The sequence below is a fragment of the Pseudomonas sp. GW531-T4 genome (genome assembly GCF_017349615.1).
In the GTDB taxonomy this organism is placed as follows: Bacteria; Pseudomonadota; Gammaproteobacteria; order Pseudomonadales; family Pseudomonadaceae; genus Aquipseudomonas; species Aquipseudomonas chlororaphis_I.
In genome coordinates, this window is sequence record NZ_JACMZT010000007.1 from 171,855 (window position 1) to 216,570 (window position 44,716).

The 44,716-nt window shown below is 58.9% G+C and carries 38 protein-coding genes; 23 read left to right on the forward strand and 15 right to left on the reverse strand.

Translation table 11 applies throughout. The features are described from left to right. Positions 1-467: 467 nt before the first annotated feature. The 9 genes from dnaA to J4D28_RS08040 all read left to right on the forward strand — a co-directional run bounded on the left by dnaA (position 468) and on the right by J4D28_RS08040 (position 14,963). Positions 468-1,988 carry a chromosomal replication initiator protein DnaA gene (dnaA, locus tag J4D28_RS08000; RefSeq protein ID WP_038635696.1) on the forward strand — a complete coding sequence of 507 codons (1,521 nt, stop codon included), beginning with the start codon at positions 468-470 and terminating at the stop codon, positions 1,986-1,988. Between the two features lie 38 nt (positions 1,989-2,026). Beyond that, on the forward strand, positions 2,027-3,130 hold the full coding sequence (gene dnaN, locus J4D28_RS08005; protein ID WP_009046209.1) for a DNA polymerase III subunit beta: 1,104 nt from the start codon (positions 2,027-2,029) through the stop codon (positions 3,128-3,130). 20 nt (positions 3,131-3,150) lie between these two features. Then, the gene (gene recF, locus J4D28_RS08010; RefSeq protein WP_007924472.1) at positions 3,151-4,254 is read left to right on the forward strand and encodes a DNA replication/repair protein RecF; all 1,104 of its coding nucleotides are present in this window, start codon (positions 3,151-3,153) and stop codon (positions 4,252-4,254) included. A 4-nt stretch (positions 4,255-4,258) separates the two neighbouring features. Next, positions 4,259-6,676 carry a DNA topoisomerase (ATP-hydrolyzing) subunit B gene (gyrB, locus tag J4D28_RS08015; RefSeq protein WP_007924471.1) on the forward strand — a complete coding sequence of 806 codons (2,418 nt, stop codon included), beginning with the start codon at positions 4,259-4,261 and terminating at the stop codon, positions 6,674-6,676. Positions 6,677-6,956: 280 nt separating this feature from the next. Further along, positions 6,957-7,784 (forward strand): ABC transporter permease, encoded by an 828-nt coding sequence (locus tag J4D28_RS08020; RefSeq protein WP_009046210.1) that lies wholly within the window; start codon positions 6,957-6,959, stop codon positions 7,782-7,784. Continuing rightward, positions 7,774-9,075, forward strand: coding sequence for an ABC transporter ATP-binding protein (locus J4D28_RS08025; protein WP_009046211.1), 1,302 nt, complete (start codon positions 7,774-7,776; stop codon positions 9,073-9,075). The genes J4D28_RS08020 and J4D28_RS08025 overlap by 11 nt, the downstream gene beginning before the upstream one ends. A gap of 1 nt (position 9,076) precedes the next feature. After that, the gene (locus J4D28_RS08030; RefSeq protein WP_009046212.1) at positions 9,077-12,739 is read left to right on the forward strand and encodes a glycosyltransferase; all 3,663 of its coding nucleotides are present in this window, start codon (positions 9,077-9,079) and stop codon (positions 12,737-12,739) included. A gap of 20 nt (positions 12,740-12,759) precedes the next feature. Then, complete coding sequence (gene wecB, locus J4D28_RS08035) at positions 12,760-13,866, forward strand: non-hydrolyzing UDP-N-acetylglucosamine 2-epimerase (protein ID WP_009046213.1); 1,107 nt, start codon at positions 12,760-12,762, stop codon at positions 13,864-13,866. Continuing rightward, entirely contained in the window at positions 13,866-14,963 is a 1,098-nt protein-coding gene (locus J4D28_RS08040) for a glycosyl transferase (protein WP_009046214.1), read from the forward strand. Before wecB ends, J4D28_RS08040 begins: the two co-directional genes overlap by 1 nt. Before the next feature lie 29 nt (positions 14,964-14,992). Here J4D28_RS08040 and J4D28_RS08045 read toward each other — a convergent pair whose 3' ends face one another. Beyond that, a complete protein-coding gene (locus J4D28_RS08045) occupies positions 14,993-15,724 on the reverse strand; it encodes a response regulator transcription factor (protein ID WP_009046215.1) in 732 nt (243 codons plus the stop codon). Positions 15,725-15,955: 231 nt separating this feature from the next. Here J4D28_RS08045 and J4D28_RS08050 point away from each other — a divergent pair, with 231 nt between their 5' ends. From J4D28_RS08050 to J4D28_RS08065, 4 genes are all read left to right on the forward strand, one after another. Beyond that, positions 15,956-16,246, forward strand: coding sequence for a hypothetical protein (locus J4D28_RS08050; protein WP_009046216.1), 291 nt, complete (start codon positions 15,956-15,958; stop codon positions 16,244-16,246). Between the two features lie 304 nt (positions 16,247-16,550). Next, positions 16,551-17,240, forward strand: a complete 690-nt coding sequence (aqpZ, locus tag J4D28_RS08055; protein ID WP_007921032.1) for an aquaporin Z — start codon at positions 16,551-16,553, stop codon at positions 17,238-17,240. A 199-nt stretch (positions 17,241-17,439) separates the two neighbouring features. Next, positions 17,440-18,426, forward strand: coding sequence for a FecR domain-containing protein (locus J4D28_RS08060; protein WP_028683592.1), 987 nt, complete (start codon positions 17,440-17,442; stop codon positions 18,424-18,426). A 12-nt stretch (positions 18,427-18,438) separates the two neighbouring features. Continuing rightward, the gene (locus J4D28_RS08065) at positions 18,439-20,757 is read left to right on the forward strand and encodes a CHASE2 domain-containing protein (protein ID WP_036985504.1); all 2,319 of its coding nucleotides are present in this window, start codon (positions 18,439-18,441) and stop codon (positions 20,755-20,757) included. Positions 20,758-20,928: 171 nt separating this feature from the next. Here J4D28_RS08065 and J4D28_RS08070 read toward each other — a convergent pair whose 3' ends face one another. From J4D28_RS08070 to glyQ, 4 genes are all read right to left on the reverse strand, one after another. After that, positions 20,929-21,699 carry a 1-acyl-sn-glycerol-3-phosphate acyltransferase gene (locus tag J4D28_RS08070; RefSeq protein ID WP_009046219.1) on the reverse strand — a complete coding sequence of 257 codons (771 nt, stop codon included), beginning with the start codon at positions 21,697-21,699 and terminating at the stop codon, positions 20,929-20,931. Positions 21,700-21,784: 85 nt separating this feature from the next. Further along, positions 21,785-22,318 carry a D-glycero-beta-D-manno-heptose 1,7-bisphosphate 7-phosphatase gene (gene gmhB, locus J4D28_RS08075; RefSeq protein ID WP_063433543.1) on the reverse strand — a complete coding sequence of 178 codons (534 nt, stop codon included), beginning with the start codon at positions 22,316-22,318 and terminating at the stop codon, positions 21,785-21,787. A 7-nt stretch (positions 22,319-22,325) separates the two neighbouring features. Further along, on the reverse strand, positions 22,326-24,380 hold the full coding sequence (gene glyS, locus J4D28_RS08080) for a glycine--tRNA ligase subunit beta (protein ID WP_007921024.1): 2,055 nt from the start codon (positions 24,378-24,380) through the stop codon (positions 22,326-22,328). Next, positions 24,377-25,330 carry a glycine--tRNA ligase subunit alpha gene (glyQ, locus tag J4D28_RS08085; protein WP_003177094.1) on the reverse strand — a complete coding sequence of 318 codons (954 nt, stop codon included), beginning with the start codon at positions 25,328-25,330 and terminating at the stop codon, positions 24,377-24,379. Before glyQ ends, glyS begins: the two co-directional genes overlap by 4 nt. 81 nt (positions 25,331-25,411) lie before the next feature. Between glyQ and J4D28_RS08090 the strand changes: the two genes are divergently transcribed. From J4D28_RS08090 to J4D28_RS08100, 3 genes are all read left to right on the forward strand, one after another. Beyond that, complete coding sequence (locus tag J4D28_RS08090; RefSeq protein ID WP_009046221.1) at positions 25,412-25,975, forward strand: DNA-3-methyladenine glycosylase I; 564 nt, start codon at positions 25,412-25,414, stop codon at positions 25,973-25,975. 44 nt (positions 25,976-26,019) lie between these two features. Then, positions 26,020-26,907, forward strand: coding sequence for a lysophospholipid acyltransferase (locus J4D28_RS08095; RefSeq protein ID WP_023967681.1), 888 nt, complete (start codon positions 26,020-26,022; stop codon positions 26,905-26,907). 70 nt (positions 26,908-26,977) lie between these two features. Next, on the forward strand, positions 26,978-27,217 hold the full coding sequence (locus J4D28_RS08100; protein WP_103330786.1) for a pilus assembly protein PilZ: 240 nt from the start codon (positions 26,978-26,980) through the stop codon (positions 27,215-27,217). A gap of 165 nt (positions 27,218-27,382) precedes the next feature. Here the strand turns inward: J4D28_RS08100 and J4D28_RS08105 are convergent, their stop codons facing one another. The 5 genes from J4D28_RS08105 to def all read right to left on the reverse strand — a co-directional run bounded on the left by J4D28_RS08105 (position 27,383) and on the right by def (position 32,094). Beyond that, positions 27,383-27,700 (reverse strand): tetratricopeptide repeat protein, encoded by a 318-nt coding sequence (locus tag J4D28_RS08105; protein WP_009046223.1) that lies wholly within the window; start codon positions 27,698-27,700, stop codon positions 27,383-27,385. A gap of 138 nt (positions 27,701-27,838) precedes the next feature. Next, positions 27,839-29,212: a Trk system potassium transporter TrkA gene (gene trkA, locus J4D28_RS08110; RefSeq protein WP_007932603.1), complete on the reverse strand. Its 1,374-nt coding sequence runs from the start codon at positions 29,210-29,212 to the stop codon at positions 27,839-27,841. Between the two features lie 24 nt (positions 29,213-29,236). Further along, the gene (gene rsmB / locus J4D28_RS08115; RefSeq protein WP_009046225.1) at positions 29,237-30,562 is read right to left on the reverse strand and encodes a 16S rRNA (cytosine(967)-C(5))-methyltransferase RsmB; all 1,326 of its coding nucleotides are present in this window, start codon (positions 30,560-30,562) and stop codon (positions 29,237-29,239) included. Then, complete coding sequence (gene fmt / locus J4D28_RS08120; protein ID WP_009046226.1) at positions 30,559-31,518, reverse strand: methionyl-tRNA formyltransferase; 960 nt, start codon at positions 31,516-31,518, stop codon at positions 30,559-30,561. Before fmt ends, rsmB begins: the two co-directional genes overlap by 4 nt. A 69-nt stretch (positions 31,519-31,587) precedes the next feature. Then, positions 31,588-32,094 (reverse strand): peptide deformylase, encoded by a 507-nt coding sequence (def, locus tag J4D28_RS08125; RefSeq protein WP_009046227.1) that lies wholly within the window; start codon positions 32,092-32,094, stop codon positions 31,588-31,590. Between the two features lie 152 nt (positions 32,095-32,246). Here def and J4D28_RS08130 point away from each other — a divergent pair, with 152 nt between their 5' ends. The 3 genes from J4D28_RS08130 to J4D28_RS08140 all read left to right on the forward strand — a co-directional run bounded on the left by J4D28_RS08130 (position 32,247) and on the right by J4D28_RS08140 (position 35,073). After that, positions 32,247-33,272 (forward strand): LysM peptidoglycan-binding domain-containing protein, encoded by a 1,026-nt coding sequence (locus tag J4D28_RS08130; RefSeq protein ID WP_009046228.1) that lies wholly within the window; start codon positions 32,247-32,249, stop codon positions 33,270-33,272. Between the two features lie 79 nt (positions 33,273-33,351). Next, the gene (dprA, locus tag J4D28_RS08135; protein WP_009046229.1) at positions 33,352-34,461 is read left to right on the forward strand and encodes a DNA-processing protein DprA; all 1,110 of its coding nucleotides are present in this window, start codon (positions 33,352-33,354) and stop codon (positions 34,459-34,461) included. A gap of 54 nt (positions 34,462-34,515) precedes the next feature. Then, positions 34,516-35,073, forward strand: a complete 558-nt coding sequence (locus J4D28_RS08140; RefSeq protein WP_009046230.1) for an L-threonylcarbamoyladenylate synthase — start codon at positions 34,516-34,518, stop codon at positions 35,071-35,073. A 52-nt stretch (positions 35,074-35,125) separates the two neighbouring features. Here J4D28_RS08140 and J4D28_RS08145 read toward each other — a convergent pair whose 3' ends face one another. After that, entirely contained in the window at positions 35,126-36,103 is a 978-nt protein-coding gene (locus J4D28_RS08145; protein WP_009046231.1) for an NADPH:quinone reductase, read from the reverse strand. Positions 36,104-36,271: 168 nt separating this feature from the next. Between J4D28_RS08145 and hemF the strand changes: the two genes are divergently transcribed. Beyond that, positions 36,272-37,189: an oxygen-dependent coproporphyrinogen oxidase gene (gene hemF / locus J4D28_RS08150; RefSeq protein WP_009046232.1), complete on the forward strand. Its 918-nt coding sequence runs from the start codon at positions 36,272-36,274 to the stop codon at positions 37,187-37,189. Positions 37,190-37,304: 115 nt separating this feature from the next. After that, positions 37,305-38,126, forward strand: coding sequence for a shikimate dehydrogenase (aroE, locus tag J4D28_RS08155; protein WP_009046233.1), 822 nt, complete (start codon positions 37,305-37,307; stop codon positions 38,124-38,126). A 126-nt stretch (positions 38,127-38,252) separates the two neighbouring features. Here the strand turns inward: aroE and J4D28_RS08160 are convergent, their stop codons facing one another. The 3 genes from J4D28_RS08160 to betC form a co-directional block, all read right to left on the reverse strand. Further along, entirely contained in the window at positions 38,253-39,821 is a 1,569-nt protein-coding gene (locus tag J4D28_RS08160) for a SulP family inorganic anion transporter (RefSeq protein WP_103330785.1), read from the reverse strand. A 198-nt stretch (positions 39,822-40,019) separates the two neighbouring features. After that, the gene (gene choX / locus J4D28_RS08165) at positions 40,020-40,964 is read right to left on the reverse strand and encodes a choline ABC transporter substrate-binding protein (protein WP_038635673.1); all 945 of its coding nucleotides are present in this window, start codon (positions 40,962-40,964) and stop codon (positions 40,020-40,022) included. 15 nt (positions 40,965-40,979) lie between these two features. Continuing rightward, complete coding sequence (gene betC / locus J4D28_RS08170) at positions 40,980-42,494, reverse strand: choline-sulfatase (protein WP_103330784.1); 1,515 nt, start codon at positions 42,492-42,494, stop codon at positions 40,980-40,982. A gap of 114 nt (positions 42,495-42,608) precedes the next feature. Here betC and J4D28_RS08175 point away from each other — a divergent pair, with 114 nt between their 5' ends. After that, positions 42,609-43,559 carry a choline sulfate utilization transcriptional regulator gene (locus J4D28_RS08175; protein ID WP_103330783.1) on the forward strand — a complete coding sequence of 317 codons (951 nt, stop codon included), beginning with the start codon at positions 42,609-42,611 and terminating at the stop codon, positions 43,557-43,559. A gap of 95 nt (positions 43,560-43,654) precedes the next feature. On the opposite strand, the gene J4D28_RS08180 is transcribed toward J4D28_RS08175, so the two are convergent. Beyond that, positions 43,655-44,305 (reverse strand): NAD(P)-dependent oxidoreductase, encoded by a 651-nt coding sequence (locus tag J4D28_RS08180; RefSeq protein WP_009046238.1) that lies wholly within the window; start codon positions 44,303-44,305, stop codon positions 43,655-43,657. 80 nt (positions 44,306-44,385) lie between these two features. On the opposite strand from J4D28_RS08180, the gene J4D28_RS08185 reads away from it, so the two are divergent. Beyond that, positions 44,386-44,712, forward strand: a complete 327-nt coding sequence (locus J4D28_RS08185; RefSeq protein WP_009046239.1) for a DOPA 4,5-dioxygenase family protein — start codon at positions 44,386-44,388, stop codon at positions 44,710-44,712. Positions 44,713-44,716: the final 4 nt, after the last annotated feature.

Sequence of the window (44,716 nt, forward strand, 5' to 3'; positions counted from 1 at the left end):
GCTTTTCCTTTATCTGGGTATGTCCGCCTCTGAGGCTGAAGAACCGGGTCAGCCAGATATAAAAATAAAGAAGGGAATTATTTAAAGCTTTTCTGTAAAGCTTATAAAGGCTAGGGACGTCCCTGTCTGTGGATAACTACATTGAGCCCTTATAGGACGTGCTGTACAGAGAATGACAACACTGTCGAGAAACGGTGCTTTGCCTGTGCTGCGCTATCGGAAAAGCTGTGTGTGGAAAGGCGAGTTATCCACAAGCGGGTTATCCACCGATTTTCGCCCCCAGTTGTGCAATGCCCTTAGGTGTGGTTATCCACAGAGCTTATGCACATACCATTGGTCGTGTTTTTTCGGGATAAAGCGTTGATTCATAGTGGCCTGCGATCAACCTACATGTGGATAAGTGTGCGTCTGGTCGTTACAATGGCGGCTTGTTTTTGCCTCACCGGCTTTCAACTTAGGGGATATCCGTGTCAGTGGAACTTTGGCAGCAGTGCGTGGAGCTTCTGCGTGATGAGCTGCCTGCCCAGCAATTCAACACTTGGATCCGTCCGCTACAGGTCGAAGCCGAAGGCGACGAGTTGCGTGTATACGCACCGAATCGTTTTGTTCTCGATTGGGTCAACGAAAAGTACCTGGGCCGCGTGCTCGAGCTGCTGGATGAGCATGGCAATGGCATGGCGCCGGCGCTTTCCTTATTAATAGGCAGCAAACGCAGTTCCGCTCCTCGTGCGGCACCCAATGCTCCGCTGGCCGCTGCGGTTGCCTCTCAGGTTCAGCAGGCAGCAGCTGCCGCCCCGGTCGCTGCGCCGGCTCCGGCCGCCCCGACCAAGGCGGTAACCCAGAAAGTCGCCGAAGTCAGCGAAGAACCCTCTCGTGACAGCTTCGACCCGATGGCGGGGGCCAGCTCGCAGCAGGCTCCAGTGCGCGCCGAACAGCGCACCGTTCAGGTGGAAGGTGCGCTCAAGCACACCAGTTACCTGAACCGCACCTTCACCTTCGAAAACTTTGTGGAAGGTAAGTCCAACCAGCTGGCCCGTGCCGCGGCCTGGCAGGTAGCCGACAACCCCAAGCATGGTTACAACCCGCTCTTCCTTTATGGCGGCGTAGGTTTGGGTAAGACCCACTTGATGCACGCTGTGGGTAACCATCTATTAAAGAAGAACCCGAATGCCAAGGTCGTGTACCTGCATTCCGAGCGCTTCGTGGCTGACATGGTCAAGGCGCTGCAACTCAACGCGATCAACGAATTCAAGCGCTTCTACCGTTCGGTGGATGCATTGCTGATCGACGATATTCAGTTCTTCGCTCGCAAGGAGCGTTCCCAGGAAGAGTTTTTCCATACCTTCAACGCCCTGCTCGAAGGCGGCCAACAGGTGATTCTCACCAGTGACCGCTATCCGAAGGAGATCGAAGGCCTGGAAGAACGCCTGAAATCGCGCTTCGGCTGGGGCCTGACCGTGGCGGTAGAGCCACCGGAACTGGAAACCCGCGTCGCGATCCTGATGAAGAAAGCCGACCAGGCCAAAGTCGAACTGCCTCACGATGCGGCGTTCTTCATTGCCCAGCGAATTCGTTCCAACGTGCGTGAGCTGGAAGGGGCGCTCAAGCGTGTCATCGCTCACTCGCACTTCATGGGGCGCGACATTACCATCGAGCTGATTCGCGAATCGCTGAAGGACCTGCTGGCCCTGCAGGACAAGCTGGTCTCTGTGGATAACATTCAGCGCACTGTCGCCGAGTACTACAAGATCAAGATCTCCGATCTGCTGTCCAAGCGGCGCTCGCGTTCTGTCGCGCGTCCACGCCAGGTGGCCATGGCCTTGTCCAAGGAACTGACCAACCACAGCCTGCCGGAAATCGGCGATGTGTTCGGCGGCCGCGACCACACCACGGTCTTGCACGCATGCCGCAAGATCAATGAACTTAAGGAATCCGACGCGGACATCCGCGAGGACTACAAGAACCTGCTGCGTACTCTGACCACTTGATGACTCCAGCGCAGCTTATTAAGGCAAGGGACTAGACCATGCATTTCACCATTCAACGCGAAGCCCTGTTGAAACCCCTGCAACTGGTCGCCGGCGTCGTCGAACGTCGTCAGACCTTGCCGGTACTTTCCAACGTGCTGTTGGTTGTCGAAGGCCAGCAACTGTCGCTGACCGGTACCGACCTGGAAGTCGAGCTGGTCGGTCGCGTGCAGTTGGAAGAGCCGGCGGAGCCAGGCGAAATCACTGTCCCGGCGCGTAAGCTGATGGACATCTGCAAGAGCCTGCCGAACGACGCCCTGATCGACATCAAGGTCGACGAGCAGAAGCTGGTGGTCAAGGCTGGCCGTAGCCGCTTTACCCTGTCCACCTTGCCGGCCAACGACTTCCCGACTGTGGAAGAAGGCCCGGGCTCGCTGACCTGCCAGCTGGAGCAGAGCAAGCTGCGTCGCCTGATCGAACGCACCAGCTTCGCCATGGCCCAGCAGGACGTGCGCTACTACCTCAACGGCATGCTGCTGGAAGTCTCCGCCGGCATCATCCGTGCCGTGGCCACCGACGGTCACCGCCTGGCCATGTGCTCGATGCAGGCCGATATCGGTCAGCCGGATCGTCACCAGGTGATCGTGCCGCGCAAAGGCATCCTGGAACTGGCCCGTCTGCTCACCGAGCCGGATGGCAACGTCAGCATCGTGCTGGGCCAGCACCACATCCGCGCTACCACCGGCGAGTTCACCTTCACTTCCAAGCTGGTCGACGGCAAGTTCCCGGACTACGAGCGTGTGCTGCCGAAGGGCGGTGACAAGCTGGTACTGGGCGACCGTCAGGCGCTGCGCGAGGCCTTCAGCCGTACCGCGATCCTGTCCAACGAGAAGTACCGTGGTATCCGTCTGCAACTGGCCAACGGTCAGTTGAAAATCCAGGCGAACAACCCGGAGCAGGAAGAGGCGGAAGAAGAAGTAGGCGTGGAATACAACGGCGGTTCGCTGGAGATCGGCTTCAACGTGAGCTACCTGCTCGACGTGCTGGGCGTGATGACCACTGAACAGGTACGCCTGATCCTGTCCGATTCCAACAGCAGTGCGCTGGTGCAGGAATCCGACAACGACGACTCGGCCTACGTTGTCATGCCGATGCGCCTGTAATCATGCTCAGCAGAAGCTAGATGTCCCTCAGTCGCGTCTCGGTCACCGCGGTGCGCAATCTGCACCCGGTGACCTTCTCCCCCTCCCCCCGCATCAACCTCCTCTACGGCGCCAACGGCAGTGGCAAAACCAGCGTGCTGGAAGCCATCCACTTGCTGGGGCTTGCTCGCTCGTTTCGCAGTGCCCGTTTATTGCCGGTGATCCAGTACGAACAACTCGCGTGTACGGTGTTCGGCCAGGTCGAGCTGGCGGAAGGAGGACACAGCAGCCTGGGCATATCTCGCGATCGCCAGGGTGAATTCCAGATCCGCATCGACGGGCAGAACGCCCGCAGTGCCGCGCAGCTGGCGGAGATCCTGCCCCTGCAGTTGATCAACCCGGACAGTTTCCGCTTGCTGGAAGGCGCACCCAAAATCAGGCGCCAGTTCCTCGATTGGGGCGTGTTCCACGTGGAACCCCGCTTCATGTCAACCTGGCAGCGCTTGCAGAAGGCCCTGCGGCAGCGGAACTCATGGCTGCGGCATGGTACACTTGACGCCGCTTCGCAAGCAGCCTGGGATAGGGAACTGTGTCAGGCCAGCGCTGAAATTGATGAATACCGCCGCGCTTATATCAAAGCCTTGAAACCAGTCTTTGAGCGGACCTTGAGCGAGCTGGTAGAGCTCGAGGGCTTAACGCTTAGCTATTACCGTGGTTGGGATAAAGAGCGAGAGCTCAGTGCAGTGCTCGCGACATCCCTCCATCGTGATCAGCAAATGGGTCATACCCAGGCCGGCCCCCAACGTGCTGATTTGCGTCTCAGATTGGGCGCACACAACGCTGCGGACATCTTGTCCCGCGGTCAGCAGAAGTTGGTGGTCTGTGCCTTGCGGATCGCCCAGGGGCACCTGGTCAGCCAGGCCCGGCGCGGTCAGTGTATTTATCTGGTGGATGACTTGCCGTCCGAGCTGGACGAGCAGCATCGCCGCGCACTTTGTCGCTTGTTGGAAGACTTACGCTGCCAGGTGTTCATCACCTGTGTAGACCACGAATTATTGAGGGAAGGCTGGCAGACGGAAACGCCAGTTGCCCTGTTCCACGTGGAACAGGGCCGTATCACCCAGACCCACGACCATCGGGAGTGAAGGCATGAGCGAAGAAAACACGTACGACTCGAGCAGCATTAAAGTGCTGAAAGGTTTGGATGCCGTACGCAAACGTCCCGGTATGTACATTGGTGACACCGACGATGGCAGCGGTCTGCACCATATGGTGTTCGAGGTGGTCGATAACTCGATCGACGAAGCTCTGGCCGGCCATTGCGACGACATCAGCATCATCATCCACCCGGACGAATCCATTACCGTGCGTGACAACGGTCGCGGCATCCCGGTAGACGTGCATAAAGAAGAAGGCGTTTCCGCGGCCGAGGTCATCATGACCGTACTGCACGCCGGCGGTAAGTTCGACGATAACTCCTACAAAGTATCCGGCGGTCTGCACGGTGTGGGTGTGTCGGTAGTGAACGCCCTGTCCGAAGAACTGGTCCTGACCGTTCGCCGCAGCGGCAAGATCTGGGAACAGACCTACGTTCACGGTGTGCCTCAGGCGCCTATGGCGATCGTCGGTGACAGCGAAACCACCGGTACCCAGATTCACTTCAAGGCTTCCAGCGAGACCTTCAAGAACATCCATTTCAGCTGGGACATCCTGGCCAAGCGGATTCGTGAACTGTCCTTCCTCAACTCCGGTGTCGGTATCGTTCTGAAGGACGAACGCAGCGGCAAGGAAGAACTGTTCAAGTACGAAGGCGGCCTGCGTGCGTTCGTTGAATACCTGAACACCAACAAGACCGCGGTCAACCAGGTGTTCCACTTCAATGTGCAGCGTGAAGATGGCATCGGCGTGGAAATCGCCCTGCAGTGGAACGACAGCTTCAACGAAAACCTGCAGTGCTTCACCAACAACATTCCGCAGCGCGATGGCGGCACCCACTTGGTGGGCTTCCGTTCGGCACTGACGCGTAACCTGAACAACTACATCGAACAGGAAGGTCTGGCGAAGAAGCACAAGGTCGCCACCACCGGTGACGATGCCCGCGAAGGCCTGACCGCGATCATTTCGGTCAAGGTGCCGGATCCGAAGTTCAGCTCCCAGACCAAAGACAAGCTGGTGTCTTCCGAAGTGAAGACCGCGGTTGAACAGGAAATGGGCAAGTACTTCTCTGACTTCCTGCTGGAAAACCCGAACGAAGCCAAGCTGGTGGTCGGCAAGATGCTCGACGCCGCCCGTGCCCGTGAAGCGGCGCGTAAGGCTCGTGAGATGACCCGCCGTAAAGGCGCGCTGGATATCGCCGGCCTGCCGGGCAAACTGGCGGACTGCCAGGAAAAAGACCCTGCCCTTTCCGAACTCTACCTGGTGGAAGGTGACTCTGCTGGCGGCTCCGCCAAGCAGGGACGCAACCGTAAGACCCAGGCGATTCTGCCGCTCAAGGGCAAGATCCTTAACGTCGAGAAAGCGCGCTTCGACAAGATGATTTCCTCGCAAGAGGTCGGCACCTTGATCACTGCACTCGGTTGCGGCATCGGCCGCGAAGAGTACAACATCGACAAGCTGCGTTATCACAACATCATCATCATGACCGACGCTGACGTCGACGGTTCGCACATCCGTACCCTGCTGCTGACCTTCTTCTTCCGTCAGCTGCCGGAGCTGATCGAGCGTGGCTACATCTACATCGCTCAACCGCCGCTGTACAAGGTCAAGAAAGGCAAGCAAGAGCAATACATCAAAGACGACGACGCCATGGAAGAGTACATGACGCAGTCGGCCCTGGAAGATGCGAGCCTGCACCTGAACGAAGAAGCACCGGGTATTTCCGGCGAGGCGCTGGAGCGCCTGGTGAACGACTTCCGCATGGTCATGAAAACCCTCAAGCGTCTGTCGCGCCTGTACCCTCAGGAACTGACCGAGCACTTCATCTACCTGCCGGCCGTGAGCCTGGAGCAACTCTCCGATCACGCGGCCATGCAGGATTGGCTGGCCCAATATGAAGTCCGCCTGCGCACCGTCGAGAAGTCCGGCCTGGTCTACAAGGCCAGCCTGCGTGAAGACCGTGAACGTAATGTCTGGCTGCCAGAGGTCGAACTGATCTCCCACGGCCTGTCGAACTACGTCACCTTCAACCGCGACTTCTTCGGTAGCAATGACTACAAGACCGTCGTTACCCTCGGCGCTCAACTGAGCTCCCTGCTGGACGAAGGCGCTTATATTCAGCGTGGCGAACGCAAGAAGGCGGTGACCGAGTTCAAGGAAGCCCTGGACTGGCTGATGACCGAAAGCACCAAGCGCCACACCATCCAGCGATACAAAGGTCTGGGCGAGATGAACCCGGATCAGCTGTGGGAAACCACCATGGACCCAAGCGTGCGCCGTATGCTCAAGGTCACGATTGAAGATGCCATCGGCGCCGACCAGATCTTCAACACCCTGATGGGGGATGCGGTCGAGCCTCGTCGCGACTTCATCGAAAGCAACGCCCTGGCGGTATCCAATCTGGACTTCTGACGGGCTGAACTTCTGGGGTAGGTACTGAGTCGAAATAGGTGTTTTGTGATTTGCGCTTGAAAAATGGAGGTCAACAGGGCTCTGTTGACCTCTTTTTTGATTGAAATCATATAGATAAGCTTGGTTTAAAATTATAGGCCTCGGAGAGTTTGAACGAGCGTACGTCGGTCTACTTTTGATAGCCCTTTAAAATAAGTTTTTAAGTTATGTATTATTCAGTGCCCTAACAGAAACTACTGGCGATCACGTTGAGCCAGAATATGCAAAGGAAGTGTCTAGATTGAATCCTCATGCTGCCCGCTCTATCTCACCTTCAACCTTGATTCGCTCCATAAGGAGCAATCGAAGCCTAATTTTTAATTTGATCCGTCGTGAGGTTTCCGGGCGCTATCGTGGATCTGCGATGGGGCTATTGTGGTCATTTTTCAATCCGGTACTTATGCTGGCTGTTTATACATTTGTATTCAGTGTTGTATTCAAAGCAAGATGGGTTGGGGGAACTGGATCAAAAACAGAGTTTGCTCTGGTTCTTTTTTCTGGACTCATGGTTTTTAATCTATTTAGTGAGTGCATAAATAGAGCACCTACACTGATTGTTGGAAATGTAAATTACGTCAAGAAAGTAATTTTTCCTTTAGAAATATTAACATGTGTAGCCTTAGGATCTGCAGCCTTTCACTTACTAATCAGCCTATTGGTGTGGTTGATTTTTTATGTATTGTTTTTTGGAATGCCTCACGCGACTATTTTATTGTTACCATTTGTTCTGCTTCCATTGGTTTTGTTGACTCTAGGCCTTTCCTGGCTACTTGCATCGCTTGGTGTTTACTTAAGAGATGTGTCGCAGGTTGTGGGGATTATTACAACGGTTTTAATGTTTCTATCACCGATTTTTTACCCAGTAGTTTCTTTGCCTGAAAGTTATCGTCCATTCATGTTGATTAGCCCATTGACGTTTGTAATTGAACAGGCCCGTGACGTAATGATTTGGGGGAGACCAATAGATTTGCAAGGTTGGGTAGTCCATACATCTCTATCGGGGCTAGTTGCGTGTCTTGGATTTGCATGGTTTCAAAAAACACGTAAAGGATTCGCTGATGTCCTCTGAAATTGCCATCTCTATCAATAACATTTCTAAGCGGTTTGAAATGTATGCGCAGCCTAGAGATAGGCTGCTTCAATTTCTGACGCTTGGCAAACGCCAATACTTTACGGGGTTTTGGGCTCTACGAAACATCTCATTCTCCGTATATAAAGGAGAAACAATTGGGATACTTGGGCGGAACGGTAGTGGAAAAAGTACGCTGCTACAAATAATTTCTGGAACGTTATCTCCTACTGAGGGAGAAATTCGTACAAATGGAGTTCTAGCTGCGTTGTTAGAGTTGGGCTCAGGGTTTAATCCTGAGTTTTCCGGAAGAGAAAATGTATACCTTAACGGATCTATCCTTGGTTTTAGCAAGGAAGAGATGGATGAGAAATTTGACAGCATCGTTAGTTTTGCTGACATTGGTGAGCATTTAGAACAGCCAGTAAAAACATATTCAAGTGGTATGGTTGTTAGATTGGCTTTTGCCGTACAGGCGTGTGTTGATCCTCAAATTCTGATTGTAGATGAAGCCCTATCTGTTGGTGATGAAAAGTTTCAACGGAAGTGCTTTGATTATATTGAACGACTTCGTGAAAATGGCTGCTCGATATTATTGGTGACCCATTCTACAGCTACCGTTGAAAAGTTTTGCCAACGAGGAATTCTACTTCATGGTGGTGAAGTACATGGTATAGGCCCAGCTAAGGAAATAGTTGATCAATATCATGCTCTACTTTATTCCGACGAGAAGGCCTACCTCAGATATCTTAACCAAGAGAAAGCAAACTCGCTTGAGGTAGAGTCTGAAAATCAGACTAAAGAGCTAATAAGTAGTCCTGTCAGCCTAGAGGAAGGCGAAGCTGAAAATAATGGACTACGAGCAATTATAAAAAACTGGGAAGTTCGTGATAAAGATGGTGAGTCTACAGAGTCGTTCAGGACTGGGGACCGTGCCTCAATCAGCTTTAATGTTGATGTATTAAATTCAATTGATGAAATCCAAGCTGGAATACTTATTCGTACAGTTGAAGGGGTCAGTGCGTTTGGTACCAGTACGCTCTATCATAAGAAAAATCAGTTAAACGTAAAAAGCGGGGACAAAATAAACTTCGACTTTGATCTGAAAGTTGACCTGTGTCCTGGAACCTATTTTGTTACAATTGCAATTGCCGAGTCAGTTTCTCATGGAGATATGATTTATCTTGATAGAAAGACTGATGTTATTATTTTAAAAGTTAGTCAGGTTCGACCAACGGGCAGTGGTATTTCTGCTTTAGATGCTTGTGTGTCTGTTAAAGTGGTGAGATAGAATGAAAAGAATTCTCATTTCTAGTGAGTCCTTCACGATTGGTGGTTTAGAAACCCATATAAGAAGTGAGAGTGCCTCTCTAATTAATTTTGGCTGCGAGATTCACCTAGCTGTAGGGGAACTTTTCGATGATCTGTTGCTGCCTCCGAATATAGCTTCGGTAACTAAAGGTCTAGAGTTTGGAGTGCATATTACTTCAGAGCAACTTATTAGCTCTGTAGAGAGACTCAGAGAAATAATTAGAGAAAAAAATATTGATTTCTTGCATGCACATCCATTTACTTCTTTGATACCAAGCTTTATCGCTGCAGAACTCGAGGGTATTCCATTTGGGCTAACACTGCATGGTCCTGCGTCCTTTGCCTCGTACTATGGTCCTGTTTATGACCTTTTATTAAAGTCAATAATTCTTCCTCGTGCTGATTTGATCGTAGCGGTTTCAAAAGAGGTCGAGAAGATTGCTGCGCCTTATGTTACTGAGAGACGCGTCAGTATTATTCCAAATGGTGTGAGCTTTCCTAAAGATACGATAGAGATACACAGCGATAACATTGATCCTCGCTGGATACTAGTCAGCCGCCTTGATGCAATGAAGTCAGTAGGAGTTGCTGATTTTTTATATAAAGCAAAAGAAGCTGGAATTCCAGGAGTGGTATTAGTAGGCGATGGTCCAGCTAAGAAAGATCTTGTAGAAAAAATAAGCCAAAATGGATTAGTTGAGTTTGTTGAGTTTTATGGCGTCAGTGATGATGTGCACAATTTAATGCAGAAATTCACTGGGGTTGCCGGGATGGGGAGGGTCGTTCTTGAAGGTATTTCTGCGAAGAGGCCGGTTGCTCTCGTTGGGTATGATGGTGTCAAAGGTATCCTTGATCAGTTGATATTTGACTTGGCTGCGGAGACAAATTTTTCTGGTAGAGGCCTCAAGACTATCGATTCAGAGTCTTTTCGTAAGCAGCTAGGATGTGTCAGTAATTCTGAAGAATCCCAAATATATAAGCTGGCAATGGAGTCTTTCGAAGAGACAATGCTTTGGGAGAAGTTTTTAAAAGGGGTACATAAGATTGATAAAGATAAAGTCACGTTGCTCGCTGATTTTTATCAATTGATCCTTAAAAATAATTTTAGCGAATCGACGCCGATTTTTCAGTCAGTAGAGACTTTCGATCGGTTGGGCGATTTAGTTTTTAGTCCGCGTCATTATGATCAGCGGCTTGCGATGGGGTTTTCTCATTTTAAGCAGAGACTGCAAGATACTAAGTTGAACGGTATGGTCGCTGAGTTAACTGAGGAAACAAAAAAAATAAATCACCTACTGATGGAGAGTGATTTAAAAGAGTCTGAATTTTTAGGGCGCTTTGTCGAACAAGAAAATAAGCTAGCCAAACTCGGAATACTTGAAAGAGAGCAAGGGTGCGAGATTGCTGAGCTTAAAATACTTGAAGCCGAACAAGGCAAGAAAATTATTGAGCTTGAGCGGTTGGAGTCTGAACTAGAAAAAAAGATAACGACGCTAACTGAAAAAATCAAAGAAACCGATATAAAACTTCATGAAGCAGCGCTCTATCGTGAAGATAAGGAAATTTACATAGCGAGCCTAATAATGAAACTGCAAGAGCAAGATCAGGGTATTTATGGTTTTATGGCAAGAGTAATTGTTAGGCTAAAGAGAACTCCTATATATTTTTCTAAATCTATAGCATTGATTCGATCGGCAGGCTTGTTAGGTTTTATCAAGGCGCTAGATTCAAAAGTTAAGCGACGTAATCTAGGTATAACTACAAATTATATTCAGCCGTCTGTTGTTGATAATTCCTCGGATTCATCCGTTGAGGCACAGAATATTAGTTTGCCTCTGCTGAATGGCGAGTTGGTAATAATTACAGGTGTTCCCTTTGATGATGTCGGTGGTGGACAACGTGCAGCTCAATTAGCGCGTTGTGCTCTTAAAGCAGGACGACAAGTTTATTATATCTATATATATAAGAAGTTTGATTTTGAAACCAATCAATATGTGGATTCGGACGTAAAAATTCATGGCCTGTATCACAGGCATATTGATGCCACCTCGCCTCTAGAAATTTTGAGAAGCATATCTAGTCAAGCTACATTACTTGTAGAGTTGCCACATTCGGCTGCCATGCCATATCTTGATCTTTTTAATTCCCGAGGCATAAGAAGTGTTTTTGAGTTGATTGATGACTGGGAAACAAGTCTTGGTGGAGACTGGTTTGACCTAAGCGTATATCATCAGTTTGTAGCAAACGCCAAATGTGTAGTCGGAACCGCAAAATTATTGCAGAAGCGACTGCAAGACTTGGGTCGTTCCGACGCTCTCTACCTACCTAACGCAGCTAACGAATATATTTTCGATAAATATAAAAGTTACTCTCGACCAATTGATCTACCTACAGGTTATAGGCTTTCTGCTCTATATTTTGGCTCTCTCTATGGTGAGTGGTTCGCTTGGGATTATATCCAAGAGGCGGCCTTGCGTAATCCTGATATAGCTTTTTTGCTAATTGGTGATAGACCTACAGGTAAAGTTTTACCTAATAACGTGTACCTGCTGGGGCCTAAACTAATTGACGAACTCCCAGGTTACTTGGCTCACACTGATTTTGGTTTATTACCATTTTCGCCAGGAAAAATTTCTGACGCGGTGTCACCAATTAAAATTTTCGAGTACTTATTCGCTGGGCGTCCAGTTGTTTCTACTGCGTTACCTGAAGTACTAGGATACCCAGGGGTTCTTGTGGCTGAGTCTCCTGAAGACTTTGCATACCTGTGTAATCAGACGAAGGTTGACGACTCAAAGTCTCTTGAGAATGATCGTTTTATATCTAATAACTCATGGTTCTCTCGACTGGATTCAATTATTGGAATTCAAGGTCTAACAGAGTTCTCTGGTCAAGTTAGTGTAATTGTTTTGATTCATAATAACAGAGGGATTATCGGGCGTTTTCTTGAGTCTTTACTGCTTCATTGCAGCGCATATATCAAAGAAGTTATTGTTGTGGATAATGCAAGTGCTGATGGTGGTGCGGAATATGTTGAAGAGAGCTTTCCATCTGTTCAGGTCATAAGAAATCCAATGAACGGCTGCGCGTCAGGGCGGAATTTGGGCGTTAGCTCCGCCACTGGCAAATATCTTGCGTTCTTTGATTCGGATCAATGGATCACTTCTTCTAGCTGTTTCGAAGAGGCTTTATCGATTCTTAAAAGAGATGCAAATGTTGGCGCTGTAGGATGGGCCGCTGGCTGGTTTGATTCATCACGCTCAGATCTGGGTGGTATGATTACTGATTATTGCCCAAATCGTGCTATGAATGATTTTGCTATTCGTATTGGTTACAGACCTGATATTGGATATCTAGGCACCGGTGGATTCTTCATGCCAAAAGTTGTTTTTAATGCAACTGATGGATTCGATGTTGCTTATGACCCTACTTGTTTTGAAGATACAGATATTTCCTTTCAGATCAAAAAGCTCGGTTTTGATGTCTGCTACCGTGATTTAACCGGTATCCGTCATCAGCCCCATCAGACAACAGGTGCACATTCAAACTCTGAGTATTACACAAAGTTGTTCAATCGTAATTCTGACTACTTTAAGAAAAAATGGATTAATCACCCAGAATTCTTTCAGAACTATCCTGGTTAAAATAGTTAAAAGAGGTTGTTATGAGCCAGAAAAAGAAAATACTTTGCGTTGTCGGGACTCGTCCAGAAGCCATAAAAATGGCCCCCGTAATTTTAGCCTTAAAAAAAGAACCTTGGGCGGATGTACGAGTTCTTGCTACAGCTCAACATCGTCATATGTTGGACCAGGTGCTGGACTTTTTTAGCATTGAGCCTGATATCGATTTAGATATTATGCGCCCAAACCAAGCGTTAACAACGTTAACTGCACGTTTGCTGTTGGACCTGGATGATGTTCTGTTAGCAGAAAAACCAGACGCGGTGTTAGTTCAAGGCGACACTACAACCGTTATGACAGTTGCCTTGGCATGTTTTTATCACCGTATTTTGATAGGACATGTTGAGGCAGGATTACGTACAGGCGATATGCAGAATCCCTTTCCAGAGGAAGCAAATAGGGTTATTGCTAGCAAGCTAGCAAAATGGCACTTTGCCCCGACTGAAGGCTCTCGCCAGAACTTGCTCCGTGAAGGTATTTCTGCTGACGATGTCATAATGACAGGGAATACAGTAATTGATGCTCTTTTGATGACAGCCTCAAAGGAGCTTGATCTTGGTGTTCAGTTGGATCCTGAAAAACGACTGGTGCTAGTAACTTCGCATCGACGGGAAAACTTTGGAGAGCCATTCAAAAATATATGCCGTGCACTGCATACGTTGGCCATAAACAACCCTGATGTTCAGTTTTTATACCCAGTGCATCCTAACCCAAATGTTAAGGATGTTGCTTATAGCGTGCTGGGTGATGTGTCGAACTTTATTCTTTGCGAACCTTTGGACTATGCTCCTTTCGTTGCAGCGATGAAACGTGCATATTTGATTTTAACGGATTCTGGTGGAGTACAAGAAGAAGCCCCGGCTTTGGGTAAACCAGTGCTTGTTCTTCGTGAGGAAACTGAGCGTCCTGAAGCTGTAGAGGAGGACGTTGTTAAACTTGTCGGTTCAAACTACGAGTATATTGTAAGCGAAACACAGCGTTTGCTTGACGATAGCGAGGCTTATTCCGCTATGGCTCGTGGTGTTTCTCCATATGGAGATGGACTTGCGTCGGCCCGGATCGTAAAGACACTAAGCGATCATTTTTGCTAATGCGTTTAATCTACCTAGCTCCAGTTCCTTGGACGAGTTTTGCTCAAAGACCCCATAAGTTTGTGGACTGGTTCCATAAACGAATGGGGGGAGAGGTCCTTTGGGTTGATCCATATCCAACACGCTTTCCTTTGCTTAGTGATTTTTCTCGCTTAAAGCCAAGTAAATTTGAGCCACTGGTTTCGAATCCATCTTGGATTAAGATATTAAAACCTCGAGCATTGCCTATAGAGCCACTCCCAGCCTCTGGCTGGTTGAACCATTTTGTTTGGAAGAAAACTTTAAGAGAGTTGATGGAGTTTTCTAAAGAAAATAAAACTATTCTTGTTGTTGGAAAACCTTCTGTTTTTTCCCTTAGGGTAATAAATAGTCTAAGTTTGCATCAGACTGTATATGATGCCATGGATGACTTCCCAGCTTTTTATAGGGGGGTATCGCGAATTGCCATGACCTGTCGTGAAAAGGCTCTTGTTAAGCGTGTTTCCTCTGTGCTGACCTCAAGCTCTCTCCTCAAGTCTCGCTGGAGTGGGCTTCGACCGGATGTAAAACTTGTTCATAACGGACTCGATTTATCCCTAGCCCCTTTTTTTAGAGGTCGGCGACAAGATGTACACCCTAAAGTATTTGGATATGTAGGCACCATCGCCAGCTGGTTTGATTGGGACTGGCTGGTGGCTCTTGCTCGAGCTTTTCCAGAGAGTTCCATTCGTCTGATCGGGCCTGTTTTCCAACCTGCTCCAATGGCGTTACCTGGGAATATCGAGTTTCGCCCTCCTTGCGATCATGTATCTGCCTTGCGTGAAATGGCGGATTTTGATGTGGGTTTAATACCATTTAAAGTTAATAAATTAACGGATTCAGTTGACCCTATTAAGTACTATGAGTACAGAGCGTTAGGGTTGCCAGTACTATCAACAAATTTCGGGGAAATGAGTTTTCGTGCTGGTGATGAGGGGGTTTTTTTAAGTAAAAATCCGGAGGGTTTAAGCCTTCTAGCCTCTCAGGCACTTCAATTTAAGCAGGACTCTGTATCGACGGAAAGTTTTGCATTAAATAACTCTTGGGATTCCCGATTTGACGAGGCCTCTCTGGTTTAGCGTTTTTAATATCGCTTATTTTTAATAATTCAGACGCTTTCTTGGGGCACATCTAGTACTACGCTTTCCAGGCGATAGCCATAACCATAGATGGTCAGCAGCTGCCAGCCACGATCCGCGGTCAGCCCCAGCTTGTTGCGCAGGCGGTAGATGTGGGTGTCCAGGGGGCGGGAGGAGACGATTTCCTCATGGGTCCAGAAACGCTCATAAAGGTATTCCCGGGATAGCGGCCGACCCAGGTTGGCGAACAGGCAGCGGGCCAGGCGGTATTCGCGTTCGGTGAGGCTGATCGGGTTGCCGGCGCGGGTCACGGTCAGCTCGGCGTCGTCGAAGGCCAGGTCGTTGAAGGTCTGTACCTCGACGGCCGCCGAGCGCTGCAAGCCGTGGCGACGCAGAACGGCGGTCACCCGTGCCTTGAGTTCGTTGGGGCGGAAAGGTTTGCTCACATAGTCGTCTGCACCGGTGTTCAGGGCCTGGACGATATCGCTCTCGGCATCGCGGCTGGTGAGCATGATGGCCGCCGGTGGCGCCTCCATGTGCTCGCGGGTCCAGCGCAGCAACGAGAGTCCGCTGAGGTCCGGCAGCTGCCAGTCGAGAATCAGCAGGTCGAAGGTTTCGCGCCGCAGCTGCCGCAGCAGGTCCTCGCCACGCTCGAAGCTGTGCAGCGTCCATGGCTGTTCCCCGGGGCCGGGGATCTGTCGCAGTGTCTGTTCCACCCGCGCCAGTTCGGCGGGCTCGTCATCCAGTATTGCGACACGCATGCGGGGCAGTTCCTTTTATCGCGAGAGAATGCTGATGGCTTTATTTGAGGCCTTTCCTGGCGCTGAGTTTAGGCTGATCAGACGAATCTGAACAATTGTGGCGAATTGCTCTGGTTCACACCTTTGCTCGGTACGCTGATGTCATATAGCCGGTAGCCGACAGGAGCACTGTCCATCCGGCCTGCATTCGTTGCAGAACGATACCGGCTCGAACGTGCAAGGAAAAGAACTATGGGGAACATCCTGGGGAAGGGGCGGTTGCTCTACGCAGGCATTGCGCAGGCAGCGGACCTGGCTCGATTTACCACTCTGATGCTCGCGGCTTGCCTGAGCCTGGGGTCGACCGCGGAGCAGCCTGCGCTGCCGTCTTCGGACTATGCCTTGCCGGTGCAGCGTTATTTCAGCCCGTCCGTAACCACTATCGGGTTCAGCGACTCCCAGGGCTTCGCCCCGATCGGCGCGCCACAGACACAGACGGCGCAGCCTATGGTCTATCAGGAGCAGCAGCGTTGGGTGTTCTAGATCAGACAATTCTGAACAAATATTGCAAACCGGCCCGGCCTCCACGGCATGCCGGTAAATTCGTAGTCGCTGAGTGGCACACAGGGGCAATCGGAAGTGCTCCGACACAGGGAGTGTCAACCGCCGGATTGGCGGACGTCAGGCCGGGGCTTGTCTTCGGTTTGCAGTACAGGGGAATATAGGGAGTGCCTCCTCAGGACGTAATGCTCCGACACAGGGATGTGTCATCCCTCCTCTCCCGCGCGGCCCCACGGCGCCGCCAGCCAACAAACAATTCCTCATTTTTTATCTGTGAAGGCCTCTGATGAAGACATTCGGCGCTGAGTTTTTCGGTACGTTCTGGTTGGTCCTGGGCGGGTGCGGGAGCGCCGTGCTGGCGGCTGGCGTTCCGCAATTCGGGATCGGTTATCTGGGGGTAGCCCTGGCCTTTGGCCTGAGCGTCCTGACCATGGCTTACGCATTGGGTCCGATTTCCGGAGCTCACCTCAACCCCGCGGTCTCGGTTGGCCTGTGGTTGAGCGGGCGCTTCCCGGGTAGCCGACTGCTGCCTTACATCGTCGCCCAGGTGCTCGGTGGGCTCGCCGCAGGTGGCGTACTGTTCCTGATCGCCTCCGGCAAGGTCGGGTTCGACGCTTCGGCGGGCTTCGCAGCCAACGGTTACGGTGAACACTCCCCTGGCGGCTACTCGATGTTCGCTGCGCTGTTGACCGAAGTCGTGCTCACCGCGATGTTCCTCCTGATCATCCTGGGCGCCACCGCCAAGCGCGCGCCAGCCGGTTTTGCCCCGATTGCCATTGGCCTGACGCTGACCCTGATCCACCTGATCAGCATTCCGGTCACCAATACCTCGGTCAACCCTGCTCGCAGCACCGCGGTCGCCTTCTTCGCCGGCGAGTGGGCAGTCTCGCAGCTGTGGCTGTTCTGGGTAGCACCGCTGTTGGGCGCAGGGCTGGGAGCCCTGGCCTATCGGTTGATCTCCATCGAGCGGGACTGACCTGAGCGGGTCGGATGCGCTGATTCGCATCCGGCCGGCATGGAGCCAAACAGCGCAGCCGCTCTTTAGCGGTTGTGCTGTTTGTCCCGTAATGGAATGACCCTGGCCGGCCTTGGTTCAAGAGGTATGGTCAGAACGCTAACAATGCAGTTCTAATGGCACGGACTTCAGAAGAGCGCGACTACGGACCCATGAACCCATGACCTCCTTGCACATCCGCCACCGGGCCATGCTCGTTTCATTTCTGCTCGGCAGCACACTGGCCTTTTCCATGCCGCAGGCTGCCGTCGCCGCACCCAAGCGCCCTCCCTATATCGATGAAAACCAGCAATGCCGTGGCCAGCCGCTGCCGGCGACGGTCGAGCATCTCACGGGCGAAGCCTGGAAGCTGGATGCCAAGGGCAACCAGGTACCCCTGGAAGAAGGCATGAGCGTCGATGAACTCGAAGGGGTAAAGACCTCGCCTTCGGCATTCGTCAGCCTGTCCCTGGGCGATGGCTCGCTGGTGGTGCTGCCCTCCAGTTCCCAGATCACCCTGCACCTGAACGAAGAACATGCGATCCCCCAGGTCGCGCTCGAGCAGGGGCAGATCGAATCCTATGTCATCAAGCGCCCGAGCGATTACGACCGTTTCCAGATCGTCACGCCGATCGGCGTGCTGGGTGTACGCGGTACGCACTTCCGGGTGCGTAACGACGATCAGCAGTCGCTGGTGGAAGTGCTCAACGGCCAGGTAGCGGTCAACCGCGAAGACGACGAAGCGCCGAAACAGACCAAGGGCAAGAAACGCCCTGTGGATAAACCGGTCGGGCCGGTTCCCGGTGAAGTGCAGGTCATGGCTCGCCAAGGTTTGCGTATCCAGAAAGAAGGCCCGTTGAAGCCAGTCGATCTGTTACCTGCGCCGCAGCTGATGGGCCAGGCGGGCCAGACGGGCGATCTGCCGGTCTGGCAGCTGATCATGAAGCCCTTGCCGGGCGCCAAGCGTTACCGGGCCCAGGTGGCGACCGACAAAAGCTTCCTCAATATCAAGCAGGAACAGTTCTCCAGCACGCCGGAAGTCAACTTCAGCGGCCTGGAAGCCTTTTTTTATCATGTCCGCCTTTCTGCTTTCGATGAGCACGGACTCGAAGGAGAGACGGGGGTCTATGACATCTTCTATTACCCCAGGACCACGCGTGTTCAGTAAGTGCGCGGCGGTTTGTCGGTGAGGCGCTGGCGCCGACCCGAGGGCCGGGAGCCGACGCAAGCCCAGCGACTGTTTGGCGGTCTGGTGCGGGAATGGGCATGGGTCAGCCTGATCCTGCTGCCCTTGACCGCCCTGTTGTCGCTGAGCCACGGACTGGCGCTGAATAACCTGCTGTATGACAACCTGCGACGGCTCAGCCCGTTGCCGGTCGATTCACGCCTTCTGATGATCACCATCGACGACTACAGCCTGCAGCAGCTGGGCCAGTGGCCCTGGCCGCGCACCCTGCACGCCGACCTGCTGGATCGGCTGACGGCGGCCAAGGTCCAGGGCGTGCTGTTCGACGTGATCTTCAGCGAACCCGACAGCGTCCCCGAGAACGATCAGCACTTGGCCCAGGCGATCTGCCGCGAAGGCCAGGTATTCCTGCCCCTGCTGCGCGAGAGCGTGGCCCGCTATGGCCAGCCGCTGGGTGAGATCGAACCTGTGGCCCCGTTGAGTCAGTGCGCCAAGGCGGTCGGCCATATCAATGCCGAGGCCGATACCGACGGCACGGTCCGCAGCGTCTATCTGCGCGAAGGCCCACCGCAGGCGCCGAAGGCACAATTGGCCTGGCTGCTTTATCAACAGGCGCACCCGGTGGGCACTGCCCTGTCGATGCCTGGCTCGGACACCGCGCAGATCACCCAGGGCTGGCTGCGCAGCAACGAAATACGCATCCCCTTCATCAGCACCCAGGCCGGGTTCCCCAGTGTTCCCTATGTCAGCGTATTGCGCGGTGAAGTCCCACCGGAGTTGTTGCGTGACAAGCTGATCCTGATCGGCACCACCGCTCCCGGCCTGGGCGACCGTTACGTCACCCCGCAGTCGGCCAGCGTCGGCACCACCCCAGGCATCGAGATCCAGGCCAACCTGCTCAATGGCTTGTTGCAGCAGCGCACCATCGTTGCCCTGGGGCAATGGCCGGCCGCGGCGCTGTCGGTGCTGCTGGTGGCGGCCCTGCTGGGATTGCTGCTGGTACGGCCGCGGCATGCGTTGTGGTTGACCCTGGCCTGCATGGCGGCGGCCCTACTCGGTTCGGCCGGGCTGCTGCGCCTGGGACTGTGGTGGCCGCCGGTGGCCAGTCTGCTGGGGATGCTGCTGGCTTACCTGATCTGGAACTGGCGTCGCCTGAGCGTGATCCTGGCCTACTTTGGCTGGGAGCTGGCGCGCCTGGACAGCGAACCCAAGGTACTGCCCGAACGCCGGCGCACCCAGACCCCCGCCGGGGATGTGCTGCAGGGGCAGATCGTGGCCCTGGAGCAGGCCTTGAGCCGCACCCGCGACACCCGCCGGTTCATTGCCGACGGCCTGGAATACCTGCCGGTGGCCACCCTGATCAGCGATCCGGACGGCCGCGTGTTGCTGGCCAACCGCAACGCCCGTGAAGTGTTTGGCAACGCGCTGATCGGCGAGGACCTGGTCCACCAGTTGGCCGGCCTGGGTTATCCCGGTTTGCAGGACGGGCAACGCCCTGCCCTGTCGCAACTGCAGCCATTGGAATTTCGGGATATCGAACAGCGCAGCCTGCGCGTGGACCTGGCGCCCTTGCTGCCGATCGACAGCGATACGCCGATCGGCTGGCTGCTGAGCCTCACCGACCTGAGCCTCGAGCGGGATGCCGAGCAGCAGCGGGCCACCCTGTTGCGCTTCCTGTCCCATGACCTGCGCGCGCCCCATTCGGCGATCCTGGCCTTGCTCGATGTGCAGCGGCACCAGGGCTCGGGCGATACACGGATCTACAGCCAGATCGAACTGCAGGTGCGTCGCGCCCTGGGGCTCACCGAAGCCTTTGTGCAACTGGCGAAGGCCGAGTCCGAGGCCTATCAGTTCCAGCCGAGCATGTTCGCCATGCTGGTGCTGGATGCATTCGACCAGGCCATGACCATCGCCCAGCTGAAAAACATCCAGCTGGTGCATGATCTCGACGACGACGCCGAAGGCATGGTGCTGGCCGATCAATCCCTGCTGACCCGGGCCTTGTTCAATCTGCTGGAAAACGCCATTAAGTACAGCCCGTCGGGCTCGACCGTCCGGGTGCAAGTCGCTTGCACAGAAGGCTGGCTGACCTGCGATATCACCGACCAGGGCAAAGGCATTGCGGCCGATGAGCTGCCGCAGCTGTTCGTGCAGTACCAGCGCTTCGCCTCGGCCCAGGGCAGCGAAGGCCTGGGGCTGGGGTTGTCGATGGTCAAGGCGGTGGTCGACCGGCATGAAGGGCGGATTGTCTGCCGTAGCGTGGTCGGCCAGGGGACAACCTTCAGCCTGCAATTACCCCTGCTCACGGACTGAATATCGACAGGCGAAAAAAACCGGCCCCAAGGCCGGTTTTTTTCGTATCCAGAAAACTTATGCACGTTTTCCGGAGTTTTATGGGTTTATGAAATATGTATATAAATCATATGCTTACGAATTTTATATAGCGATTATCCATAAAACGGTACACAGGTTATCCACAGAAACTCAGATGGCCATCTTGTCCGGCGCCGCGGCTACCGGAGGCAGCGAACCCATGTCCCGCTGCGCCTGCTCATTCCAGGCTGCGACCCGGTCGTTGAGCTCGGCGATGGCCCGTGGTCCGGAGCCTTCGGCGTACATCGGCGCACCGATCACCACGGTGATGGTGCCGGGGTGCCTGACCCAGCCGGTCTTCGGCCAGTATTTGCCGGCATTGTGCGCGATCGGCAGCACCGGCAAGTCGGCGTTGACCGCCAGGGCGCTGCCGCTGCGGGAGAACTTGCCCATCTGGCCGTAAGGCACCCGTGTGCCTTCCGGGAAGATCAGTACCCAGACATTGTCCTTGAGCAGCTCGTCGCCCTTGCTGGCGACCTGCTTGAGCGCGGCCTTGGGGTTGTCGCGATCGATGGCGATCGGACGCAGCATGGCCATGGCCCAGCCGAAGAACGGCACGTACAGCAGTTCACGCTTGAGCACCTGGCTCAGCGGTTCGAAATAGGCCGAGAGAAAGAACGTCTCCCAGGTGCTCTGGTGGTTCGAGACAATCACGCAAGGACGTTCGGGGACGTTTTCCGCGCCCTTCACTTCCACGTTGATCTTGAGAAACACCTTGGTCAGCCACAACGCGCAGCGGCACCAATAGACGTTGATAAAGCGATAGCGCGCCTTGAACGGCAGGAAGGGCGCGATAAAAAAGCTCAGGGAGCACCACAGCAACGAACTGGTGCCCAGCAGCAGGTAAAAGAAGAAGGTTCTGATTGCCTGCAGGATCGACATAGCGGCGTTTACCGTTGCGGGCATTGCCCGCCTCTAAAAAAGCGCACTCCCGAACAGTCCTTGGCCAGGATGTCAGAAGAACTCTCTAATTGTGGATAAGTTCAGCGGCAACTGCCGCCAGGTCGTCAAAAATCAAGGTGCCTACCGGTAGGGGTTTCCCCAGGGTCTTTTCGCCTTTCCCGGTCTTTACCAAAACTGGCTGAGAGTCGACGGCTTTTGCGGCTTCCAGGTCACCGAGACTGTCGCCCACAAACCATAGACCAGCCAGATCCACTTCGTAGTGCCGGGCAATGGTCTGCAACATGCCGGGCTTGGGTTTGCGGCAGGCGCAACCTTCGTCCGGGCCATGGGGGCAGTACACGATGAGGCCGAGTTCGCCGCCCTGCTCGGCCACCAGGGCGCGCAGGCGCTCGTGCATGGCGTCGAGGGTGGCGACATCGTAGTAACCGCGAGCGATGCCCGACTGGTTGGTAGCGACCGCTACCGTCCAGCCGGCCTTGCTCAACTGCGCGATGGCTTCGACCGAGCCGGGGAGCGGAATCCACTCCTCCACCGATTTGATGTAAGCGTCGGAGTCGTGATTGATCACTCCGTCCCGATCGAGAATCAGCAGTTTCACGTACGCCTTACCCCAGCAACGAGATGTCGGCGACACCGAGGAACAGACCCCGCAGACGTGCCAGCAGCGCGTAGCGGTTGGCCCGCACGTTGGCGTCTTCGGCGTTGACCATCACCTTCTCGAAGAAGGCGTCGACCGGCTCGCGCAGGGCGGCCAGGCGGGCCAGGGTCTCGCTGTACTGACGCGCCGCGGCCATTGGCTGCACGGCCTGGTCCGCTTGCTGGATCGCCGAGTACAGGGAGAACTCGTTGGCGTTGTCGAAGTACTTGGCTTCCACGGTGGTCGGCACGCTGCCTTCGACCTTGCTCAGCAGGTTCGAAACGCGCTTGTTCACCGCGGCCAACGCAGCGGCTTCCGGCAGCTTGCGGAAGGCCTGCACGGCCTGCACGCGCTGGTCGAAGTCCAGGGCCGAACCCGGCTTCAGGGCACGGACCGACAGGTAGGTGGCGACATCCACGCCTTCGTCTTCGTAACGGGCACGCAGACGGTCGAAGATGAACTCCAGGACCTGATCGGCCAGGCCGGCGCTCTTGACCTTGCTGCCGAACGCGCTGACGGCGAACGCCACTGCTTCGGTCAGGTCCAGGTCGAGCTTCTTGTCGATCAGGATGCGCAGCACGCCCAGCGCGGCACGACGCAGCGCGTACGGGTCCTTGCTGCCGGTTGGCAGCATGCCGATGCCGAAGATGCCGACCAGGGTGTCGAGCTTGTCGGCGATGGCCACGGCGGCACCGGTGACGGTGCTTGGCAGCTCGGCGCCGGCGCCACGCGGCATGTACTGCTCGTTCAGCGCCAGGGCGACATCTTCCGGCTCGCCGTCATTGAGGGCGTAGTAGTAACCGGCGATGCCTTGCATTTCCGGGAACTCGCCGACCATTTCGGTGGCCAGGTCGCACTTCGACAGCAGGCCCGCACGCGCAGCGCGCTGGGCGTCGCCGCCGATGCGCGGGGCGATGAACGCGGCCAGTTTCGAGACGCGCTCGGCCTTGTCGTAGACACTGCCCAGCTTCTCCTGGAACACCACGTTCTGCAGGCGCTGGTTGAAGTCTTCGAGCTTCTGTTTCTTATCCTGCTTGAAGAAGAACTCGGCGTCGGTCAGGCGTGGGCGAACGACTTTCTCGTTGCCCTCGATGATCTGGCGCGGGTCCTTGCTTTCGATGTTGGCCACGGTGATGAAGCGCGGCAGCAGCTTGCCGTCGACGTCCAGCAGGCAGAAGTACTTCTGGTTGTCCTGCATGGTGGTGATCAGGGCTTCCTGCGGCACTTCGAGGAAACGTTCCTCGAACGAGCACACCAGCGGCACCGGCCATTCCACCAGGGCGGTCACTTCGTCCAGCAGATCGGCTGGAACGATGGCAGTACCTTCCTGCAGGCGCGCCAGTTCTTCGGTGCGCTTGCTGATCAGCTCGCGACGCTCGTTGGCGTCGGCCAGCACATAGGCGGCACGCAGGTCGTCCAGATAGTTGGCCGGCGAGGTGATGCGCACGCTTTGCGGGTGATGGAAGCGGTGACCGCGGGAGTCGCGACCGGCTTTCTGGGCGAGGATGGTGCAGTCGATGACCTGGTCACCGAGCAGCATCACCAGCCATTGGGTCGGACGCACGAACTCTTCCTTGCGCGCAGCCCAACGCATGCGTTTTGGAATCGGCAGGTCGTTCAGCGAGTCTTCGACGATGGTCGGCAGCAGGCTGGCGGTCGGCTTGCCCTTGATGCTCTGGCTGTAGCGCAGCTTCGGCCCGCTCTGGTCGATTTCGCTCAGGTCCACGCCACATTTCTTGGCGAAGCCCAGGGCAGCCTGGGTCGGGTTGCCTTCGGCGTCGAAGGCGGCCTGGCGCGGCGGGCCGTCGAGGTTGATGCTGCGATCCGGCTGCTGGGTGGCCAGGCCGCTGATCAGCACTGCCAGGCGGCGTGGTGCGGCGTAGACGTGCTTGGTCTCGAAGTTCAGGCCGGCGGCCTGCAGGCCTTTTTCGATACCGCCCAGGAAGGCTTCGGCCAGGGTGTTCAGTGCTTTGGGTGGCAGTTCTTCAGTGCCCAGTTCAACCAGAAAATCTTGCGCACTCATTGTGCCGCCTCCAACTTAGCCAACACTTCATCACGCAGGTCCGGGGTTGCCATCGGGAAGCCCAGCTTGGCGCGGGCCAGCAGGTAGGCTTGCGCAACGGAACGCGCCAGGGTGCGCACACGCAGGATGTACTGCTGACGCGCGGTCACGGAAATCGCGCGACGGGCATCCAGCAGGTTGAAGGTGTGCGAGGCCTTGAGGACCATTTCATAGCTCGGCAGCGGCAGCGGCTGGTCCAGCTCGATCAGGCGCTTGGCTTCGCTTTCGTAGAAATCGAACAGTTCGAACAGCTTCTCGACGTTGGCGTGTTCGAAGTTGTAGGTCGACTGCTCCACTTCGTTCTGGTGGAACACGTCGCCGTAGGTCACCTTGCCGAACGGGCCGTCGGCCCAGACCAGGTCATAGACCGAATCCACGCCCTGCAGGTACATGGCCAGGCGTTCCAGGCCGTAGGTGATCTCGCCGGTCACCGGGTAGCACTCGATGCCACCGGCTTGCTGGAAGTAGGTGAACTGGGTCACTTCCATGCCGTTGAGCCAGACTTCCCAGCCCAGGCCCCAGGCACCGAGGGTCGGCGATTCCCAGTTGTCTTCGACGAAACGGATGTCGTGCACCAGCGGGTCGAGGCCGACGTGCTTGAGCGAGCCCAGGTACAGCTCCTGGAAGTTCTCTGGGTTCGGCTTCAAGACCACCTGGAACTGGTAGTAGTGCTGCAGACGGTTCGGGTTTTCGCCGTAGCGGCCGTCAGTCGGGCGACGACTGGGCTGCACATAAGCGGCGTTCCAGGTTTCCGGGCCGATGGCGCGCAGGAACGTGGCGGTATGGAAAGTGCCGGCGCCTACTTCCATATCGTAGGGCTGAAGTACCACACAACCTTGCTCGGCCCAGTATTGCTGGAGGGCGAGGATCAAGTCTTGGAAGGTACGCACGGCTGGCGTAGGCTGGCTCACGAAATTCACCTGTTACTTGGGCTGCGATTTAAAGAGCGGGAGTATACCCGATTCAGTTGTGCGCACGCCCACTGGAGCCTTATGCCACGCTGCTTTTGGTGCAACGAAGATCCCCTGTACATGGCGTACCACGATCAGGAGTGGGGCGTGCCGCTACGCGATGCGCAGCGTTTGTTCGAGTTGTTATTGCTCGAAGGGTTCCAGGCCGGCCTGTCCTGGATCACCGTCCTGAAGAAGCGCGAGCGCTATCGCCAGGTGCTGTTCGGCTTCGATGTGCAGCGCGTGGCACAGATGAGCGATGCACAAATCGACGAGTTGATGCTCGATCCCGGGATCATCCGCAACCGCCTGAAACTCGCTGCCGCCCGGCGCAACGCCCAGGCCTGGATGGCGCTGGAGGACCCGGTGGCATTCCTCTGGTCGTTCGTCGGCGGGGTGCCCAGGGTCAATCATTTCAAGGACCGCAGCGAGGTTCCAGCGGTGACTCCAGAGGCCGAGGCGATGAGCAAGGGTCTGAAAAAGGCCGGCTTCACCTTTGTCGGGCCGACCATCTGTTATGCGCTGATGCAGGCTTCGGGCATGGTGATGGATCACACCCGCGACTGCGATCGCTACGCCATCCTGGCAAACGGGCGGTTAGAATAACCGGCTTGCGACAAGGTTCATGACCCGGATATCAGGAGTCACCTGTGGATAAGTTTAAAGGCGCCCTGCTGGTGGGCGCTCTGCGATTGTTTGCCCTGCTGCCCTGGCGCGCGGTGCAGGCGGTCGGTTCGGCCATCGGCTGGATCATGTGGAAGACCCCCAACCGTTCCCGCGATGTGGTGCGGATCAACCTGGCCAAGTGCTTTCCGCAGATGGACGCCGCCGAGCGCGAGCGTTTAGTGGGACAGAGCCTGAAAGACATCGGCAAATCCCTGACCGAAAGCGCCTGCGCCTGGATCTGGCCGGCCGAGCGCTCGATCGCCCTGGTGCGTGAAGTCGAGGGCCTCGAGGTGCTGCAAGAGGCGCTGGCGTCGGGCAAGGGTGTGGTCGGCATCACCAGCCACCTGGGCAACTGGGAAGTGCTCAACCACTTCTATTGCAGCCAGTGCAAACCGATCATTTTCTACCGCCCGCCGAAGCTCAAGGCGGTGGACGACCTGCTGCAGAAACAGCGGGTACAACTGGGCAACCGCGTGGCGCCGTCCACCAAGGAAGGCATCCTCAGCGTCATCAAGGAAGTGCGCAAAGGTGGTGCGGTGGGCATTCCCGCCGACCCGGAACCGGCCGAATCCGCCGGGATCTTCGTGCCCTTCTTCGCCACCAAGGCGCTGACCAGCAAGTTCGTGCCGAACATGCTGGCCGGCGGCAAGGCGGTCGGGGTGTTCCTGCATGCGCTGCGCCTGCCCGACGGTTCCGGCTACAAGGTGATCCTCGAAGCCGCGCCGGATGCGATGTACAGCACCGATACCGAAACCTCCTGCGCGGCGATGAGCCAGGTGGTCGAGCGCTATGTGCGGGCTTATCCGAGCCAGTACATGTGGAGCATGAAGCGTTTCAAGAAACGTCCGGCCGGCGAAGAACGCTGGTACTGACCGCCTGGCACGATCTGTGGATAACCTTTCGCCCAAGGTTATCCACAAAGGTTGAAGCAGAGCACAGCATATGCCCGATTCGCGCAAATCCCTGAGGATCAAGATCCAGCACGAAAGCTTCGGCGAATGCCTGGGCCAGACGCTCAACCTGTCTGCCAGCGGGGTCTACGTCAAGCACCCGGCATTGGCGGCGCTACCCAAGGGCGCGGTGGTCTACGGCCAGGTGCAAGGCCTGCCGATGAACGCTCCGCGGGTGAAAATGGAAGTGGTGCTGGTGGACGCCGAGGGCATCGGCCTGCGTTATCTCTGAAGCGTTCGGACATCGCCTGTAGCCGCTGCCGAGCTTGCGAGGCTGCGTACGAGGACGCAGTCCTCGCTAAACCTGCGCAGCAGGAGTGTCTGGCAGATCGCGGCGTCTGGTTCTACGACCGCTTCGCGGTCGATCGCAGCCTCGCTCACTCGGCAGCGGCTACAGTCAGCCTTTGGTCTGGCGCTCGAGTTTCTTGAGGAACACCGTCATTTCCTTTTCCGCCTGCTTGTCGCCATGACCGCGGGCCGCTTCCAGGCCCTGCTCCCAGGCCTGGCGCGCCGCCGGATAATCCTCCAGCCCCTGGTAGGCCTTGCCCAGCAGCTTCCACGCCGCCGAATACTTGGGGTCGAAACCGACGCAGCGTTGCAGGTGCTCGGCGGCCTTGGCGTATTCGTGCAGATCCAGATAACCCTTGCCCAGGCCGAAGCGCAGCAGCGAGTTATCCATACCCTTGGCGAGCATTTTTTCCAGGGATTCGAGCATGGGAGGGCTCCTTCGACGGTTAGGTGGCGTATTCGAGACAGCTATCGCGAGCAAGCTCGCTCCTACAGGGATGTACGCCTTCCATTGTAGGAGCGAGCTTGCTCGCGATTGACCGGTCCTGACAGCGCAGGTCCCGGATCAGAAGAAGCTCAACCCCACATGGAACAGCTTCTCCACATCGCGGATATGTTTTTTATCCACAAGGAACAGAATCACATGGTCGCCGGCCTCGATCACCGTGTCGTCGTGGGCGATCAGCACTTCCTCGTCGCGGATGATCGCACCGATGGTGGTGCCTGGCGGCAGTGCGATGTCCTCGATGGCGCGGCCGATCACCTTGCTCGATTTGGCATCGCCATGGGCAATCGCCTCGATGGCTTCCGCCGCGCCACGGCGCAGCGAGTGCACGCTGACGATGTCGCCACGGCGCACGTGGGCCAGCAGGGTGCCGATGGTGGCCAGCTGCGGGCTGATGGCGATGTCGATATCGCCGCCCTGGATCAGGTCGACATAGGCCGGGTTGTTGATGATGGTCATCACCTTCTTGGCCCCCAGGCGCTTGGCCAGGAGCGAGGACATGATGTTGGCCTCGTCGTCGTTGGTCAGGGCCAGGAAGATATCGGCGTCGGCGATATTCTCTTCCATCAGCAGGTCGCGGTCCGAGGCGCTGCCTTGCAGGACCACGGTGCTGTCGAGGTTGTCCGAGAGGTAGCGGCAACGCGCCGGGTTCATCTCGATGATCTTCACCTGGTAACGGCTCTCGATGGCTTCGGCCAGGCGTTCGCCGATCTGCCCGCCGCCGGCGATGACAATGCGCTTGTAGGATTCGTCGAGGCGGCGCATCTCGCTCATCACCGCGCGGATGTTGGCCTTGGCGGCGATGAAGAACACTTCGTCGTCGGCTTCGATCACCGTATCGCCCTGGGGCAGGATCGGCCGGTCACGGCGGAAGATCGCCGCGACGCGGGTGTCGACGTTGGGCATGTGCTCGCGCAGCTGACGCAGTTGCTGCCCCACCAACGGCCCGCCGTAATAGGCCCTGACCGCCACCAGCTGGGCCTTGCCTTCGGCGAAGTCGATCACCTGCAGGGCGCCGGGGTGTTCGATCAGGCGCTTGATGTAGTTGGTCACCACCTGTTCCGGGCTGATCAGCACGTCGACCGGAATCGCCTCGTTGTCGAACAGGCCGGCGCGAGTCAGGTAGGCCGCCTCGCGGACCCGGGCGATCTTGGTCGGGGTGTGGAACAGGGTATGGGCGACCTGGCAGGCGACCATGTTGGTTTCGTCGCTGTTGGTCACCGCGACCAGCATGTCGGCATCGTCGGCGCCGGCCTGGCGCAGCACCGTCGGGAACGAACCGCGGCCCTGTACGGTGCGGATGTCCAGGCGGTCGCCGAGATCGCGCAGGCGTTCGCCATCGGTGTCGACCACTGTAATGTCGTTGGCTTCGCTGGCCAGATGCTCTGCCAGCGTGCCGCCCACCTGCCCTGCTCCGAGGATGATGATCTTCATCCAGTCACTCCCTTAGAACCTTTCTTAACCGCGCGCGGCGGCAATCTTGATCAGCTTGGCGTAGTAGAACCCGTCATGGCCGCCCTCTTGCGCCAGCAACTGGCGACCGTGGGGCTGCTTCAGGCCGGCCGGAGGCTGGCCCAGTTGCCCGCCGATGTCCAGTTCGCGAGCGCCCGGGGTCCGGGCCAGGAACGCCTCGATCACCTCGGTGTTTTCGGTCGGCAAGGTCGAGCAGGTGGCGTACAGCAGGATGCCGCCGACTTCCAGGGTCGACCACATGGTGTCCAGCAGTTCGCCTTGCAAGGTGGCCAGGGCGGCGATGTCGTCGGCCTGACGGGTGAGCTTGATATCCGGGTGGCGACGGATCACCCCGGTGGCCGAACACGGCGCGTCCAGCAGGATGCGCTGGAACGGCTTGCCGTCCCACCAGGCAGCGGTGTCACGGCCGTCGGCGGCGATCAGCTCGGCGTGGAGGCCCAGGCGGTCGAGGTTCTCCTGGACACGCACCAGGCGCTTGGCTTCCAGGTCCACCGCGACCACGCCGGCCAGCGCGGGCTCGACTTCGAGGATGTGGCAGGTCTTGCCGCCAGGCGCGCAGCAGGCGTCCAGCACCCGTTGTCCCGGCGCCAGCTCCAGCAGCTCGGCGGCCAGTTGCGCGGCCTCGTCCTGCACGCTGATCCAGCCTTCGGCGAAGCCCGGCAGGCTGCGCACGTCGGCGGCTTCATCGAGGACGATGCCGTCCTGGCTGTAGACGCAAGGCTTGGCGGCGACGCCGGCCTCGCTCAACAGCTGGAGGTAGGCCGCGCGGGAATGATGGCGACGGTTGACCCGCAGGATCATCGGCGGATGGGCGTTGTTGGCGGCGCAGATGGCTTCCCATTGCTCGGGCCAGAACGCCTTGAGGGATTTTTGCAGCCAGCGCGGATGGGCGGTACGCACCACCGGGTCGCGCTCCAGCTCGGCGAACAGCGCTTCGCTCTCACGTTGGGCGCGGCGCAGCACGGCATTGATCAGCGCCTTGGCCCAGGGCTTTTTCAGTTTGTCGGCGCAGCCCACGGTTTCGCCGATGGCGGCATGCGCCGGGACGCGGGTGTAGAGCAATTGATAAAGGCCCACCAGCAGCAGCGCCTCGACATCGGCATCGGCCGCCTTGAACGGCTTCTGCAACAGCTTGGCCGCCAGCGCCGCCAGCCGTGGCTGCCAGCGCGCGGTGCCGAACGCCAGGTCCTGGGTGAAGCCGCGATCGCGCACTTCGACCTTGTCCAGCAGGGTTGGCAGCGAGCTGTTGAGCGAGGCCTTGCCATTGAGAACCGAGGTCAGGGCCTTGGCGGCGGCCAGACGCGGGTTCATTGGGCGTCCACCGCTTGTCCGAGCACGGTGCCGGTGGCGAATTTCTCACGCCGGCTGTTGAACAGGTCGCTGAAGTTCAGCGCCTTGCCGCCGGGCAATTGCAGGCGAGTCAGGCACAGCGCCTGCTCGCCGCAGGCGACGAGCAGGCCGTCCTTGCTGGCGCCGAGGATGGTTCCCGGGGCGCCCTTGCCTTCGGCGAGACTGGCGGCCAGCACTTTCAGGGCTTCGCTATTGAGCGTGCTGTGGCAGATCGGCCAGGGGTTGAAGGCCCGTACCAGGCGCTCCAGTTCCAGCGCCGGGCGGCTCCAGTCGATCCGTGCTTCGTCCTTGTTCAGCTTGTGGGCGTAGGTGGCCAGGCTGTCGTCCTGCACTTCGCCTTGCAGGGTTCCGGCAGCGAGGCCGGCGATGGCCTGCACCACGGCCGGCGGGCCCATTTCGGCGAGTCGGTCATGCAGGCTGCCGCCGGTGTCGGTGGCGCTGATCGGGGTGCGGACCTTGAGCAGCATCGGCCCGGTGTCCAGGCCGGCTTCCATGCGCATCACGGTCACGCCGCTCTCGGCGTCGCCGGCTTCCACGGCGCGCTGGATCGGCGCCGCCCCGCGCCAGCGTGGCAGCAGCGAGGCGTGGCTGTTGATGCAGCCCAGGCGCGGAATATCCAGCACCGCCTGCGGCAGGATCAGGCCGTAGGCGACCACCACCATCAGGTCCGGCGCGAGGGCCGCTAGTTCGGCCTGGGCCTCCGCGTTGCGCAGGGTTGGCGGCTGCAGCACGGGGATATCGTGCTCCAGCGCCAGTTGCTTGACCGGGCTCGGCATCAGCTTTTGCCCGCGTCCGGCCGGCCGGTCCGGCTGGGTGTAGACCGCGACGATCTCGTAGGGGCTGTCGAGCAGGGCCTTGAGGTGTTCGGCGGCAAATTCCGGGGTACCGGCAAAGACGATGCGCAGTGGCTCAGTCATGGGAATTCTCGCTAATAAATACGCAGAAAAGAAAAAGGCTTGCCGCTGCAAGCCTTTGGAAGAAGGGGATCAAGCCTGCTGACGATGCTGCTTTTCCAGCTTCTTCTTGATCCGGTCGCGTTTGAGCGTGGACAGGTAATCGACGAACAATTTGCCGTTGAGGTGGTCGCATTCGTGCTGGATGCACACCGCGAGCAGGCCTTCGGCGATCAGTTCGTAAGGCTGGCCGTCACGGTCCAGGGCCTTGATTTTCACGCGTTGCGGACGATCGACGTTCTCGTAGAAGCCCGGTACCGACAGGCAGCCTTCCTGATACTGGCCCATTTCGTCGGTGAGCGGTTCGAACTCTGGGTTGATGAACACCCGTGGCTCGCTGCGGTCTTCGGACAGGTCCATGACCACGATGCGCTTGTGCACGTTGACCTGGGTAGCGGCCAGGCCGATGCCGGGCGCCTCATACATTGTTTCAAACATGTCGTCGACCAACTGACGCACTTCGTCGTCCACTACGGCCACTGGTTTGGCGATAGTGCGCAGGCGCGAGTCGGGGAATTCGAGGATGTTTAAAATGGCCATAAGCGTAATTGCTACACGTGTGAAGTAAGTTCGGAGTCGGAGGCCTTGCGGGGTCTGGAAGGGCAACCGTTGTAAAACGTGCTCGATCAGGAGCAGGGAGCGCACAGGCGCTGGCGTTTCACGCGAGTACACATAATAAAGGGATTCACCGCATGAGGAAATCACTACTCGCCTTGCTGCTCGTGGGCTGGGCCGGTTTCGGCCAGGCGCAGGTGCCGCTCCGGGAGGGTTACCCACAGCGCTACACCGTGGTGGCGGGCGATACCTTGTGGAGCATCGCCAACCGCTTTCTGCGCGATCCCTGGCAATGGCCGGCGCTCTGGCAGGCCAATTCCAGCCTCGCCGACCCCGATCTGATCTACCCCGGCGACTCCCTGGCGCTGGTACAGGTCAATGGCGAACCACGCCTGACCCTGGAGCGCGGCGCTTCCCGGGGTACGGTCAAACTGTCGCCTCAGGTGCGCCGCACGCCGCTGGCCGAGGCGATCCCGACCATTCCACTGCAGGCCATCGACAGCTTTCTGCTGAGCAACCGCATCCTCGACCGGGCCGAGACCTTCGACAGTGCGCCCTACATAGTCGCCGGCGATGCCGAACGGGTGCTCAGCGGCACCGGCGACCGGATCTTCGCGCGCGGCCGCTTCGACCCGGAACAATCGGCCTACGGCATCTTCCGCCAGGGCAAGACCTACACCGACCCGCAGAGCGGCGAAGTGCTGGGGATCAACGCCGACGAGATCGGCGGCGGCGAGGTGGTCGCGGTCGAGGGCGATATCGCCACCCTGCAATTGCAGCGCACCACCCAGGAAGTGCGCCTGGGCGACCGTTTGTTCAGCGGCGAGCCGCGGGTCATCAACTCGACCTTTGTCCCCAGCCCGCCGAGCCGGGCGGTCGAGGGCCTGATCATCGACGTGCCACGGGGCGTCACCCAGATCGGCGCGCTGGACGTGGTGACGCTGAACAAGGGGCGGCGCGATGGCCTGGCTGAAGGCAATGTGCTGGCGGTGCTGAAGACCGGTGAAACCGTGCGCGATCGGGTGGCCGGCGGCCAGGTGAAGATGCCGGATGAGCGGGCCGGTCTGCTGATGGTTTTCCGCACCTACGACAAACTCAGCTACGGCCTGGTGCTCAATGCTTCCCGCTCCCTGGCGATCATGGACAAGGTGCGTAACCCGTAAACCCTCAACAAGTTACCAACAGAGTTATCCACAGCTTATTCCTGCTTCAGCCGGGCTTATAACGATCAAGGATGATCCTATGTCACTGCCTGCCCAGGCTCCGGTTTCCCCCGCGGAACTGGAAGCCCGTCTACGTTTGCATCGCTTGCCGGACCTTGGCCCGAAGCGTTTTCAGCTGTTGTTCGAAGCCTTCGGTTCGGCCTCCAAGGCCATCAGCGCGCCGGCCAGCGCCTGGCGTGCGCTGGGCCTGCCGGCGAGTGCGGCCGAGGCTCGGCGCAACGCCGAGGTGCGTGATGGCGCCAGCCGTGCATTGGCCTGGCTGGAGCGTCCGGGCCAGCATTTACTGATGTGGGACCAGCCTGACTACCCGCCGCTGCTGAATGAAATTGCCGATGCGCCGCCGCTGCTGTTTGTCGCTGGCGATCCGCGGATCCTGGAAAAACCGCAGTTGGCGGTGGTTGGCAGTCGTCGCGCTTCGAGGCCAGGAATGGACACCGCCGCGGCCTTTTCCCGTAGCCTGGCCGCGGCCGGTTTTGTCATCACCAGCGGCCTGGCGCTGGGGATCGATGGCGCGGCGCACCAGGCCGCCCTGGAGGTCGGCGGGCAGACCGTCGGCGTGCTCGGCACCGGCCTGGAAAAATTTTATCCACAGCGCAATCGACGCCTGGCCGACGCCATGATCGCCCAGGGCAGCGCGCTGGTTTCCGAGTTCCCGCTGGAGACCGGCCCCCACGCCAGCCACTTTCCCCGGCGCAACCGGATCATCAGCGGCTTGTCCCTTGGCGTGCTGGTGGTGGAGGCCAGCGTCGCCAGCGGTTCGCTGATCACCGCCCGGCTCGCCGCCGAGCAGGGCCGCGAGGTGTATGCGATACCCGGGTCGATCCATCACCCCGGGGCCCGGGGCTGTCATCAGCTGATTCGTGATGGCGCGGTGCTGGTGGAAACCATCGAACATATCCTCGAAGCCCTGCGTGGCTGGCAACGACTGCCGTTATCCCCAGCCCCGCCACCAGTCGCGCCCGCTCACCCGTTGCTGGCGCTGTTGCATGCTGCGCCGCAGACCAGCGAGGGCCTGGTGCAGGCCAGTGGCTGGAGCCTGTCCAGGGTGCTGGCGGCGCTTACGGAGCTGGAGCTGGAGGGCCATGCGGTATGTGAAGCAGGCTGCTGGTATGCCCGGGCAAAAGGCTAGGCTTTATAAGCAGGATCGGTAAACTGCGCACAGCCTTAATCCGGAGAGTCAGCAATGGTCAGCAGTTGGCGTGTGCAACAAGCCGCACGAGAAATTCGCGCAGGGGCGGTGATTGCCTACCCAACCGAAGCAGTCTGGGGGTTGGGGTGCGACCCGTGGAACGAAGAGGCGGTGGACCGGTTGCTGGCCATCAAGTCGCGCTCCGTGGACAAGGGCCTGATCCTGATCGCCGACAACATCCGCCAGTTCGATTTCCTCTTCGAGGATTTCCCCCAGGAATGGCTCGATCGCATGGCCAGCACCTGGCCAGGCCCGAACACCTGGCTGGTACCCCATCAGAATCTGTTGCCGGAATGGGTCACCGGGGTCCACGACACCGTGGCCTTGCGGGTCAGCGATCATCCACTGGTGCGCGAGTTATGTGCGCTGGTGGGGCCGCTGATTTCCACCTCGGCCAATCCCCAGGGGCGCCCGGCCGCCCGCACGCGGATTCGCGTCGAGCAGTATTTCCGCGGGCAGCTGGACATGGTCCTGGGCGGCAGCCTGGGCGGGCGCAAGAACCCGAGCCTGATCCGCGACCTGGTGACCGGCAAGATCGTGCGTTCGGCCTGACACCGCGTCATCGTTTATCGCGGGCAAGTCGGATCGCCGCCCGCGATGCATTTCAAGGCAGCAGAATGGTCGAACCCGTGGTGCGCCGCGCCGACAGTTCGGTCTGCGCCTTCGCCGCGTCCGCCAGTGGATAACGCTGGCCGATCTCGATCTTCAGCTTGCCGCTGGTAATCATGCCGAACAGATCGTCGGCCATGGCCTGCAGGTTCTCGGCATTGTTGGCGTAGGTGCCCAGGGTCGGACGGGTGACATACAGCGAGCCCTTGGCCGCCAGGATGCCCAGGTTGACCCCCTCCACCGCGCCCGAGGCGTTGCCGAAGCTGACCATCAGGCCCCGTGGCTGCAGGCAGTCCAGCGAGGTCAGCCAGGTGTCCTTGCCCACGCCGTCGTAGACCACCGGGCATTTCTTGCCGTCGGTCAGCTCCAGTACGCGCTTGGCCACGTCTTCATGGCTGTAGTCGATGGTTTCCCAGGCGCCGAGGGATTTCGCCAGCGCGGCTTTTTCCGGCGAGCTGACAGTACCGATCAGCTTCACCCCCAGGGCCTTGGCCCACTGGCAGGCGAGCAGCCCGACACCGCCGGCGGCCGCGTGGAACAGCACGGTTTCACCGCCCTTGAGCTCGTAGGTCTGGCGCAGCAGGTACTGCACGGTCAGGCCCTTGAGCATCACCCCGGCCGCCTGTTCGAAGCTGATGCTGTCCGGCAGGTGCACCAGATTGTCCGCGGGCAGTACATGCAGCTCGCTGTAGGCACCCAGCGGACCGCTGCCATAAGCCACGCGATCGCCGACCTTGAAGCGGGTCACGGCGCTGCCCACCGCCTCGACCACCCCGGCCCCTTCGGCACCCAGGCCCGATGGCAAGGCCGGTGGCGCGTAGAGACCGCTGCGGTAGTAGGTGTCGATGAAATTCAGGCCGATGGCCTTGTTGCTCACGCGGACCTGTTGCGGGCCCGGTTCTGCGGGTTGGTAATCCACATACTCGAGTACTTCCGGGCCGCCATGGGCCCGGAACTGGATACGTTTGGCCATCTGCACTCTCTCCTCGGTCGTGTCGCGAAAGTGCCTTATCGGACTCCTATGCTTGACCGCCGTCAACTGCGACCGGCCCCCACGCAGTGTTATGCTACGCGCCCATTTGCGCAGGCCCCCTGCTGTATCCCTGGCGCCGCGTAGCTTTGCCCGATTCAAGGTGATGCCATGACTACCCGCACCGAGGCCGTAAAAGCCTACCTGCTCGACCTGCAAGACCGCATTTGCGCTGCCCTGGAAGCCGAAGACGGCGGTACGCGCTTCGTCGAAGACGCCTGGACCCGACCGGCCGGCGGTGGCGGGCGCACCCGGGTGATTGCCGACGGTACGGTGATCGAGAAAGGCGGCGTCAACTTTTCCCACGTGTTCGGCAGCGGCTTGCCGCCGTCCGCCAGCGCCCACCGGCCCGAACTGGCCGGCCGTGGATTCGAGGCGCTGGGCGTGTCGCTGGTGATCCACCCGCACAACCCCCATGTGCCGACTTCCCACGCCAACGTAAGGTTCTTCATCGCCGAAAAAGCAGGCGAAGAGCCGGTCTGGTGGTTCGGCGGCGGTTTCGACCTGACCCCCTACTACGCCAACGAAGAGGACTGTGTGCACTGGCACCGCGTCGCCGAAAAGGCCTGTGCTCCGTTCGGCCCGGACGTCTACCCGCGCTACAAGGCCTGGTGCGACAGCTACTTCCACATCAAGCATCGCAATGAACCACGTGGCATCGGCGGCCTGTTCTTCGACGACCTCAACGAGTGGGACTTCGACACCAGCTTCGCCTTCATGCGCGCCATCGGCGACGCCTACCTCGAGGCCTACCTGCCGATCGTCCAGCGCCGCAAGGCCCTGGGCTATACCGAGAAGCAGCGCGAGTTCCAGGAGTACCGTCGCGGCCGCTATGTCGAGTTCAACCTGGTCTACGACCGCGGCACCCTGTTCGGCCTGCAATCGGGCGGGCGTACCGAGTCGATCCTCATGTCCCTGCCGCCGCAGGTGCGCTGGGGCTATGACTGGAAAGCCGAGCCGGGCAGCGAAGAAGCGCGCCTGACCGAATATTTCCTGCAGGACCGCGACTGGCTGGCGGGCTCTGCGTAAAGCGTTGCAGCCGGCTGGCCGGCGCTGGACGATAATGCGATTGAACAGAACAGCGCAGCGTCCCTGTCGCCAGCAAGCTGGTTCCTTACAGGGATGTGCATGAGGGTTTTATTGGATGGATCAGTACGTCGTTTTTGGTAACCCGATCGGCCACAGCAAGTCGCCGCTGATTCATCGGCTGTTCGCCGAGCAGACGGCGCAGCGGCTGGTCTACACCACTCTGCTGGCGCCCCTCGACGATTTCGCCGGCTGTGCCCGCGGGTTCTTCGTGGACGGGCGTGGCGCCAACGTCACGGTGCCGTTCAAGGAAGACGCCTACCGCCTGGCCGACAGCCTGACCGCCCGCGCCCAGCGCGCCGGCGCGGTGAACACCTTGAGCAAACTCGCCGATGGCAGCCTGTTGGGCGACAACACCGACGGCGCCGGCCTGGTGCGTGACCTGACGGTCAACGCCGGCTTCAGCCTCAAGGGCAAGCGCATTCTGCTGCTGGGGGCCGGTGGCGCGGTGCGTGGCGCGCTGGAGCCGCTGCTGGCGGAGCAGCCGGCGTCGGTGATCATCGCCAACCGCACGGTGGAAAAGGCCGAGCTGCTGGCCGAGCTGTTCAGCGACCTGGGGCCGGTGTCCGCCAGCGGTTTCGACTGGTTGCGCGAGCCGGTGGACCTGATCATCAACGCCACCTCGGCCAGCCTCACCGGCGACGTGCCGCCGATCGCCGCCAGCCTGATCGAGCCGGGCAAGACGGTGTGCTATGACATGATGTATGGCAAGGAGCCGACCGCCTTCTGTCGCTGGGCCAGCCAATACGGCGCGGCGATTTCCATGGATGGCCTGGGCATGCTCGCCGAACAGGCGGCGGAAGCCTTCTTCCTGTGGCGCGGCGTGCGTCCGGACACCGCGCCGGTGCTGGCGGAGCTGCGGCGCCAGCTGGGGCTCTGACCCCGCGCCCCTCTTTCTATTGTAGGAGCGAGCTTGCTCGCGATAGCCGCGAAGCGGCGGTGCGACAGCCACGCCGTATTATCGTCGACGTTCATCGCGAGCAAGCTCGCTCCTACATAGCCGGGTTCAATCCTCAAACCGGATCGGGCATCTCTCCGCGCCTTCGAGCTTTCTCAACTCTTCGATCACCGAGGCCCGCGCGTGGCGCAGGGTCAGGCTGCGGTTCTGCCGCAGCAGGCGGCGGGCTTCCTGGTGCAGCATGGCCACCCCGGAATAGTCGATGAAGTTGATCTGCCGGGCGTCGATCACCAGGCGCGGCGCATGGCAGCGCTGCATGCGCACTTGCAGGTAATGGCTGGCGCCGAAAAAGATCGAGCCGCCGACCCGCAGGATGTCCTCGTCGCCTTCGCGCCCATGCTGCACGCGCGGTTGCGAGGTGCGCTTGAGGTAGAAGAACAGCGATGCCAGGACCCCGGCATAGATCGCCGTCTGCAATTCCAGGAGCAAGGTGGCGACACAGGTCAGGCTCATCACCGCGAACTCGGCGCGGCTGACCCGGAACAGCGCGCGAATGCCGCGATGGTCCACCAATCCCCAGCAAATCAGCAGGATGCTCCCGGCCATGGCCGGGATCGGGATATGGGCGATCAGCGCCGCGCCGGCCACGGCGAACAAGGCCACCCACAACGCCGAGAACACCCCCGCCAGCGGCGAACAGGCACCAGCTTCGTAGCTCAGGCCGGAACGGGTAAAGGAACCGGAAGACAGATAGCCGGAGAAGAACGCGCCGACGATGTTCGACAGGCCCTGGGCGCGGACTTCCTGGTTGGCATCGAGCAACTGCTCGGAGCGCGCCGACAGCGAGCGGGCGATCGACAGGCTGGTCACCAGCCCCAGCATGCCCACCGCCACGGCGCTGGGCAGCAGGCGCAGGATCATGTCCAGGTCCAGCGGCAGCGGGCTGAACGGCGGCAGCCGCCCGGTAAAGGCGCTGACCAGCTTCACCTGGCCGAACAGCGCCGGCCACAGCCATACCACCAGAGCGCTGAGGATCAGGCTGATCAGCAGCGAGGGCCAGCGCGGCACCAGCAGTTTCAGGGCCAGGCCGACGATCAGCGTGCCCAGGCCGAGGATCAGCGAGGGGTTATCCACAGCATCGAGATGGGCGAACAGCGAGGTCAGGCTGTTCAGCGCGGTGGCTTCGCTCGGCAAGTCCAGGCCCAGCAGGTTGGGCAGCTGCCCCAGGGCGATCACCACAGCGGCGCCGAGGGTGAAGCCGAGCACCACCGAGTGGGACACGAAGTTCACCAGCGCGCCGAAGCGCAACAGCCCCAATAGCCACTGGAATACGCCAGCGAGCAGGGTCAGCAGCAGGATCAGGGTGATGTAGTCCTGGGATGCCGGCACCGCCAGGGGGCTGACGCTGGCGTAGAGGACGATGGAAATCGCCGCAGTCGGGCCACAGATCAGGTGCCAGGAAGAACCCCAGAGGCAGGCGATCAGCACCGGGACGACGGCGGCATACAGGCCGTATTCCGGTGGCAGGCCGGCGATCAGCGCATAGGCGATGGATTGCGGCAGGGCGAGGATGGCGCCGCTCAGGCCCACCAGCAGGTCGCGCCCGACGCTGGCGCGGGTCTGCCGGGGCAGCCAGCTCAGGAAGGGCAAGAGTGAATGGCGATTGGGCCAGGCCATGGGTCCTCGCGGGTGAAGGTGTTCAGGGGCGTCAGGGTAAAGCATTGCCGGAAGGCTTACCCCATTCCGCCAGGGTTGCCTGTAGGAGCGAGGCTTGCCCGCGATGGGCTACGCAGTAGCCCCAAAACCTGCACACAGGGTCCATCTGCAGGACCGTGTCGCCCGTATCGCGGGCAAGCCTCGCTCCTACGACGGGCGTTAGAGTTTGGCCTGCACCGCCGGCAGCGCATCCTTGCCATCGAGGGTCTTCACCCCGTCCAGCCACTTGTCCAGCACCGCCGGGTTGGCCTTGATCCAGGCCTTGGCGGCATCCAGGTTGCTGACCTTCTTGTTGGCCACCTCGGCCATGATGCTGTTCTCCATGTCCTGGGTGAAGCTCAGGTTGCTCAGCAGCTTGCCGACGTTCGGGCAGGCCTGTGCATAACCCTTGCGGGTCAGGGTGTAGACGCTGCCGGTGTCGCCGAAGTACTTCTCGCCACCCTTGAGGTAGCGCATTTTCAACTGCACGTTCATCGGGTGCGGGGTCCAGCCGAGGAAGGTGACGAACTTCTGCCTTTTCACCGCCCGCGAGACTTCGGCGAGCATCGCCTGCTCGCTGGACTCGATCAGCTTCCACTGGCCGAGGTCGAAGTCGTTCTTCTTGATGATCTCCTGCAACGACAGGTTGGCTGGGGCCCCGGAGCCGATGCCGTAGAGCTTTTTGTCGACTTCTTTTGGGTGTAGCTCGGCGTATTTGTTCAGGTCGTTGAAGTCATGCACGCCGGCGTCCCAGACGTAATCCGGCACCGCCAGGGTGAACTCGGTGCCGTCCAGGTTCTTCGCCAGCTGGGTGACATCGCCATTGGCCACGAACTTGTCGTAGAAGCCCTGCTGCGCCGGCATCCAGTTGCCCAGGAACACATCCACCTGGCCGTCCTTGAGCCCGCCGAAGGTGATCGGCACCGCCAGGGTATCGACCTTGGCCTTGTAGCCCATGCCGTCCAGCAGGAAACCGGCGATGGCGTTGGTGGCGGCGATGTCGCTCCAGCCCGGGTCGGCCATCTTCACCGTCTCGCACCCCTGTTCGGCCCAGGCCAGGGCCGGGATCGAAGCACTGCCCAGCGCCAGAAGCGCAGCCGTCACTGCTGTGGATAACCTTTGCATGCTCTTCCCCTTACGTTATTGGTTTTGGCAGGGTTGTGGATAACGAGCCTTGCGCTCCAGATCGTCGAGATCGATGTGGTTGCGCATGTATTGCTGGCTGGCGTCGACCAATGGCTGGTGGTCCCAGCTCTTCAGCTTGCCCAGGCTCAGCGCATCGGCGACGAAGCGACGGCGGCGCTGGCTGGCGAGTACCTGTTGATGAATGTGCGGGATATCCCATTTGGCCCGGGCTTCGCGGAGAAAACCCTCGAATAGCGGGCGATGTTGCGGTGATTGGCTGAGTTCTTCCTGCTCGCGCGGATCGTTGGCCACATCGAACAGCAGGCACGGGTCGTCTTCGCTGTAGATGAACTTGTAGCGGCCGCGACGAATCATCATCAGCGGGCCGATAGTGCCTTCGGCCATGTATTCGCCGAAGACTTCGTCATGCCCGCCCTGCCCTTGCAGGTGCGGCACCAGGGAGCGGCCATCCAGCGGCAGATCCGCTTGCAGTTGGCCACCGGCCAGTTCCACCAGGGTCGGCAGCAGGTCGGCGGTCGAGACCGCCTGGCCCACCCGGCCAGCGGCGAACTGCCCCGGCGCGCTGATCAGCAGCGGCACCCGCGCGGCCATTTCGAACCAGTGCATTTTGTACCAGAGGCCGCGCTCGCCGAGCATGTCGCCGTGGTCGCCGGAGAAAACGATGATGGTGTCGTCGATCAGCCCGGTTTCCTCCAGGGTTTCCAGGAGTTTGCCGACGTTGCTGTCGATATAGCTGCACGCGCCGAAATAGGCGCGCCGCGCGTCGCTAATCTTATCCACAGGCAGCGGCTTGTCCCACAGGTCGTAGACCTTGAGCAGGCGCTGGGAATGCGGGTCGAGCGTGTCCTGGGCCGGGGTCTGCGGCAGCGGAATATCCTCGTCGCGGTACAGGTCCCAGAAGGCCTTGGGAATGGTGTACGGGTCGTGCGGGTGGGTCATCGACACGGTCAGGCAGAACGGCTGGTCGCCGTCTTCGCGAACGTGATCGAACAGGTACTGGCGGGCCTTGAACACCACCTCTTCGTCGAAATCCAGCTGGTTGGTGCGCACGCATGGCCCGGCCTGCAGCACCGAGGACATGTTGTGGTACCAGCTCGGGCGTACGTCCGGCTCGTCCCAGTTCACCGCCCAGCCATAGTCGGCCGGGTAGATATCGCTGGTCAGGCGTTCTTCATAACCGTGCAACTGGTCCGGGCCGCAGAAATGCATCTTGCCCGACAGCGCAGTGCGGTAGCCCAGGCGGCGCAGGTAATGGGCGTAGGTCGGGACATCGGCGGGGAAGTCGGCGGCGTTGTCATAGGCGCCGATCTTGCTCGGCAACTGGCCGCTGACCAGGGTGAAACGCGAGGGCGCGCACAGCGGGCTGTTGCAGTAGGCGGCGTCGAACACCACGCCTTGCGTGGCGAGACGGCTCAGGTGCGGCAGCTTGATGGGCGATGGACCGTAGAACGGCAACATTGGCGCGGCCATCTGATCGGCCATGATGAAAAGAATGTTCTTGCGCTTCATGTATTCGCGGCATTCCATAGTGAGCAGTTATGCGAAAGTGCTGCGATCGAGCATGTAACCCGTGGCTTTTGCGGTAAAGCCCATGTGCGGCAATGACTAGGATAAGTACAGCTTATGTATGAAGCGCTCGGCGACCTGTCCCTGGACCTGTTCCGCGTATTCGAGGCGGCGGCGCGCCAGCGCAGCTTTACCGCCGCGGCAGTGGAGCTGGGCACCACCCAACCGGCCATCAGCCAGCAGATCAAGCGGTTGGAGGAGCAGCTCGGCACCCGGCTGTTCGACCGCATCTACCGTGGCATCGAACTGACCGAGGCCGGCAGCCAGTTGTTCGAACAGGTGCAGGCCGGCTTGCAGAGCATCGACAACGGCCTGAGCGCCATCACCGCCCAGCATCAGCATGAGGTGCTGCAGGTGGCCACCGACTTCGCCTTTGCCGCCTACTGGCTGATGCCGCGCCTGCACCGTTTCCACGCCGCCAATCCACAGGTGGACGTGAGCCTGGTCACCAGCGAGCGCAGCCACAACATGCTGCGCAGCGATATCGACGTGGCGGTGCTGTTTGGCGATGGCCGTTTCAAGCAGGGGGAAAGCCATTGGCTGTTCAATGAAGAGGTGTTTCCGGTGTGCAGCCCACTGCTGCTCAAGGAACGGCCACTGCCCCTCGGCGCCCAGTCGCTGCTGGAGTTCCCGCTGCTGCACCTGAAGGGCGAAAACAGCAGCCACTGGTTCGACTGGAGCGGTGTGTTCCGCGAGTTGGGGATCACCACCCCGCCGGCGCCGGGGCAGCTGCGTTTCGACAACTACACCCTGTTGATCCAGGCGGCGATCGGTGGCCAGGGCGTGGGCATCGGCTGGCGCCACCTTGTGGATAACTTGCTGGCGCAAGGTCTGTTGTGCCGGCCGATCAGCGAAACGCTGGTTTCCCGCTACGGCTATTACGTGGTCCTGCCCCAGCGCAAACGCCGGGGGGCGCTGATCCAGCGGTTTTTCGACTGGCTGATGGCCGAGCAGGCCGACAGCCCGCAATCCCTGACCGGGCTGGGCCTGCCTTCGATTGCCATCTGAGGTTTGGGGTTGGAGCGCAAGCCATCGCGAGCAAGCTTGCTCCTACATGGGATCGCATAACCTTCTGTAGGAGCGAGCTTGCTCGCGATAAGGATTCAACACACGAAGTTCACATGCTCGCCCACATGCAGGTTCAGCTGCTGTTCGTCGGCGATGCCGGCAGCCACCCGCGCCAGTCGCCGCACTGGCTCGTCCAGCTTCGGCGGGAGGCTGCCGGCGGGCTGGCTGAAGTGTTCCAGGGTCAGCCCGGGTACGCTTTGCGGCGCATTCACCAGGGTCCAGCGCAAGCTGCTGCCTTGCAGCGCGTCGAGGATGGTCTCGGCCGTCTGACGGTGTGGATAACCCTCCATCTCCGGCTGGTCCAGCACCTCGAAATTCCCCACCAGAAACAGGCGTCGGACGCCTGCGGCCTGCATGCCGGCGATCAGCGCTTCGACTGCCTGGACTTGTTCCCGGGGTTCGAGCAGCAGGTTTTCCTGTTGTTCGAGGCCCATGGGCAGCCCCGGGGCATTCAGCAGGCAGACCACCACGTCGCCTCCGGCCACGCTTTGCCTGACCCGCACGGCATCGAACAGGTCACCGCATTTGGTGCGCAAGCCGGGAAGGGGCTCGAGGGCCGTCAGGTCGTCGAGGATGGCGATGACTTCATGCTGGCGCCGCAGGAACTCCGCCATCAGCGCGCTGCCCAGGCTGCTCATGGCACCGTAGAGCACCAGTTTGACCACCGGGGTTTCGGCATTTTTCATGGCGCGGCTCGTTTCTTTACACTGGTAAGGTTATGACCTGTGGGCTGTCGCCAGGGTTCGACTTTGTCATGAGAGGTTCCATGCAACGCATCAAGGGCTATCACGCCCACGTCTATTTCGACGCCAGCACCATCGACCAGGCGCGGGCCTTGTGTGAGCAGGCGGCGCAATTGTTTCCATTGAAGATGGGCCGGGTGCATGAACGGCCGGTCGGCCCGCATCCGGACTGGAGCTGCCAGCTGGCGTTCGAACCGCAGTACCTGGGGGAGGTGCTGCCGTGGCTGGCGCTCAATCGCAACGGGCTGGTGGTGTTTCTGCACCCGGATACCGGGGACGACCTGAAGGATCACACTGAGCATGCGGTCTGGATGGGGGCGATCAGGCCGCTGGATCTGTCGATTTTTTGAGATT

Excerpts from the sequence above, each read along its gene's own strand:
- J4D28_RS08045 (WP_009046215.1), bottom strand. The coding sequence starts at position 15,724 with ATGCGTGTCGCAATACTGGATGACGAGCCCGCCGAACTGGCGCGGGTG.
- aqpZ (WP_007921032.1), top strand. The coding sequence starts at position 16,551 with ATGAAGACATTCGGCGCTGAGTTTTTCGGTACGTTCTGGTTGGTCCTG.
- J4D28_RS08180 (WP_009046238.1), bottom strand. The coding sequence starts at position 44,305 with ATGAAAAATGCCGAAACCCCGGTGGTCAAACTGGTGCTCTACGGTGCC.
- recF (WP_007924472.1), top strand. The coding sequence starts at position 3,151 with ATGTCCCTCAGTCGCGTCTCGGTCACCGCGGTGCGCAATCTGCACCCG.
- J4D28_RS08185 (WP_009046239.1), top strand. The coding sequence starts at position 44,386 with ATGCAACGCATCAAGGGCTATCACGCCCACGTCTATTTCGACGCCAGC.
- gyrB (WP_007924471.1), top strand. The coding sequence starts at position 4,259 with ATGAGCGAAGAAAACACGTACGACTCGAGCAGCATTAAAGTGCTGAAA.
- trkA (WP_007932603.1), bottom strand. The coding sequence starts at position 29,212 with ATGAAGATCATCATCCTCGGAGCAGGGCAGGTGGGCGGCACGCTGGCA.
- J4D28_RS08050 (WP_009046216.1), top strand. The coding sequence starts at position 15,956 with ATGGGGAACATCCTGGGGAAGGGGCGGTTGCTCTACGCAGGCATTGCG.
- J4D28_RS08090 (WP_009046221.1), top strand. The coding sequence starts at position 25,412 with ATGCCACGCTGCTTTTGGTGCAACGAAGATCCCCTGTACATGGCGTAC.
- wecB (WP_009046213.1), top strand. The coding sequence starts at position 12,760 with ATGAGCCAGAAAAAGAAAATACTTTGCGTTGTCGGGACTCGTCCAGAA.
- dprA (WP_009046229.1), top strand. The coding sequence starts at position 33,352 with ATGTCACTGCCTGCCCAGGCTCCGGTTTCCCCCGCGGAACTGGAAGCC.
- J4D28_RS08175 (WP_103330783.1), top strand. The coding sequence starts at position 42,609 with ATGTATGAAGCGCTCGGCGACCTGTCCCTGGACCTGTTCCGCGTATTC.
- J4D28_RS08130 (WP_009046228.1), top strand. The coding sequence starts at position 32,247 with ATGAGGAAATCACTACTCGCCTTGCTGCTCGTGGGCTGGGCCGGTTTC.
- J4D28_RS08030 (WP_009046212.1), top strand. The coding sequence starts at position 9,077 with ATGAAAAGAATTCTCATTTCTAGTGAGTCCTTCACGATTGGTGGTTTA.
- choX (WP_038635673.1), bottom strand. The coding sequence starts at position 40,964 with ATGCAAAGGTTATCCACAGCAGTGACGGCTGCGCTTCTGGCGCTGGGC.
- J4D28_RS08140 (WP_009046230.1), top strand. The coding sequence starts at position 34,516 with ATGGTCAGCAGTTGGCGTGTGCAACAAGCCGCACGAGAAATTCGCGCA.
- J4D28_RS08145 (WP_009046231.1), bottom strand. The coding sequence starts at position 36,103 with ATGGCCAAACGTATCCAGTTCCGGGCCCATGGCGGCCCGGAAGTACTC.
- J4D28_RS08160 (WP_103330785.1), bottom strand. The coding sequence starts at position 39,821 with ATGGCCTGGCCCAATCGCCATTCACTCTTGCCCTTCCTGAGCTGGCTG.
- hemF (WP_009046232.1), top strand. The coding sequence starts at position 36,272 with ATGACTACCCGCACCGAGGCCGTAAAAGCCTACCTGCTCGACCTGCAA.
- dnaN (WP_009046209.1), top strand. The coding sequence starts at position 2,027 with ATGCATTTCACCATTCAACGCGAAGCCCTGTTGAAACCCCTGCAACTG.
- def (WP_009046227.1), bottom strand. The coding sequence starts at position 32,094 with ATGGCCATTTTAAACATCCTCGAATTCCCCGACTCGCGCCTGCGCACT.
- glyS (WP_007921024.1), bottom strand. The coding sequence starts at position 24,380 with ATGAGTGCGCAAGATTTTCTGGTTGAACTGGGCACTGAAGAACTGCCA.
- J4D28_RS08105 (WP_009046223.1), bottom strand. The coding sequence starts at position 27,700 with ATGCTCGAATCCCTGGAAAAAATGCTCGCCAAGGGTATGGATAACTCG.
- J4D28_RS08100 (WP_103330786.1), top strand. The coding sequence starts at position 26,978 with ATGCCCGATTCGCGCAAATCCCTGAGGATCAAGATCCAGCACGAAAGC.
- rsmB (WP_009046225.1), bottom strand. The coding sequence starts at position 30,562 with ATGAACCCGCGTCTGGCCGCCGCCAAGGCCCTGACCTCGGTTCTCAAT.
- J4D28_RS08060 (WP_028683592.1), top strand. The coding sequence starts at position 17,440 with ATGACCTCCTTGCACATCCGCCACCGGGCCATGCTCGTTTCATTTCTG.
- J4D28_RS08025 (WP_009046211.1), top strand. The coding sequence starts at position 7,774 with ATGTCCTCTGAAATTGCCATCTCTATCAATAACATTTCTAAGCGGTTT.
- fmt (WP_009046226.1), bottom strand. The coding sequence starts at position 31,518 with ATGACTGAGCCACTGCGCATCGTCTTTGCCGGTACCCCGGAATTTGCC.
- J4D28_RS08070 (WP_009046219.1), bottom strand. The coding sequence starts at position 21,699 with ATGTCGATCCTGCAGGCAATCAGAACCTTCTTCTTTTACCTGCTGCTG.
- betC (WP_103330784.1), bottom strand. The coding sequence starts at position 42,494 with ATGAAGCGCAAGAACATTCTTTTCATCATGGCCGATCAGATGGCCGCG.
- J4D28_RS08040 (WP_009046214.1), top strand. The coding sequence starts at position 13,866 with ATGCGTTTAATCTACCTAGCTCCAGTTCCTTGGACGAGTTTTGCTCAA.
- aroE (WP_009046233.1), top strand. The coding sequence starts at position 37,305 with ATGGATCAGTACGTCGTTTTTGGTAACCCGATCGGCCACAGCAAGTCG.